Raw genomic sequence first — 56,577 nt, forward strand, 5'->3', positions numbered from 1 at the left:
GGCAGGATCACCGCAAAGGGTTCGTTGGCGATCAGCCGCCGCGCGCACCACACCGCATGGCCCAGCCCCAGCGGCTTGTTCTGGCGGATATAGGCGATCGCGCCGGACTCCATATCCGTCGACCGCAGCAGCTCCAGGAGCTCGGTCTTGCCCTTGCGCTTCAGCTCCTGCTCCAGCACCGGCGAGTGATCGAAATAATCCTCCAGCGCCGATTTGCCCCGCGACATCACGAAGATGAATTCCTTGATCCCCGCCGCCCGCGCCTCGTCGATCGCATATTGCACCAGCGGGCGGTCCACCAGCGTCATGATCTCCTTCGGCACCGATTTCGTCGCCGGCAGAAACCGTGTTCCCATCCCTGCGACCGGAAAAATCGCCTTCGTTACTTTCCTACGCATAATTCCCTCGACCTGAGTGGAGACAATTCAATCTCCGCTCCAAGCGATAGCACGGACGATCTGCCGGAAAACATGGCCATTGCGCGAAAAATTTCCCACTCACGGCATTTCAGCACCACAAGAGAGAGCCGCCGCATCAGGCTCCATCAGCCCCCGGACGCCGGCAATCCGTGCAATCTCGACCCGGATCCGCGGTGCGAACCGCCACGGCCGGAACAACGGCTGCCCCCTGTCACTGCGCCCGAAAAGCCCGCCCGCCTGCTCCCAGATTCCTTCGGAAGTGAACCGTACACGATGATAGAGTGCGGTCGGCGACAGGCGGATCAGCGTTGCCACATTGCCCGCCGCCACCGCCGCCCGGGCATCGGCGCGCAACCGTCGCCGGTTCCAGCTGCGTCCGGCGAACACCAGGCTTCGAGCGTCAGCGCGGATCGGGTAGGGTCGAAATGCCTCTGGCGACACGACCAGGGGCGACAGCGGGGCGGCCCCCCGTGTCAGCCCCTCGGCATGGCCGGCCTCGAGCCCGGCAAGCAGCCGCCTGACATCGCGCGGCTCCAGACGCCCGGCCACCATATGATCCAGCGCGCGCTGTCGTTCGGCCTGGCGAATATCGGCCCAGACCGCCGCGCGCCGGCCCTCGGGGCAATGATGCTGCAGAAACACCGCCCAGCTCGCCCCGATCTCGGTCAGATCGCGCGGCACCCGATCGTGGCGTCGCCGGGCGCTGGCGGCAAAGCCATGGTGCACCTCGGCACGCGGCACGATCGCCGTAACGGCCCCCTCTTCCGCCAGCCGCAAGTTCAGATCGGTCTCGTCCAGAAAGAAACGATAGCGCGGATCGAAACCGCCGAGCCGCGCCAGCACCTCGCGACGGATCGCCATATTGGTGCCTTCCGTCTTGATCCCGTGGCCGGGCCGCGCAGTGAGCACGGTGATCCGATCAGGATCGACATCGAGCGGCGTTTCATGCCCCGCCCAATCCACCGATGCGGCCTTCGACTGAAAGGTAATCCCGTTGCGCCCGCGCACGAAACCGCCCGCCGCCACCACCTGCGGATCGGCGAAAGCCATGGCCAGATGCGCCAGCCACAGCGGTTCGGGCACGGCATCGTCATCAATGAAAGCGACGATCTCGCCCGCCGCCACGGCAACTCCGAGGTTGCGCGCCGACGAGATATTGGGCTGATCGAAAACCACCTGCTTGACCCGCTCTGCCAGCGGCAGGGCACGCAGCATGGCCATACCATCGGGGTCGGCCACCACAACCGTCTCGAAGGCGGGATAGCGCAGCTGCGCCACCCCAAGCAGGCAGCGGCGCAGCGCTTGCGGACGATGCCGGCTGACGATCACGACCGAGATCGTCAGCGGCGCGCTCATTCCACGCCCATCTCGCGCATCATGGTTTCCAGACGCGGAACATCCTCAGGGTTGTTCAGCTCCCAGAACTGGCGGCCGCGCGCCTCGACCTCGACGCAGAGGATACGGTGATCGTGTTCGAGAAAGCGGAGCTGTTCCAGCCCTTCGAGGCCCTCCAGCGGGCCCGCGTCCCAACGCGGATAGGCGCCCAGTGCCGAGGGGCGATAAGCATAGACGCCGACATGGTGGAACACCGGAGTCGGCGCGTCGTCCGCGTAGCGCTGCGCGGTATAGGGGATTACCTCTTTCGAAAAATAGAGCGCATGATTCTCCCGGGTAAAGACGGCAGTGGTTCCGCCCACCCTCCCGGCCTTGCGATCGTCGAGAAAACCGTTCAGCGCCCGACCGTCACAGCGCAGCACCGGGGTGGCGACCTCGGCCATAGGATCGGCGCGAAGACCCGCGACCAGATCCTCGACGAACCAGGCCGGCGTCAGGGGCGCGTCGCCCTGCAGGTTGACCACGATGTCATAGCCACCGCCCAGGTTATCCAGCACCTCGGCACAGCGCTCGGTGCCATTGGCGCAGGAGGTCGAGGTCATCACCACCTCGGCGCCAAAGCTTTCCGCCGCCTCGCGGATACGATCGTCATCCGTGGCGACGACCACCCGGTCGACCCCACGAACGGCGCTGGCCGCTTCCCAACTGCGCTGGATCAGGCTTTTGCCCTGACCCGAGGCGCCCTTAAGTTCCACCAACGGCTTGCCCGGATAGCGGGTAGAGGCGAAGCGCGCCGGAATCGCGACCAGGACGGACATCACGCTTCCTTCAGCTCAACGCCAGGGGCGTAGGCGATAAAGAAAGGGTTGGCATAGCCATCCTTGCCATAGGTCAGCGGCGTGTGATCGTCGAAACGCACCACCTTGCCGCCGGCGCCCAGCAGCACGGCGTGACCGGCGGCCGTGTCCCACTCCATGGTACGGCCAACCCGCGGATAAAGATCGGCCTCGCCGGTGGCGACCAGGCAGAATTTTAGCGAAGAGCCTGCGCTCTTGCTGTCCTTAACCTTGTATTTGTTGATGTAATCGTCGGTCGCCTGATCGCGGTGCGATTTCGACGCAACCACCATCAGCGCGTCATTGTCGCTATCGGCCACGTGGATCGGAGTGATATCGCCCATCACGCCGGGATCGAAGGCGCCGGTCTCCTCCACCGAAGATCCATCGGCCAGAGTGAAGAACATACGGTTGCGCGCCGGCGCATAGACCACGCCCCGGGTCGGAACGCCGGCCTCGACCAGCGCGATGTTGACGGTGAAATCGCCGCGGCGGTTGACGAATTCCTTGGTCCCGTCCAGCGGATCGACGATCAGGAAGGTGTCGCCCTTCTGCTTGTGCGATCCGGCCTGTTCCTCGGTCACCAGCATGACATCAGGGAAGGCCGCGCGGAGCCCTGCGGAGATCAGTTCGTCCGCCGCCTCGTCTGCTTCGGTCACCGGACTGTCATCCGATTTTACCTTCACGGCGAAGTCGTCGGCGTTATAGATCTCCATGATCTTCACCCCCGCCTCGATGGCGAGCTTGCGGATCACGGGAATTAAGGCATCATATTCCACAAAAAAGCTCCAATTTTGCGCTTGGTTCACAATACATCTGCGGTCACTTATGCTGCGGGCCGGCCGGATCGGCAAGGTTTCCGTGGTCCCGCGGACAGTGCAACAGGACAGGGTGGCAATGTTTCAATACCGGTCGAACAGTTCGAAGTTCTCCAGCGCCCTGACGATTCTGGAGCTGATCTTCCATTCTGTTGTCCGCCATGTTCGATCGGCACACAGCAACGCCTTCATCGCCATTGGCAAGAACATGCTGCAAGTGGTGGTTTTCGTCCTGGCATTCTATCTGATGTTCTCCGTTCTCGGACTGCGCCGGTCTGCCGTGCGGGGCGACTTCCTGCTGTACATGATGTCGGGGATTTTCCTCTTCATGTGCCACACCAAGGCGGTGGGCGCCGTCGTCAAGTCCGAGGGGCCCAACCACCCGATGATGCAGCACGCGCCGATGAATACGGTGATCTCGATTTCCGCTGCCGCGGTCGGATCGCTCTATATCCAGGTGCTGACGATGTTCGTGCTGTTGTTCGGCTATCACGTCGCCATCAAGCCGATCACCATCGAGGACCCCGCCGGCGCCTTTGCAATGCTGATGCTGGCCTGGTTCAGCGGCTGCGCGGTCGGGCTGGTGCTGCTGGCGCTCAGGCCCTGGTTCCCGACGGCCGTCGGCCTGATCTCAACCATCTACCAGCGGGCCAATATGATCGCCTCGGGCAAGATGTTCCTGGCCAACAACTTGCCCGGCTACATGCTGCCGATCTTTTCCTGGAACCCGCTGTTTCACACCATCGACCAGGCGCGCGGCTATGTTTTCATCAACTACAATCCGATGAATACCAATTGGCACTATACGCTCTGGGTCGGGATCGTGCTGACGATGATCGGGCTGATGGGCGAATTCTACACCCGCCGCCATGCCTCGCTGAGCTGGAGCGCGCGGCGCTGAGGCTGCGCCGCTACTCCACCACTCTGAGCGTCAGGTTCAACCGCCCCCCGCGCGGCAGCAGGCGCGAGGATTTGAAGCGGATCCGGTCCACTCCGTGATAGGCCAGCCGCGCCGCCCCCCCCATCACCACCACGTCCCCGGAACTGAGCCAGATCGATTCCGTCTTGCCGCCTCGTGTCGGATTGCCCATGCGAAACAACCCGTCGTCGCCGAGCGACACCGAAACCACCGGCCAGGAAAAATCGGCTTCGTCCTTGTCCTGATGCAGGCCCATCCGGGCGCCTTCGCCATAATAGTTGATCAGGCAACTGTCGGGCCGACGGTCCAGCCCGGTCACCTGATCCCAAAGCCGCAGGATCGGTTCCGGTATCTCCGGCCAGCCCATTCCCTTGGGGTGCTGCGCCTCATAGCGATACCCAGCCTTGTCCGATAGCCATCCCAGCCGTCCGGCCGAAGTCATCCGGACCGACATCGCCTTGCCCGACGGGGTCGTTGGATGAAACGGCGGCACGGCCTTCAGAACCGGGCGCAAGGCCTCGATCAACTCGGCCTGCCCGGCGGCGTCCAGCCAAGATTTCAACACCACGAAATCGCGGATCACCAGCCGCGCCATCGCCCAAAACTCCTACATCCCCAGAGCCTTGCAAAAAAACGCACGCGCCATCACGGATTCGTGAAATCCAGGGGGCATGGATGGTTGCAGGCCCATTTCCCGCTTCCTATATACGGCTGGACGCGCAATGGCACGCCCGGCATCAAGCCGCCGGAAGCAGGCCAGAGTGCACCGGAATCGGGGTCAGGATGCCGAAACGGGTTCGGACCTCGGGTAATCGCCTTGAATGCAATAAGGGATCGAAACACATGAGCAAAGTTATCGGGATCGACCTTGGCACCACCAACAGCTGTGTCGCCATCATGGACGGCTCGCAGCCCAAGGTCATTGAAAACTCCGAAGGGGCGCGTACCACCCCGTCGATCGTCGCCTTCACCGATGAAGAGCGTCTGGTCGGTCAGGCCGCGAAACGTCAGGCCGTGACCAACCCCAACAACACCGTTTTCGGCGTCAAGCGCCTGATCGGTCGTCGGTTTGACGACGCGGCGGTTGCCAGCGACAAGAACCACCTCCCCTACACGATTGTCGATGGCGGCAATGGTGACGCATGGGTCGAAGCGCATAGCGAGAAATATTCACCGTCGCAAATCTCTGCCTTCATCCTAGGCAAGATGAAGGAAACCGCCGAAAGCTATCTCGGCGAGGAAGTGACGCAGGCCGTCATCACCGTGCCCGCCTATTTCAACGATGCCCAGCGTCAGGCCACCAAGGACGCCGGCAAGATCGCCGGTCTGGAAGTGCTGCGGATCATCAACGAACCGACGGCTGCCGCGCTGGCCTACGGGCTCGACAAGGAAGAAAGCCACACCATCGCGGTCTATGACCTCGGCGGCGGTACTTTCGACGTCACCATCCTGGAAATCGACGACGGCCTGTTCGAAGTGAAATCCACCAACGGGGACACTTTCCTCGGCGGGGAAGACTTCGACATGCGGATCGTCAGCTATCTGGCCGACCAGTTCAAGAAAGAGCATGGCGTCGACCTGACCAAGGACAAGATGGCGTTGCAGCGTCTGAAGGAAGCTGCCGAAAAGGCCAAGATCGAGCTGTCTTCCAGCCAGCAAACCGAAATCAACCAGCCGTTCATTTCGATGGACGCCAAGACCGGCACCCCGTTGCACATGGTCATGAAACTGACCCGTGCCAAACTGGAATCTCTGGTCAGCGACCTGATCAAACGGTCGATGGACCCCTGCAAAGCGGCCCTGAAAGACGCCGGCATCTCGGCCTCCGACGTGGACGAGGTGGTGCTGGTCGGTGGTATGACCCGGATGCCGAAGGTCGTCGAAGAGGTGACCAAGTTCTTCGGGAAAGAACCGCACAAAGGTGTGAACCCGGATGAAGTGGTTGCCATGGGCGCCGCAATCCAGGCCGGCGTGCTGCAAGGTGACGTCAAGGATGTGGTCCTGCTCGACGTGACCCCGCTGTCGCTGGGGATCGAAACCCTGGGTGGCGTGTTCACCCGGCTGATCGACCGTAACACCACGATCCCGACCAAGAAGTCTCAGGTCTTCTCGACCGCCGAGGACAATCAGTCGGCCGTGACCATCCGGGTGTTCCAGGGCGAACGCGAAATGGCAGCGGACAACAAGCTGCTGGGTCAGTTCAACCTTGAAAACATCCCGCCGGCCCCGCGCGGCATGCCGCAGATCGAAGTGACCTTCGACATCGACGCCAACGGTATCGTGTCGGTCGGCGCCAAGGACAAGGGCACCGGCAAGGAACAGCAGATCACCATCCAGGCCTCGGGCGGTCTGTCCGACGATGACATCGAAAAGATGGTCAAGGATGCCGAGGACAACGCCGAAGCCGACAAGGCGCGCCGCGAGCTGATCGAGGCCAAGAACCAGGCCGAAAGCCTGATCCATTCGACCGAGAAGTCGATCGAGGACCATGGCGACAAGGTCGATCCTTCGACCGTCGAGGCAATCGAACTGGCCCTGGCCGCGCTGAAGGACGATCTGGAAAAAGACAACGTCACCGCCGACAAGATCAAGTCGGGGATCCAGAACGTGACCGAAGTGGCAATGCGTCTGGGCGAGGCCATCTACAAGGCCAGCCAAGAGGAAGCCAGCGACGAGCCTGCCGCCGCCGATGCCGGCCCCGGTGAAGACGATATCGTCGACGCCGAGTTCGAAGACCTCGGCGAGGACAAGAAACGGTCCTAAGGCGTAACACCGGACGAAGACGGGCCGGTCCGGGACCCGGGCCGGCCCGCTTACGTTCCGGGGAGAGGATAATGACCGATGTCAAAACGTGACTATTACGACGTTCTCGGGGTCTCAAAAGGCGCATCGGCTGACGAGCTGAAAAAGGCGTATCGCAAAAAGGCCAAAGAGCTTCACCCCGACCGCAACAAGGATAACCCGGACGCCGAATCCCTGTTCAAGGAAGTGAACGAGGCTTACGACGTTCTCAAAGACCCGGAGAAAAAGGCCGCTTACGACCGCTTCGGCCACGCTGCTTTCGAAGGTGGCATGGGCGGCGGACCGCGCCCCGGTGCCGGCGGCTTTGGTGGCGGCGGTGACTTTTCTTCCGCTTTTTCCGACGTCTTCGACGATCTCTTCGGGGATTTCATGGGCGGTCAGCGGGGCCGGCAGCGTGCCACCCGCGGATCGGACCTGCGTTATAACCTGCGGGTGACCCTGGAAGAGGCCTATTCGGGCATTCAGAAGACGATCAACGTGCCCACCTCGGTCTCCTGCTCGGCCTGCGACGGGACCGGTGCCGAAGGTGGCTCGGAACCCACTACCTGTCCCACCTGTTCGGGCATGGGCAAGGTGCGGGCGCAACAGGGGTTCTTTACCGTGGAACGCACCTGTCCTACCTGTAGCGGGACCGGGCAGATCATCCAGAACCCCTGCAAAGTCTGCGGTGGTGCCGGGCGGACCGAAAAGGATCGCGCGCTCAGCGTCAATATTCCCGCCGGCGTTGAAACCGGCACCCGGATCCGGCTTGCCGGTGAGGGCGAGGCAGGAATGCGCGGTGGGCCGTCTGGCGATCTGTACATCTTCGTCGAAGTGGCGCCGCACAAGCTGTTCGAACGCGATGGCGTGAACCTCTATTGCCATGTCCCCGTCAGCATGACGACCGCAGCGCTTGGCGGCGCCATCGAGGTGCCAACGATCGACGGCGGCCGCGGTCGGGTGCAGATCCCGGCGGGCAGCCAGTCGGGCCGGCAAATGCGCTTGCGCAGCAAGGGCATGCCGGCGCTGCGCGGCGGCGGCAAGGGCGATATGTACATCGAATTGAAGGTGGAAACCCCGGTCAACCTGACCAGCAAGCAGAAGGAGCTGCTGAAGGAATTCGATGCGCTTTCCGAGGATAACAACCCCGAAAGCAAGAGCTTCTTTTCCTCGGTCAAATCCTTCTGGGACAGCATGAAAGGGTAAGCAAGCCTCTTGGAAACGCTCCGGTGGAGCGTTTCGCTTGCGAACGGGCAAAGCCCCGGAACACCCCCAGACCTGCCACAACACCCGCCATCGCTGGCGGGTGTTTTTCTTTTCCAAAGACCTCCACCCAGAATCGGTAGAAGAAGAGCAGACAGACCTCCCCACCGAATTATTAACCATACGTTTACCTTGCGCGCGCATCCTCTCGGACCATGAGCCCGCCCGATGCCTTTCAAGACGCCCGCACGTCGCTGTTCGCGCCGGATGAAGCACCGGAAGTCGCCCTGCCATCATCATCGGGGCGGCTGCCGTCCTATATCCGCGATCACCGTCAACGGCTGCGCGACCGCTTCCTGCAGGGCGGTGCCGCAGCAATGCCGGATTACGAACTGCTGGAGCTTCTGCTGTTCCGCTCGATCCCCCGGCGCGACGTGAAGCCGCTGGCGCGCCCCCTTCTCGATCATTTCGGCGACATCAACCGGGTGCTTGCGGCACCGCCGGCACGGCTGGAAACGGTCGAGGGTATCGGGCCTGCCACCATCGCCGATCTGAAGATCGTCGAGGCCGTGGCCCACCGCATGGCCCGCGCCCGGGTGATGCAGCGGCATGTGATCTCAAGCTGGGACGCGGTTCTGGACTATTGCCACACCACGATGTCGCATCGTGAGACCGAGCAATTCCGTATCCTCTATCTCGACATCAAGAACACGCTGATCGCCGACGAGGAACAAGCGCACGGGACCGTCGACCATGTGCCGGTCTACCCGCGCGAGGTCGCCAAGCGCGCGTTGGAACTGAACGCCTCAGCGCTGATCTTGGTGCACAACCACCCCTCGGGCGACCCCAGCCCATCGCAATCCGACATCCGCATGACCGAGAAGATTCACGATGCCTGCGCAACCCTGGGCATCACCTTGCACGACCATCTGATCGTCGGGAAATCCACCGAGCTCAGCTTTCGCGCCGAGGGGTATCTGTGACCCTCAGCGCAGCCAGACCTCGACCCGGCGGTTGACCTGTCGGCCCCAATCACTGTCATCGCAGGCCATCGGCAAAGCTTCTCCAAAGGCTTCCACCCCGATCTCGACACGATCGAGATCCACTGTCTTGGCAGCGACCAGAACCGCATCGCGCACGGCTTCGGCCCGTTTCAACGCGATCGCCCGGTTGCCTTCGGCCGGTCCGTCACCGTCGCTGAATCCGACGAACAGCAATCTCTGCGCATCGAACGCGCCGATTTCAAGCGCCCGGGCAAGCTGGTCGATATTGGCGCGCGACTGAGCGTCAGGCCGGGTCGAACCGGTTTCAAAGCGGAACGAGGTGGAAAGCCGCGTCAGCGGTCGCAGGGTGGTGATCATCCGCTGCAGCTCTTCCAGCGGGACCTCAGCCCCGGCCGACGCAATCGCATTGGCCAGCCGGTCGCCCTGGGCATCGACGGTAATCCGCTCTGGCGCCTGATCGACGAATCCGGCGCGACGGATCACGATCTGCGCTGCCGGGCTCTGCACGTAAAGCAGGAATTCCCGCGCCACCTTGGGCAACCGCCGCGCCGGCATATAAAGGAACATCGGCGCGACCAGCGGGTAATCCTCGGTCTTGATACTGCGCCGGTTGGCCGCCAGCGAAAAGCCGCAGGCTCCGGTCAGTGGCAGCACCCGTGCCATCCCGGTTTCGGCGAAACTGGCAATACCGATGGCAAAGGGATCCGCCACCACCGCGCGGGCCAGATCGCCACTGCGCGCGTGCCGCGCCACGCCTTCGGTCAATGTCAGCCCCGCCGGACGCAGCAGCCGGTCTTCCATCGCCTGCAATAGGCCGGACCCGGCCTCGGGCAGATGCAGCGCGATTGGCGCATCCGGACCGCCCAGATCGGCCCAGCTCAGAATCTCGCCGGCAAAAATACGCGCCAGATCGCTTGTGGAAATCTGCCTGAGCGGATTGCCCGGCGCCACCACCGGCACCATCGCGTCAAGCGCCAGCACCTTGGACCGGTTGCGGTCGGTCATGTCCCCCATGCCCGCCTCGAAGGCCCGCTGGCGTTCATCAGGCCGGATTTCACGCAGCGCCAGCACCAGATCGGCCTCATTGGCCAGAAGATCGGCAAAGCCCTCGTCAGTATTGCTGACCCGAAAATTGAACACCGCCATCCGCGCACCATTGTCGCCGCGTGACAGCTTGTAATCGAAATCCCGCGGCCCCCTCGTTTCACGGGTGGCCCGCCAGCCATTGCGCAAAGCGAAACCTTCGATCAGGGCCGGCAACAGCACATCGGCCATGGTGGAAGACCCCGACAGCGCCAGTTCAGCGACATAATCCGTCAGATTGGGGCAGCCCGGCCCAAGGCAGGATACACCAGAACCATCGACTGTCAGCTCCCCATATTTGGTATCCAGCCGGTAAAACTCGCCATCGAATCCCAAAAGCGTGCCCGAGACTTCGACCGCCCCATCAGGCGATGTCAGGGTAACATCCTGTGCCAGCAGGGGGCGGGCGGCGACAAAAAGAATGAGTGCGGCGAAAGCCGCCGCACGATGCCAAAACATATCAAGCCTTAATTCAATCGCGGATCATTTCGCCGCGATCTTCAGGTCATCCAACAGATTATTCAACACAAGAAAATCTCCGATCGCGTCGCAGTCGGGCACCGAAAGCTCAAGCTCGCGGGTTTTGACCCGATCCTCGGCCTGACGCTCAAGCAACTGGGCGGAAATGTCACGGCCACAATTTTGCGCGGTAATCTCGGCCTCGACAGTCAGGGCGATGGAACCAGCACGATCCGACTGGCCGGCAGGAAAGGAATAGACCTCGGCCGTCAGCGGGGCGAGCGCCATCGGCGCCCCTAGGCGAACCACGGCTCCATGAAGGGCGGGCTCCTGCTTCAACTCCGCCGCAGAAAGCCCCGACCAGATATGGCCCGGCTGCCCATAGGTGGCGCCGAATTCGCGGGCATGCAATTGAAACCCCTCGGCGCCGGCCCATTGCAGCGCGATACGGTCGAAATCGTTGATATCGGGCACCTGCGTCAGCGCGACCGCGCCATCCCCATTGTCGAAGGCTGCGATGAATACCGCCTTCTCGGCAAGGGCCGGGATCACCAGCTCAAGCCGGCCATCGTCGTCGGTCAGTTCGGCGAAGAACATGCCGTGATGATGAATCACCACCCGAGAAGCTGCCATGCAGGGCGCATGGACCACAAGCTCGACCAGCGCACCGGGACGGGCCATTGCCTCCGCCGTCACCTCACAACCCGATGCCGGGGCATCGGACCCCGCCACATCGGCCGCGGTAGCCGGGGCTTCGGGCGGCGGGGCCGATGTCAGGGCGATCTTGCCGATCTCAAGTGGTTCTGCCGCCCGGGCAGGCGCTTTCAACGGCTGCGGAACAACAGGGTCCGCAGGCGCGACGGGCGCGGCACCCCTCTGCACCGACGGCAGGCCTGTATCGGATGCGGATGCCTCGGCCATCCGGTTCGCCGGAAGCGACGCGGCGGGCAGCGGGACGAACCGCTGCATCGCATAGCCGATCCCCAGGGCACAGACCAACGTACCGCCGGCCAGCGCAATCAGACGAAGCTTGGACATGAACGCATCCTCCACCACAAAACGGGTTGAGGAATATCTGCCCCCGAAAGGCGGCCATGATATGGCCGCCGGGAGGACTCATTCGGGCAGTTTCGTGACCCCGCCGGGATCAGGCCAACCGACCGTGGCAATGTTTGAACTTCTTGCCACTGCCGCAAGGGCATTTGTCATTCCGTCCGGGATTACCCCAAGTTGTGGGATCGTTTTCATCGAAGCCCGGCAGCGGCCCCTCGCCCTGATCCAGCGCCAGTTGCGCCTCTTCGGCCGCGTCCTCGGCCTCATCGGCCTGGCGCTGCATCTGGGCCTGCTGGGCGGCGAATTGCGCCAGCATCTGCCGTTGCTCCTCTTCCGTCAGCGGCCGGATATGGGCCAGCTTCTGAGTCACGGTTTCCCGCAGGGTATCGAGCATCCCTTCGAACAACTGGAAGCTTTCCGTCTTGTATTCGTTCAGCGGATCGCGCTGCGCATAGCCGCGGAACCCGATGACCGACCGCAAATGCTCCAGCGTCACCAGATGCTCGCGCCATTTCGCGTCGATGGTCTCCAGCAGCACCTGCTTTTCGATCTGACGCATGTTCTCGGCGCCGAAATCGACCGCCTTCTTCGCCATCGCCTCGTCACAGGCCTTGATCAGCCGCTCGCGGATCTCCTCGTCATCGACACCCTCTTCGGCGGCCCATTCCATCACCGGCACGTCGATCCCGAGCTTTTCGATGCATTGCGCATAAAGCCCCGGCGTGTCCCATTGGTCGGCATAGCTGCGCGGCGGCATATGCGCGTCTATCAGATCGTCGATCACCTGATGGCGCATGTCGGCGGCGACCTCGGACAGATCATTGGCTGCCATGATCTCGCGCCGCTGGGCAAAGATCACCTTGCGCTGATCGTTCATCACGTCATCGAACTTGAGGATGTTCTTGCGCATGTCGAAGTTGCGCCCCTCGACCTTTGCCTGCGCGCGTTCCAGCGACTTGTTGACCCAAGGGTGAACGATCGCCTCGCCTTCCTTCAGGCCCAGCGTCTTCAGCACCCGGTCGAGCCGCTCCGACCCGAAGATCCGCATCAGATCATCTTCGAGGCTGAGGAAGAAGACGGTGCGCCCCGGGTCGCCCTGACGGCCCGAACGACCCCGAAGCTGGTTGTCGATCCGCCGGCTTTCGTGCCGTTCCGAACCGATGACGAACAGGCCGCCGGCGTCCAGAACCTTCTGCTTCTCGGCCGCGTGCTTGGCCTCTTCCTCGGCGCGCACCTCGGCCGGGTCGGCATCGGGGTTCTGCTCCAGCGCCGCCATCACCTTCATCTCGACGTTGCCGCCAAGCTGGATGTCGGTCCCGCGACCGGCCATGTTGGTGGCGATGGTCACCGAGCCCAATCGCCCGGCATCGGCAACGATTTCGGCCTCGTGCTCGTGATGGCGGGCGTTCAGCACATTGTGCGGCACCCCGGCCTCGCGCAGCATCTGGCTGAGCATTTCCGATTTCTCGATCGAGGTGGTGCCGACCAGAACCGGCTGGCCCTTTTCATGCGCCGCCTTGGTCTCTTCGATGATGGCACGGAATTTCTCCGCCGCGGTGCGGAACACCTGGTCATCCTCGTCAATCCGGGCGATCGGGCGGTTGGTGGGCACCTCTACCACGCCGAGCTTGTAAATCTCGGCGAATTCTTCGGCTTCGGTGGTGGCCGTCCCGGTCATCCCGCCCAGCTTGTCGTAAAGCCGGAAGAAGTTCTGGAAGGTCACGCTGGCCAGCGTCATGTTCTCTGGCTGGATCTGGACGTTTTCCTTTGCCTCGATCGCCTGATGCAGACCTTCGGACAGACGCCGCCCCGCCATCATGCGGCCGGTGAACTCGTCGATCAGCACCACTTCGCCGTTGCGGACGATGTAATCCTTGTCGCGCTGGAACAGCTTGTGCGCGCGCAGGCCCTGGTTGACGTGGTGCACGATGGTCGTGCTTTCCGGGTCATAGAGCGTCTGGCCTTCTTCCAGCAGCCCCCGGGCATGCAGCTGCTCTTCGAGGAATTCGTTCCCCTCTTCGGTGAAGGTCACCGAGCGGGCCTTTTCGTCGACGGTGAAGTGATCGTCGGACAGCAGCGGAATGATCTGGTCAATCACCGTATAGAGATCAGATCGGTCATCCGCCGGCCCCGAGATGATCAGCGGCGTGCGCGCCTCGTCGATCAGGATGCTGTCGACCTCGTCCACGATCGCGTAAAAGTGATGCTTCTGATAGAGCTGGTTCAGCTCGGACTTCATGTTATCGCGCAGATAATCGAAGCCGAATTCGTTGTTGGTGCCATAAGTGACATCGGCGGAATAGGCATCGAGCTTTTCCTCGTTGCTCATCCCCGACCAGATCACCGCACCCCGCATCCCGAGCATGGCAAAGACCTTGCCCATCCATTCGCTGTCACGCTTGGCCAGGTAATCGTTGACCGTGACGACATGCACGCCCTTGCCCATGAGTGCGTTCAGATAGGCAGGGAAGGTCGCCACCAGGGTCTTGCCCTCGCCGGTCTTCATCTCGGCGATATTGCCCTGATGCAGGAAGATGCCGCCCATAAGCTGGGTGTCGAAGGCCCGCAGCCCCAGCGCCCGACGCGCACCTTCACGAACGTTTGCAAAGGCTTCCGGCAGAAGATCGTCCAGGCTTTCGCCGCCTTGGGCGCGCTGACGTAGCTCCCCGGTCTTCTGGCGAAGGCCTTCGTCGCTCAGGGTCTCGAACTCCGGTTCGAGCGCATTGATCTTGTCGACCAGAGGCCGCGTCGCCTTGATCTTGCGATCGTTCGGTGTCCCGAAGACCTTCTTGGCGAGAGTTCCGATACCCAGCATATTGCCTCCGCGGCTCTAACTTGATCGTGTTCTGGTCAGGCTTGCCCGCCCTGCGCGCAACCCATAGATACCTGGGGAAACGGTCCTGACCTCGGCCCTAAGGCGATGTAAGGGGCAGTGGAAACAGTGTCAACGCCGCGCCCTGCCGCGGTTCCCCAAGGAATAGGAAGATTCAATGTTCAAAGGTCTTACCACGCTGGCGCTGGCCGGCCTGATGGCGGTGCCCGCACTGGCGGAAACCAAGACGGAAGCCCCGGCCGAGACCGCCGCAGCCGAAACCCCGGCTGTCCCGGCCCCCACTGCCGAAACCGTCGTCGCCACCGTCAACGGACAGGATATCACCCTGGGCCAGGTCATCGTTGCGCGCACCACCTTGCCGCAACAGTACCAGCAACTGCCGCCCGACGTTCTCTATGACGCCATCCTGGAACAGCTGATCCAGCAAACCGTTCTGGCCGAAGAACATGGCCCCGAACTGACGCTGCACGCCAAGATCGCCCTGGCCAATGAAACCCGCCAGCTTCTGGCCGGCGATCAGATCGAAAAGATCATGACCGCCGCCGCCAGCGAAGATGCCATCAAGGCCGCTTACGAGGCCAAATACGGCGCCGACTATCACGAGATGGAATATAACGCGGCGCATATTCTGGTTGAGACCGAAGATGAGGCCAAGGCAATCCGCAAGGAGCTGGAAGACGGCGCCGATTTCACCGAAATGGCGAAATCCAAATCCACCGGCCCGTCGGGTCCCAATGGCGGAGAACTGGGCTGGTTTTCCAAAGGCATGATGGTGCCGGAATTCGAAGATGCCGTGATGGCCATGAAACCCGGCGAGATTTCGCAACCGGTGAAAACCCAATTCGGCTGGCACCTGGTCAAGCTGAACGAGGAACGCGAGAAAGCGGCACCGTCCCTTGAAGAGGTGCACGATCAGCTTGCCGCCGAATTGCAGCAAAAAGCCGTAGCGGATCACGTCAAGGAACTGGTAGATAACGCCGAAGTCACACGGCCCGAAATCGAAGGGCTGAACCCGGCAATGATCCAGGATCTGGATCTGGTAAGGAAGTAAATCTTGGCCACTATCTCGCATGTCTCACCGCTGGCACCTGCGTATTTTCCTGAACTGCCGCTGATCGGCGGCGTTCGCTTTGCCTCTGCCGCGGCGGGCGTGCGATATAAGGGCCGAACCGACGTCATGCTGGCGGTGCTGCAACCCGGCACCGCCATCGCCGGCGTCTTCACCAAATCTGCCACCCGCTCGGCTCCGGTGCTGGACTGCCAGGCCAAACTTGGCCAACCCGCCGGCGGACCGGCGGCCATCCTGGTGAACTCCGGCAACTCCAACGCCTTTACCGGCCACTACGGCCAGGCCTCGGTCTCCGAGATCACCGCCGCCGTCGCCAAGGTGACCGGCGTCGACCAGTCCCGTGTGTTCACCGCCTCGACCGGGGTGATCGGCGAACCGCTACCGCACGAAAAGATCATCACCAAGCTCGAAGAGTTGAATGGCGCGCTGTCCGATGCGGCGATCGAAGACGCCGCCCGCGCCATCATGACCACCGACACCTTCGCCAAGGGTGCCACCGCCGAAATCGAGATCGACGGCAAACCGGTGAAAATCGCCGGTATCGCCAAGGGGTCGGGCATGATTGCACCGGATATGGCAACCATGCTGGTCTATATCTTCACAGATGCTGCCTATGATCAGGCTGCACTGCAGGCGCTGTTGTCGAAACTGACCGAGACCACGTTCAACTGCATAACGGTGGATAGCGATACCTCGACCTCAGACAGCCTGATGCTGGCCGCCACCGGTGCCGCCGGCGTCGACGCCACCGGCAATGCCGCTTTCGAAACGGCGCTGAACAGCGTCATGCTGGATCTGTCGCAACAAGTTGTTCGCGACGGCGAAGGCGCCACGAAATTCGTCGAAATCCGTGTCACCGGCGCGGCCAGCGATGCCGATGCCAAGATCCATGGCCTGGCGATTGCCAATTCGCCGCTGGTCAAGACCGCCATCGCCGGCGAGGATCCGAACTGGGGCCGCGTCGTCATGGCAATCGGCAAATCCGGAGCCGCAGCCGACCGCGATAGCCTGACCATCCGGTTCGGCGACATTCTGGTGGCCGAAAACGGCTGGGTCTCTCCCAACTATAGCGAGGATCAGGCCGCCGCCTATATGAAGGGGCAAGACCTGGTGATCGCCGTCGATCTGGGTCTCGGCTCCGGCAAGGCCACCGTCTGGACCTGCGACCTGACCCACGGGTATATCGAAATCAACGCGGATTACCGGTCGTGAAAGTCGTCCTGGTTTCCGCCGTCGCGCTGATCGACCCGGACGGGCGCGTGCTTCTGGCACAGCGCCCGGCAGGCAAATCTCTGGCCGGCCTGTGGGAATTTCCCGGCGGCAAGGTGGAGCCGGGCGAATCGCCCGAAGCGGCGCTGATCCGTGAATTGCAGGAGGAACTGGGCATCGACACCTGGTCCTCCTGCCTGGCACCCCTGACCTTTGCCAGCCACGGCTATGAGGATTTCCACCTGCTGATGCCGCTCTTTGCCTGCCGCAAGTGGAGCGGTATTCCGCAGGCCCGCGAAGGGCAGGTGTTGAAGTGGGTCAAACCGGCCGAGTTGCGCGATTACCCGATGCCGCCAGCCGACATCCCACTGATCCCGATCCTGCGCGACTGGCTATAACGCCGGTATTCCAAGCGCCGGCATCGTCATGAGCTACCCAGATCTTGTGAAACAAGACGAATTTCGGACGGTTTTTTCATCATTTTGTGTATAGGGCGAAATACACCTTTTGATGTATTCTCAGCATGTCATTTCTTGAGGGAGGAGTTGACGTGCTTCGCACCATCATCGTGAGCAGTTGCATCTCTGTGCAGGGGGTTTTCGTTCGCGCCCTGCCGAACGGCCGCATCGCCGTTCGCGTTGGTCAGAAGGTGTACGAAGGACAACCGGTTAAGGCCTGCGCCTGACACCGCAGACCGATAGGTCGAAAACAAAAAACGGGGCAGCGCACTTCCACGCTGCCCCGTTTTGTTTGATCCTGATCGCCCGGTGGATCAGTCGAGATTACGCTCGACTTCCTCACGCTCGAAGATTTCGATGACATCGCCGGGGCGAATATCGTCGTAATTCTCGAAGGCCATGCCGCATTCCTGCCCGGACTGAACTTCAGCCACTTCGTCCTTGAAGCGCTTGAGTGTCTTCAGCGTGCCTTCGTGGATCACCACGTTGTCGCGCAGCAAACGCACCCCGGCAGAGCGACGCGCCACACCTTCGGTGACCAGACAGCCGGCGACCTTGCCAACGTTGGAAACCTTGAAAACTTCCTTGATCTGGGCGTAACCGATGAAGTTCTCGCGGATCTCGTTCGACAACAGACCGGAAGCCGCCGCTTTCACGTCATCCACAAGATCGTAGATCACCGAATAATAGCGGATCTCCACACCCTTCTGGTTCGCCGCGCTGCGTGCCGGCGCATTGGCCCGCACGTTGAAGCCGATGACCGGGGCGCCCGATGCTTCTGCCAGGCCGATATCGGTTTCGGTGATGGCACCAACTCCCGAATGCAGCACGCGCACACGCACCTCGTCGTTGCCGACCTTTTCCAGCGCCTGAACGATCGCCTCGGCCGACCCCTGCACATCCGCCTTCACCAGAACCGGAAGCTCAGAGACGTTTTCGTCGTCCTTGGCCTTCTTCATCAACTGTTCCAGCGTCGTGGCGGCACCGGCGGCAGCGCGTTTTTCCTTGGCCAGGTTTTCGCGATATTCCGCGATCTCACGGGCCTGCGCCTCGGTATCGACCACGTTCAGAACGTCGCCGGCCTCGGGTGTGCCATTCAGGCCCAGCACCTCGACCGGAACCGACGGACCAGCCTCCTGCACTCGATCGCCCTTGTCGTTCACCAACGCCCGAACCTTGCCGTATTGTTCGCCCACGACAAAGATATCGCCTTGGCGCAGCGTACCGTTCTGCACCAGAACGGTGGCAACCGGACCACGGCCGACGTCAAGCTGCGCCTCGATCACTGCGCCTTCGGCTGCCCGCTTGGGGTTGGCCTTGAGCTCAAGGATTTCCGCCTGCAGCGCGATGGCCTCCAGCAGGTTGTCCAGCCCCTGGCCGGTGATGGCCGAAACTTCGACATCCTGCACCTCGCCGGACATCTTTTCGACCACGACCTCGTATTGCAGCAGCTCGGTGCGCACCTTGTCAGGGTTGGCTTCGGGCTTGTCGACCTTGTTGATCGCCACGATCATCGGCACTCCGGCCGCCTTGGCGTGGTTGATCGCCTCGATCGTCTGCGGCATGACCGAGTCGTCGGCAGCCACGACCAGAACCACGATATCCGTCACCTGAGCCCCGCGCGAACGCATCGAGGTAAAGGCGGCGTGGCCCGGCGTATCGAGGAAGGTCAGCACCGCACCACTGTCGGTCTTCACCTGATAGGCGCCGATATGCTGGGTAATCCCGCCGGCCTCGCCCGTGGTCACGCTGGTGTTGCGAATCGCATCCAGCAACGAGGTCTTGCCGTGGTCGACGTGGCCCATGATGGTAATGACCGGCGGCCGCGGCTGCAGATCCTCGGGCTTGTCCGCTTCGTGCTGGATCACGTCTTCGACGTCGGCATCCGAAACACGGACGACCTTATGGCCGAATTCCTCGATGATCAGCTCGGCGGTATCCGCGTCGATGGACTGGTTTTGCGTGACCATCATGCCCATGTTCATCAGGGCCTTGACCACGTCGGCAACGCGTTCAGCCATCCGGTTCGCCAGTTCGCTGACGACGATCGTCTCGGGCAGTTGAACCTCGCGGATGATCTTTTCACGCTCTTGCGTGCCCATGGCCTTCTGCCGCGCCCGCTCTTGCTTGCGCTTCATCGCGGCCATCGACCGTTGCCGCCCACCTTCGCCACCCGTCAGGGCCTGGTTCAGGGTCAGCTTGCCCGAGCGGCGACCTTCGTCGCGGGTCTTGCTGCGCGGGGTGCGCGCCTGCTGTTCACGCTCGCGTTCGGACTTGCGCTGCACCGGTTGCTGCGCGGAGGCCGGGGCCTGCTTGGCCGCGCCCCCACGCGCGCCGTCCGCCTTGCGTTCGGCCGGCTGCTCGGCGGCAGCCGCTGCAGCGGCCGCGGCACGCTTCGCGGCGGCCTCTTCCTCAGCACGCCGGCGTTCTTCCTCTTCGGCCTTGGCGCGGGCGCGCTCTTCAGCCTCGCGCTGTTCGCGCTCTTTCTGTTCCTTCTCGGCCCGCAGGCGCTCGCGCTCTTCGGCACGGCGGCGTTCCTCGGCCTCGCGCTCGCGGGCTTCCTCGACCTCACGGGCCTTGGCGGCCTGCAGGGCCTTCAGACGGCGCTCCATCTCCGCATCGGAGATGCCGGCAGGACGGCGCGACGGATCGCCCGTCCGGGCAGACCCACCGCCGGACGACTTGCCCGCACCCTGCTTGGGCACGACCACACGCTTGCGCTTGGTCTCCACCACAACGTTCTTGGTCCGCCCGTGGCTGAAGCTCTGTTTCACGTTCCCCGAATGGGAACCCCCACGCAGACCCAGGGTCTTTTTGCCGTCACTATCGCTCATAAAGCTACTTATCCTTCCCGGCGGCCCCTGCCGCCGTCCGTTTCGCGCAACCCGCGCAAGCGTTGCGCTTCCTCTACAACACGTTTGTCGAGTCCACCAGAGGCGAGCGCCGCATGTATCACAGTTTCACGACCAAAGGCCATGCCTAGTTCGTCTGCGGTAAGCCAACCGATATAATGGCCACGGTGGGGGGTGGACAGTTTCGACTTCCCCCGCCCGGAGCCGTCAGACGCCTGGATCAACGTCTGAGCTTCTTCCTTGTCGAGCCAGGTCTTGACCTTCTCATAGCCAGCGACCGCATCCCCCGACTTGCGCGCCATACTGATCAGATCGACCACCCGCCGCGCCAACAATTGCTCGACCTGCCCGGGCAAATCCTCGGGCAGGTCGACTTTCTGCTTCAGACCGCGCGCGAAAAGGTTCTTCGCCACCGCCTGTTCCAGCGCCGCGCGGGTCGAGGCCACATAGACCCCCCGACCCGGCAACTTTCCAGCAAGGTCCGGCACCACCTGGCCACCGGGACCTGCCACGAAACGGATCAGCCCATATTTCGGCTGTACCTCGCCCGTGGCGATGCATTTCCGTTCAGGACCGTCTTCGCGGTCTTTCAAGACGCCACCGCGACCCATGTCAATCCCCACGGGACCGGAGCTCAGGCTCCGGCCTCCTCGTTGCCAGCCACTGAGGCCGGTCCGCCTTCGGCATCTTCCGAGACCTCTTCTTCGGTCTCAAGTTCGGCCGGGTCGACCCACCCAAGCTGAATGCGCGCCGACATGACCATGTTCTGCGCTTCTTCCAGCGACATGTCGAAGGGCTCCAGAATACCTTCGTCCTTGATCCGTTCGCCGTTCGAAGTGGTCCAGCCACCGGCCAGCTCCCAGTCGGCGCAGGTGGCGAAGTCTTCCAGCGTCTTGATGCCGTCCTTGGCCAACGCCTCCACCATCTGGGGTGTCAGCCCCTCGAAATCAATGAGGCTGTCCTCGGCCCCCAGGCTGCGCGCGTTTTCAAGCGCGGCTTTTGCCTGCGCTTCCAGATAATCACGGGCCCGCGCCTGCAGCTCTTCCGCAGTATCCTCGTCCACGCCGTCGATCACCAGCAGTTCGTCGAGATCGACATAGGCGACCTCCTCAAGGCTGGTGAAGCCTTCCGAAACCAGAAGCTGTGCGAAGAATTCGTCCAGATCGAGCGTGTCGATGAACAGCTTGGTGCGTGCCTCGAATTCCTTCTGGCGGCGGGCGCTTTCTTCTTCCTCGGTCATGATGTCGATGTCCAGACCGGTCAACTGGCTGGCCAGACGCACGTTCTGACCGCGACGACCGATTGCCAGCGAAAGCTGTTCCTCGGGCACCACGACCTCGATCTTACCGGCTTCCTCGTCCAGCACAACTTTCGACACTTCGGCCGGCTGCAGCGCGTTGACCAGGAAGGTCGGCATATCGTCCGACCACGGAATGATGTCGATCTTTTCGCCTTGCAGTTCGTTCACCACGGCCTGCACGCGGCTGCCGCGCATCCCGACACAGGCACCGACCGGGTCGATCGAGTTGTCATAGGACACCACGGCGATCTTGGCGCGCGATCCCGGATCACGGGCCACCGCCTTGATCTCGATGATACCGTCATAGATTTCCGGCACTTCCATCTTAAACAGCTCGGCCATGAATTCCGGCGCGGTGCGGCTGAGGAAGATCTGCGGGCCACGCGGTTCGCGACGCACATCCTTGATGTAGCAACGGATGCGGTCGTTCGGGCGATAGCTTTCGCGGCCGATCTTCTCGTTGCGGCGCAGGATCGCCTCGCCGGCACCCACGTCGACGATGACGTTGCCGTATTCCTCACGCTTGACGACACCGTTGATGATGCTGCCCTTGCGGTCCTTGAATTCCTCGTATTGGCGATCACGCTCGGCCTCGCGCACCTTCTGCAGGATCACCTGCTTGGCGCTTTGAGCAGCGATCCGGCCCATTTCAACCGGGGGAACCTCTTCGACGAATTGATCGCCCACCTGCGGATCGGCCATATATTGCTTGGCCTGCTTGACGGTCATTTCCGCCTGGTAATTCTCCAGGTCGTCATCCTCGACAACGGTCCGGACCCGAGTGAACGTGGCCTTGCCGGTCTTGCGGTCGATACTGACACGGATGTCCATCTCCGAGCCGTACCGGCTCTTGGCCGCACGCGCGAGCGACTCCTCCATCGCCTCAATCACCAGCGACGGGTCGATCATCTTTTCGCGGGCAACCGCCTCGGCGGTTTGCAGCAGCTCAAGCTGGTTTGCGGAAGTGATTGCCATCACATGTCCTCCTGCGCGGACCCTTCGGTCTCGATTTCGTCAAACTTGTCTTCGTCAAGCTGCCCCGCAGCCTTGCGCTGGCGCAGCATTTCCTTGATCAGCTCATCGGTCAGCACCAGCTTGGCGTCGCTCAGCCAGTCGAAGTCGAGCCCGATGGTGACCTCCTCGCCATCCTGTTCGAGGTTGATCAGCACCTCGTTGCCCTCGATCCCGGCCAGCACCCCCTTGAACCGGCGACGCCCGTCAATCAGCTCAGAGGTCTCAAGCTTGGCCTCATAGCCTTCGAACATGTCGAAATCCTTCAGCCGGGTCAGCGGCCGGTCGATGCCGGGGCTGGAAACCTCCAGCGTATAGGCATCAATAAGCGGGTCCTCGACATCGAGAACCGCGCTCACGGCGTTCGAGATGGCGGCGCAATCGTCCACCTCGATCCCACCCTCGGGGCGGTCGGCCATGATCTGCAGAACGGTGCTCTTGCCGGACATCAGCCGGATCCGCACCAGCTCGAACCCCAGATCCTCGATCACCGGGGTGATGATCTCGGCCAGGCGACGGTCGATGGCGGCCTTTGCTATCAGATCGTTGGTCATATCATCCAAACACAAAAAAACGGGCGCGCGGCCCGTCAGAATTATCCGGTGGTGCCCCGAGCCCAGAGAGCCCGACGCGCCGCTGTTGAGGGGCATATACGCCCATAGAGGCGAATCTTCAAGCCCCAAGTCCAGACGCAGGCAGCGGGTGGCTTAAGCGAGCCACCAGCGTTCGGCGATGCGGCCATCGTCCAGCGGCGCGCGCATGCCGATCTTGCGGGGAATACCGACCCCCCGGCGGGCCGCCAGCGCCATATCCTGGGCCGAGGGATGATAGAGGAAATCACCGCGCTCAAGCAACCCGTCGGGCGCCGGCAGCGCCGCGACATCGACAAAACCGTCGCGCAGGGCCTCGGCGCGCACGGCGGCATCCGGGATCACGATGATTTCAACGCTGTCGGCCCAGCCGGCCTGCCCTTGCTTGTAATGACCGTCCACCCGGGTGGCCCGGAAATGCCGCCCCTCCTGCGCCCGCTCGACGCGATAGGCGCCGGTGCCGACTGCCTCGGCCAGGGGCAGATCCAGCGCACCGGCCCGGGCCACGATCCGCTCTGCCGCGGCCAAGCGATAAGGCAGATCGGGATCGCCCTTGACCAGCTCGACCACCAGGGTCCGGGGCCGCTCCGCCTCGATCCGGGTGACGCCCGGCACCTCCCAGGCGCGGAAGGAGGCAACGGCATCCTCGATACCCAGCGCACGGCCGTCGTGAAACGCAACGCCTTCGCGCAGTTCGAACCGCCAACGACGGGCATCGGAACTACCGGTCCAGCTTGCAGCCAGTTCAGGGCGCAGGGCACCGTCGGGGCCGATTTCGGTCAAGCCGTCGAACATGGCCCCGCGCGCCACCCGATCCAGCGACCCGTCGCGCGGCACCGCCAGGCGCAGATGCCCCCCGGGGCGCGGCGCCGCGGCCAGAGACACGCCGGAGGCCGCCAGCAACGCGGCAGCGGCACCCGAGGTGAAAAGCGCGCGGCGGTCGATCCGGGTCATCGCAGATCCTCGGCGATGCGGTCCATCGCGCGCACCAGCTCGGCACTGATCCCGGGTTCGGACAGCGCATGGCCGGCGTGGCGCACCATGGTCAGATCGCACGCCGGCCAAAGCTCGCTCACCCGCCAGGCGGCGGTGGGCGGACAGATCATGTCATAGCGGCCCTGGACGATCACACCCGGGATATGGGAAATCCGCCCCATGTTGGCCAGGATCTGGCCGTCGAATTCAAGGAACCCGCCGTTGACGAAATAGTGATTCTCAAGCCGAGCAAAGGCGCGGGCGTAATCCCCCGGCGTCTCGCCGGGATGGCCGTGCGAATGGATCGAGGCCAGCGCGTTTTCCCAAGACGCCCAAGCGCGGGCATAGGTGATCTCTTCCGAGATATTTCCGGAAAACAACCGCTTGTGATAAGCCGCGATCATATCGCCACGCTCTTCGTCCGGGATCAGCGCGACGAAACGCGCCCAGACCTCGGGCCAGAACTTGCCGGCACCACCGCCATAGAACCAATCCAGCTCTGCCTGGGTCATCAAGAAGACGCCGCGCAGGATCAGATGAGTAACCCGGCCGGGGTGGGTCTGGGCGTAGATCAACGACAGGGTGGCGCCCCAACTTCCACCGAAGACGGCCCAGGCCTCGATCCCCAGCAGGGTCCGGATGCGTTCGATATCGGCGACCAGATGCCAGGTGGTGTTGTCCTTGACCGAGGCATGTGGCCGCGACCGGCCGCAACCGCGCTGGTCGAACATGATCACCCGATACATCTTCGGATCGAAATAGCGCCGCATCGCCGGGCTGCAGCCGCCGCCGGGGCCGCCGTGCAGCACCACCACTGGGATGCCATCTGGATTGCCGCTCTGCTCCATATAGACCGTATGGCCCTGGCCCACGTCGAGCATGCGCTGATCGAACGCATCGACCGGCGGGTAGAGATACTGCACTGCGCGCTTTTGATCCGGGAATTTGTCCATTACTGACCTATATACCTTCAACGGATAAAAGAGCGAACGGTGAACGGAATGCAAGCGTCTGAATCCACGGTCGACCCTTCGGAAATCGCCAAATTCGAGGCGATGGCGGCGGAATGGTGGGATCCGTCCGGCAAATTCAAGCCGCTGCACATGCTGAATCCCTGCCGGCTGGACTATATCACCGGCCAGATCGCCGGCCAATTCGACCGCGACCTGACTGTCCCCGCCCCCTTTGCCGGCTTGCGCCTTCTGGATATCGGCTGCGGCGGCGGGCTGCTGTCGGAACCGATGGCGCGCCTAGGGGCCGAGGTGATCGGTGCCGACGCCGCCGAGAAGAACCTGCCAGTGGCCCGAATTCACGCCGAACAATCAGGGCTTGAGATCGACTATCGCCACACCACGGCCGAGGCGCTGGCGGCCGCCGGCGAACAATTCGACGTGGTGCTGAACATGGAGGTGGTCGAACATGTGGCCGATCCGCTGTCCTATCTCACCGCCTGCCGCGACCTGCTGAAGCCGGGCGGGCTGCACATCTGTTCGACCATCAACCGCAATCCGAAATCCTATGCAATGACCATCATCGGCGCCGAAGTGATCATGCGCTGGCTGCCCAGGGGCACGCATGAATGGTCAAAATTCATCACGCCGGACGAGCTGATTGCGCTCTTGCAGCAATCCGGGGTGGAGCCGGTCGACCGCAAGGGCTTCGTGTTCAATCCACTGAGCTGGAGCTGGTCGATCTCGGCCCGCGACCTCAGCGTGAACTATGTGACCGCTAGTGTGAAACGCGGGTAAGGCATTGTTTTCAGGGCAACTGGGCGCGAAGGGCCGCGCCCGGCCCTGGGTGGGTGCGCTCGCCGATCTGAGCGGAGCGAAACAGCCCCATCTTGCTTTTCATCGGTTCGGCGCAAGACGCTGAGATGGCGCCCTCCCAGGGGGCGGGCAAACCCTTGATCCAAGAGACGCCCCTAGCCTTCCTTCTCCAACCGCCCGCGCAGATCGCGTAGCACCGGCAACGCCGATCGCACCTTGTCGACGCCCAATTCCCCCACCATCTGGCTGATCATCGGCGCAATCGCGGAAATCGCCTGATCCCGGGCCCGCCGGCCGGCCGGGCTGATTGCCACCATTTTGCGCCGGGCATCATCCCAGTCCGGACGGATATGGACGTAACCCGCCCATTCCAGCTTGCTCAGGGTATTGGTGATCGCCCCGCGCGTCACATGGAAGGTATCCGCCAACTGTGCCGGAGTGCGTTCGTCCTGCACGAAAGCCAGATGATTGAGGACGGAGAAATGCGAAATCTCCATCCCCTTCGGCAACACCCGGCCAAGGCGGTTGCGCAGCAGCTGATCAGCGATCAGCAGCTCACTGAACAGGGCCACGGCCAGGGGCGTGTTGGGATCTTCACTCATGCGCGCTCGCTGGGCAACAGGGCCGAATCACGGCCCGTCGAAGGCCCGGATATGGGACAGGGACGGCACCTTGCGGCGTGCTTCCTCGACCTGATCCAGCTCGATGTCGAAGACATGCAGCCCCACCTCGGTCCCGCCATCGACCAGCACCTCGCCCCAGGGGGAAATCGCCATGCTGTGCCCATAGGTGGCACGCGGCTTGCCCGCGGTCGCCGGATGCATCCCGGTCTGGCCCGGGGCGAGCACGAAACAACCGGTCTCGATCGCCCTGGCCCGCAACAGCGCTTCCCAATGCGCGGCACCGGTGACCGGGGAAAAGGCCGCCGGAATCGTCAGCACCCTGGCCCCAGCCAGCGCCAGTTTCTGATAGAGATGCGGAAAGCGGATGTCATAGCAGATCGTCATCCCCACCGGCGCGAAATCGGTCTGCGCCAGCACGGCGCGATCACCGGGCCGATAGGCGGCTGATTCGCGATAGGTCTCCTCAGGCGTAACCTGCACGTCGAACATGTGGATCTTGTCATAACGCGCCCGGATGCCGCCATCGGGCCCGATCAGGAACGACCGGTTGGCGAACCGCCCGTCGGCATCCCCGGTCTTGAGCCCGAGCGATCCGATCAGCAGCCAGATGCCCAGCTCCTCCGCCTGCTGACGCAGGGCAGGCAGGGTTTCATCCTCTTCCTCGGTCCGCAGCATGCTACGCTGATGATCCCGGTTCGGCGAAAAGCAATTCGTTACCTCAGGCGTCAGGGCGAATTTCACCCCCTCCGCCGCGGCCTCGGCCAGCATCCACTGAACCTGGCGCAGATTGTCCGCCGGATCATCCCCGGAACAGAGCTGCAGCAGCGCCGTCTTCATTGGTCCGCCAACAGCGGGTCGAGTTTGCCGTCCTGCTCCAGTTCATAAAGATCATCGCAGCCGCCCACATGGGTATCGCCGATAAAGATTTGCGGCACAGTCCGGCGCCCGTTGGCCCGCTGGATCATCTCCGGCTTGCGATCGGGATGGGCGAAGATGTCAACTTCGGAATATTCGACGCCCTTCTGGTTCAGCAGCCGCTTGGCCGCGTGACAATAGCCGCAGATCGGCGAGGTATAGATTTCGACGGGTTTCATATGCGTGCCCTCTGGATGCCCTCCCTTTCTCGGGGATTTAGTCATCCAATGCAACGCGTGCCAGTGTCACCACATCGACAACGGCGGCACCGGCCTCGCGACAGGCTATCGCACAGGCCGAAAGCGTCGCACCCGAGGTCATCACGTCATCGACCAGCAGCACCGCCCGCCCGGCGATCCGCCGGGCGCGGCCCGGATGCACCCGAATGGCGCTGGCCAATGCGGCAAAACGTTCCTCCGCCGACGCCTCCTCGAGCTTTCTGGTACGGCGATGCCGATGCAGCAGATCGGGGCAATGCTCCAATCCCGTCTGCGCCGCCAGACCCCGCGCCAACAGTGCCGCCTGATTATACCGCCGCCGCAACAGCCGGGTCCAATGCAGTGGCACCGGGACGATCAACGCCCCCTCGCGCAGGATTGGCCGGACAGCCCGGGCCATCCAGCGGGCGGCTGGACCTACAACATCTTGGCGATCTCCATGTTTCAAACCCAATATAAGAGATCGCGACTGATCAGAGTATAACAGCGCCGCCCGACCGTTCTGCCAGGGGCGAGGGTGATCCAGACAATGGTCGCAGTCGATCCGATGCCCGTCAGGCGCCCCCATCAACGGGATGCCGCAGCTTTCGCAGACCGTGCCGCCGATAAACGGCGTGTCACGCCAACAGGCACTGCACAGGCCGAAATCGCTGTCGACCAGGGTGCCGCAGCCCAGACAGCGCGGCGGATAAATCAACGAAACTGCCGTTTGAAACACCGGGCGCAAAGGCTTAATTACCGCACATGACAGCCGCATCCGCTCCCCCCCTGTTCGATCGCGCCGCCCTGACGGCCCGCCGGGCCCGCGCCAATGACGACAGCCTGTTCCTGCACCGTGCCGCGGTGGAGGAGGTTCAGGATCGCCTTTCTATGGTTAAGAGAGTCTTTACCGCTCCGGTTATCGTCACGCCCTTCGCTGAAATCTGGCGCGAGGCCTTCCCCCAAGCGCGGATTATCAGCGATGACGACACGTTGGATCTGGAGCCCGGCCAGCACGATCTGGCGATTCATGCCATGTGCCTGCATGTCGCCAACGATCCGGTCGGACAGATCATCCAATGCCGCAGGGCATTGAAACCCGACGGGTTCCTGCTGGTGCTGATGCTGGGCGGCGAAACACTGAGCGAGCTGCGCGCCGTTCTGGGCCAGGCCGAAAGCGAAGTGACCGGCGGCCTGTCGCCCCGGGTTGCCCCGATGGGCGAAATCCGGGATCTGGGCGCGCTTCTGCAACGCGCTGGCCTGGCGTTGCCGGTGGCCGACAGCCTGACGCTGACCGCGGAATATCGCGACCTTGCGCACCTGATGCATGATCTGCGCGGCATGGCGGAAACCAATGTCATGACGGCCCGCCTGCATCACCCGACCCGGCGCGCTGTTTTCGACCGTGCCAACCAGCTTTATGCAGACCATTTCACCGCCGGCTCGGGCCGGTTGCGTGCCAGCTTTGAAATGGTCTGCCTCACCGGCTGGGCACCGGACGAAAGCCAACCAAAGCCGCTGCGCCCGGGATCGGCAAAGGCCCGGCTGGCCGATGCGCTGCAGGCGATGGAATTCAAGCTGCCGGATTGACCCGACCGGCCCCACACCTATTTGCCAGACAGTCCCATAGCGAGCAGGAAGACCGAGCCATGACCGACACCGCCCGCCCCGCCCATGCCCCCGCCGATCACCCCGCGTTTCCCAGCCGCAAGGTCGGGGTGCTTCTGGCCAATCTCGGCACACCGGATCATTATTCCTATGGGCCGATGCGGCGTTATCTGAGCGAATTCCTGTCCGACAAGCGGGTCATCGACTATCCGGCCTGGAAATGGCAGCCGCTGCTGCAACTGATCATCCTGACCAAACGACCGTTCTCCAGCGGTGCCGCCTATAAGTCGATCTGGAACGAAGAGCTGAACGAAAGCCCGTTGATGACCATCACGAGGGCACAGACGACCAAGATCTCCGCTGCGCTGTCAGAGCGTTATGGTGATCGGGTGATGGTTGATTTCTGCATGCGCTACGGCAACCCCTCGACCCCGTCGAAGGTGCGCGAGATGGTCAAGGCCGGCTGCGACCGCATCCTGTTCTTTCCGCTCTATCCGCAATATGCGGGCGCCACCACCGCAACGGCGAACGACCAGTTCTTTCGCGCCTTGATGCAGGAAGCCTGGCAACCTGCCAGCCGCACGGTGCCCGCCTATTTCGACCATCCCGCCTATATCGACACCCTGGCGCAATCGGTCGAACGCGCCTATTCCAAGGCCGAAGTGCGGCCCGACGTTCTGGTTTGTTCCTATCACGGTATGCCGGAACGCTATCTCAGGGAACTGGGCGACCCCTATCATTGCCAGTGCCAGAAAACGACTCGGCTGTTGAAAGAACGGCTGGGCTGGGGCGATGGCGATCTGGTCACCACCTTCCAGTCGAAATTCGGACCCGAGGAATGGCTGAAACCCTATACCGTCGAACATGTGGCCGAACTGGCCCGGCAGGGGAAGAAACGCATCGCGGTGATCGCGCCGGCGTTTTCGGCCGACTGCATCGAGACGCTGGAAGAGATCAACGAAGAGATCAAGCACAGCTTTACCGGCGCCGGCGGTGAAAGCTTTACCTATATCCCCTGCCTTAACGACGACGCGGCCCATGTCGCCGCGCTGAGCACGGTGATCGGCGAGAATCTGGCCGGCTGGCTGGACTAAGACGCCGGTTGCCACCCCTCATCGGGCCCGTACGGGCCCTCTTCGTCCCGGCTGAAGACAACAAAAAAGGCGATGGGAAACCCACCGCCTTTTCTGAATCCTGTTGTACAGCGATTAGCTGCTTGCAACAGCGGCGCCAACCAGCACCAGCAGGAGCAGGGGCACCAGGATGCCGCTGGACGAGCTAGTGGTTTGTTCGACGACCACGGGAGCTTCCACGATGGGCTCGGCCAGGTTGCCGGCCGAAGCAGTCGAAGCAGCAGCAGCCAGAGCGGCGGCGAGAACGAGTTTCTTCATGTTGACCTCCAGAGTTCGCGCGGGCGGTTTCCCGGAACCACGCACCAAAGACTTACCTCGTGCGTTTTTCTAAGCAGCTATCCGGCTGAATTGCAAACGCTTGTTAGAGAAAACGCCCCTCTCGGCAGCGTGATGTCGTCAAATTAGCAACACCTGCGTTCCGACCTTGGCCCGGGCGAACAGCGCGGCGATATGCGCGTTATAAAGCCCGATACAACCATTCGACGACCGCCGCCCGATCTTGCGCGTATCATGGGTGCCGTGGATGCGATAATACTTCCACCCGAGATAAAGCGCATGCGTCCCCAGCGGATTGTCCGGCCCCGGAGGGATATAATCCGGCCACTCGGGATTGCGCTTTTTCATCGAAGGGGTCGGCGCCCAGCCCGGCCCTTCGACCTTGCGCACCACATTGGTCCGCCCCCGTCGTGTCATCTCTTCGGACAGGGGCACGCTGGACGGAAACAGCAGATAGGTCTGATGATCCTGCGACCAGAAATGCAAGGCGCGAGACTGGGTGTCGACCAGAATGGCACCATTGTTCAGATTGCTGAAATAAGGCTGCCAATGCTTGGCACGGAAGCTGGAAATATTGTGGCGCACCGGCGGTTCAGGTTCGGGCGGCGGGCGCAGCGGATCATAGTCCTGCCCCATATCCACCACCTGCACCGGCTGGGTGGCCAATGCGGGCGTTCCGATCAAGGCGGCCGCTCCGGCAAGAAACCCGCGACGAGAAGAGGATTTCGACATAACGGTATACCCTTTGTACAAATGTCCCCGACATCCGGCATGATATGACCAGAAAGCCGCAGTCGCAAATCAAACCGCGTGCGGCCGCCCCTCCTCACGATCAGGAGATTTGCCTGCGCTGCACAGGCGCGCTAATTGCAGGGGATCAAGTTTCACAAACCGGGTAGGATTATCGTGCGCCTTCTTTCGCTTCTGCTTGTCAGCCTTCTGGCATTGGCCGCCTGTGATACGAGCAGCGGCATTCAGAGCACCGGCAGCAGTGCCAGTGGCTTGTCCACGAAAGTCTATCATATCCGCAACCGCGACGTATCGAAGATCCAGTACCGGATGCTGGATTCGGTCAACTCCCTGCGTCAGGCCGCCGGGCTGCAGCCGGTCACGCTGAATGCGCAGCTCACCGCCGCCGCCGCGACGCATTCGCGCGATATGTCGGTCCAAAACCGCCCCTGGCATTTCGGCTCTGACGGATCGTCGCCGCTCGACCGGGTCCGGCGTGCCGGCTACTACGGCGAGATGCTGGGAGAAAACATATCGGAGACCTACGAGACCGAGCTGGAAACCCTGGCCGCCTGGATGGACGAGCCCGGGACCCGTGCCGTTCTGCTGGACAAGAACGCCCGAGATCTGGGCTTTGCCTGGTATCAGGAACCTGCCGGCAAGATCTGGTGGACGCTGCTGATGGGCAGCGGGCGGGCGCCGGTTCTGTAACCCGCCACCCGCGCCCCGGGACATTTCCGTCCGGTCAGACCATTCTCCCCTGCGGGTCAGGCCCGCAGGGTGATCGCGGTGCCATCACGCACCATTGCATAGATCTCTTCGATCTCTTCATTCTTCACCGCGATGCAGCCGGCGGTCCAGTCCTGCTTTTTCGGCTGATAGGTCAGCGGTTGACCGTGGATGAAGATATCGCCGCCCGGGCTTTTGCCCATCGCCGCGGCCCGCGCCCGATCCTGAGTATTCGGATAGGAAATTCCCACCGACAGATAGAATTCGCTGCGCGGGTTGCGGCGGTCGATCCGGTAGGTGCCTTCCGGCGTCCGGCCATCGCCTTCGAACATCTTGTGCCCCACCGGAGCGAATCCCAGCCCGACCTGATAATCGCGCAGGACCTCTTCTCCATGCAGAAGATAAAGCTTGCGGGCGCCCTTGTTGACCACAATCGAAGTCACATCGGGCCCATTATACTGCTGGAACTTGCTGCGCGAGGCACAGCCTGCCAACGCCACAGTTGCAAGGGCCCCGACGGTGAAAAGACGACGTTTCATTGGTGAAATCTCTGCCTGTATGTACGGATTCGGTCGTTCCGAACCCGGCTGCTCAGCCCGGAAAATACCGCTGTGGCACCAAGTTTGAAATCAATTTTTGTCGGGGCCGGCGCTGGAAGCCTGCAACCGCTGCTCGATCGCCTCAAGCCGCGACAACACTTCATCGCGATAGGCATCGGTGCGCAGATTATCCTCTTCCTGATGGGCATCCTGCATCGAATTCACGATCAACCCCACCAGAAGGTTCACCACCGCAAAGGTGGTCACCACGATGAAGGGCACGAAGAAAATCCAGGCCTGCGGATGTACATCCATCACCGGACGAACAATGCCCATTGACCAGCTTTCCAGCGTCATCACCTGGAACAGCGTGTAGGCGCTGCGGCCCAGCGTGCCGAACCAATCGGGAAAGCTGGCGGCAAAGAGCTGAGTCGAAATCACCGCACCGATATAGAAGATGATCCCCATCAGCAGGAACACGCTGCCCATGCCCGGCAGGGCGGTGATGAACCCTTCGACCACCCGGCGCAGGCGCGGCGCGACCGAGATCACCCGCAGCACCCGCAAAATCCTGAGCGCCCGCAGCACCGACAGCCCCTGCGCCCCGGGCACCAGCGAAATCCCCACGATGGTGAAATCAAAGAGGTTCCAACCCTGGGTGAAGAATCGCCAGCCCCGCGCAGTGATCTTCAACGCGATTTCCACCACGAAGATCGTCAGGCAGATCCAATCGAGCAGCACGATCAGATCGCCGGCCTGCGCCATGATCTGATCCGAGGTTTCCATCCCTAACAGCACCGCATTGACCAGAATCACCCCTGTGATGAAACGGCCAAAGGCCGGATGGTCGAGAAACCCTTTCAGGCGGGGGGCGGTGATCATGCCAAAACGCTCCTTGAAATCAGTCTGTTGCTGTTGGTCGGCTCACATATCGGTGCGGGTGAAGCTGCCGACAAGCTCCACATGGGTTGACCAGCGGAACTGATCCACCACCTGTACCCAGCTCAGGCGATATCCCGCCGCGATCAGCCGCGCGGCATCCCGCGCAAAGGTGACCGGATTGCACGAAACATAGGCAATCACCGGCGGCTTGGCCTCGGCCAGCTCCTCAACCTGCGCCTCGGCGCCTGCGCGCGGCGGGTCGAGCACGACGGCATCGAATCGTTTCAGCTCGTCCGGCATCAACGGCCGGCGAAACAGATCGCGTGCCTCGGTCGTCACCCGCTTCAGCCCCTGCGCCTTGCGCCATCCGGCCTCCAACGCCGCGGTCATCGCCCGGTCGCCCTCGACCGCGTGCACCTCGGCCCGCTCGGCCAACGGCAGGGAAAAGGTGCCGCAACCGGCGAACAGATCGACCACCCGGCGGGCATTGCCGACGATCTCTTGCGTCGCCGCCCACAGCGCCGCCTCGCCTTCCTCCGTCGCCTGCAGGAAGGCGCCCGGCGGCGGCACCACTTGCGCGGCACCAAAACGCTGCGCCGGCGGTACGCGCAGGGCGATCACTTCCCCCTCCCAGGTCAACCGGGCCAGCCGATGCGCTTCGGTCAATTGCGCCAGCACCATCTGCAGTGGTCCGTCGAGCGGTTTGCCCCCGGTCACCGCGACATCGAGCCCGACCACAGACAGCGTAACCGTCACCGCCAGCGTGCCCTTGCGGCTGGCGGCTTCGGTCAGGAACGCCTCGATCACCGGCAGGGCGGCCATCAGTTCGGGACGCAGCAACTGGCAATCGGGAATCTCGACGATGGTATCCGAGGCGCGGCCATGAAAACCCACCAGCGTGCCCTTCTTGGTCCGCCGCGCGGCGAAGGTGGCGCGCCGGCGCGACTGGCGCGGCGAGGTTTCGATGGGCCGGAAATCGGTGCCGACCCCCTGCGCGCCCAGCGCCTTGCGCACCACATCGACCTTCCAGCCGGCGACGAAATCGTCGCTCGCATGCTGAAGCGTGCAGCCGCCGCAGAATTTCGCGTGCCGGCAGGGTGGTTTCACCCGCGTCTCCGCTGGCGTCACGATCTTCGGCGCGGTCATCACCCCGCCCGAGATCTCGCCTTCCACCACCTCACCGGGGAGGGTTCCGGGCACGAAAACGGGGCCCGGCGCGATGCCGTCCCCCTGATGCCCCAGCCGTTCAATCGTGACCTGTTCCATGTCGCGCCTTCTGCCCCGATTTGCGCCCGGCGTCGAGAGTTGACAGGAACCGGCGCACCGCGCGCGGGCCGGTCAGGTGATGCACTGCAACCCCCGGCCCCACCTGGCCGATCAGCGCCCGGTTCTTCACCGCTGCCGTCTGCCGCGTGTCCCAGATCCAACGCCAGAACTCTGCATCAAACCGTTCCGGGCAATCGGCGGGCAGGTCCGGACGGGTCCGGCCATAATGGCGCAGGGTTCGCCGCAACACTCGCCAGGCGCGCAGCCAAAGCGGCAGGTCGAGCACGATCAGCGTATCGGCGCGGGACAGCCGGTGATCATAGGTCTCCGACAGGCCACCTTCGAAAATCCATTCCGGCCCGCGTTCGACCGCCAGCGCCATCTCGACCCGCTCAGCGCGCGGGCGTTCGACCCAGCCGGACTGCCAATGGATGTGATCCACATGGGTAACGGGCAGGCCGCTCCGCGCCCCCAAGGCGCGGGCGAGCGTGGACTTGCCCGACCCGGGCTGGCCCACGATCATCACCCGTTTCATTCCGCCGCCTCGGCCCCCAGGAACCCGCCCGACTGCCGCGCCCAGAACCCGGCATAGAGCCCGTTTTGCGCCAAAAGCTCCTCATGCGTGCCTTCCTCGGCGATCCGGCCCTGATCCAGCACGATGATCCGGTCCATTTCCGACAGGGTCGACAGCCGGTGTGCGATGGCAAGCACGGTCTTGCCCTGCATCACCCGGTCGAGCGCCACCTGAATCGCTGCCTCCACTTCGGAGTCGAGCGCCGAGGTCGCTTCGTCCAGCACCAGAATCGGCGCGTCCTTGAGGATGGCGCGGGCCAGCGCGATCCGCTGCCGCTGCCCGCCGGACAGCTTCACGCCACGTTCGCCCAGATGCGCCTTATACCCCTCGCGGCCCATGTGATCGCGCAGCTTGAGGATGAAATCATGCGCCTCTGCCTGTTCGGCGGCGCGGCTCACCTCTTCATCCGTGGCATCGGGCCGGCCATAGCGGATGTTATCCATCGCGGACCGGTTGAACATCGCGGTTTCCTGCGTGACCATGCCGATCTGGCGACGCAGGCTTTCCTGCGTTACGCTTTCGATCGGCTGGCCGTCGATCCGGATCTGCCCCTGTTCTGGTTGATAGAGCCTGAGAAGCAGAGACACCAAGGTCGATTTCCCAGCGCCGGAGGCGCCGACAATCCCCACCTTTTCACCGCCGCCAATGGTCAGTGCGATATCCGACACCCCGCCGGATTTCCGACCATAGGCAAAGCCCACGTGATCATAAACGATCTCCCCTGCCGGCACATTCAACTCGGTCGCGTCGGGCGCATCGGCCAGCCGGGTGCGCGGGGTCAGGGTGCGCATGCCGTCCTCGATCTCGCCCACGTCGGAATAGACCCCCATCAGCGCGAAACTGACCCAGCCGGTCATCTGCGACAGCCGGATCGCCACCGCCCCGGCGGCGACGATATTACCCTCGGTCGCCAGGCCCTGCCGCCACATCAGCAGGGTCACGCCGATCAGCAGCACCGGCAGCAGCCCGGCCAGGCACATCAGGCAGAAGCGGAACAGCGCCGCCAGACGACCGAACCCGAGCGCCCGGTCGCGGAACCCTTCGAGCGCGCCCAGCGCGGCGCGATCTTCATGATCGGCATGGGCGAACAGCTTGACCGTCTTGATGTTGGTGATGGTGTCGACGATCTGGCCCGAGACCACCGCCCGCGCCCCGGCACGGCCCGCCGCACGGCTGCGCACCCGCGGCAAGAACCAGCGAATGGTCAGGATATAGGCCGCGAACCACAGCAGGAAAACAACCGTGACATGCCAACTGATCGCCGTCATCAGCACCAGCGACCCAACCACCGAGGCCAGCGCAAAGGCCACCACGTTGATCGATTCCACCGCCACATTGGTGACCGCCCCCGCCGCCTGCATCTGCTTTTGCGCAATGCGACCGGCGAAATCATCGTCGAAGAACTGAACCGATTGCCCCAGCGTCCAGCGGTGCAGCCGCGCCAGAACCATCGGATTGACGTTCGGCCCCACCACGATGGAGTTCGCAGCCGAGGACATGCCAAAGAGGATCGGCCGCACCAGCAGGAAGAACCCCACTGCTGCCGCCAGTTTCATCGCATTCGCCGAGGTAAAGAGCTTGTCCGGCCCAGCCCCCACCGCGGTATCGACCACGAAGCCCAGGATATAGGCGGTCCCCGCCTCCAACCCGCCGGCCAGACAGGACACCACGGTGGCGAAGATCAGCGCCGGCCAGGCACCTTTCAGACACCAGAGGATAAAGGCCAGCAGGGTCTGCGGCGGCGGACCGTCGGCGGGGCGGAAGGGGTCGATCCAGTTTGAAATTTTCATAATCTCACCCTTCTCATCCCTCTCACTCGTCTGCTTCCGGGTTCAGGAAGCCCCCCGACTGCCGGGCCCAAAACTGGGCATAAAGCCCGCCCTTCGCCAGCAGATCGTCATGCGGCCCATCTTCGACGATGCGGCCGTGATCCATCACCAGGATACGGTCCATCTCTGCAATGGTAGAAAGCCTATGTGCGATGGCAATGACGGTCTTGCCCTGCATCATGCCATAGAGGGTTTCCTGAATCGCCGCCTCGACCTCGGAATCCAGCGCCGAGGTCGCCTCGTCCAGCAGCAGGATCGGCGCATTCTTCAGGATCACCCGCGCCAGCGTCACCCGCTGCCGCTGGCCGCCGGACAGTTTCACCCCACGCTCGCCCACATGGGCGTCATAGCCACGCCGCCCCTGCGGGTCTTCCAGCGTCAGGATGAACTCATGCGCCTCCGCCTGCTTGGCCGCGGCGATCACCTCGGCCTCGGTCGCATCGGGACGGCCATAGAGGATGTTGTCGCGCACAGAGCGATGCAGAAGCGAGCTGTCCTGTTGCACCATGCCGATATGGCGGCGCAGGCTGTCTTGGGTGACCGCGCGGATGTCCTGCCCGTCGATCAGGATCTGCCCGGTTTCCACATCATAGAACCTGAGCAGCAGCTTGACCAAAGACGACTTGCCGGCGCCGGATCGACCGATCAGACCGATCTTTTCGCCCGGCAGGATCGTAAGGTCGATATGATCGAGCCCCCCCGATACCCGCCCATAGTGGTGGGAGACATCGCGGATCTCGATCTTGCCCTCGGTCAGTTTCAAATCGGTCGCGTTCGGCGCATCGACCAGGTCGATGGGCTGGGCGATGGTCTCCATCCCCTCCGCCACCACGCCAAGCTGGCGGAAGAAGGTGGTCAGCGCCCACATGATCCAACCGGTCATCGCGTTCAGCCGCAGGGTCAGCGCGGTGGCAGCGGCGACCACGCCGACGGTGGCCTCGCCCATCATCCACAGCCAGATCGCCCAGCCGACCACGCCGATGATCAATACCCCGTTCAGCGCCACCAAGGTGCCGTCCATCACGGTGAAAATCCGCATCTCGGTCTGGAAGGTCCGGCGCGAGTCCTCGATCGCCTCCTTGGCATAGGTCAGCTCAAGATCATGATGCGCGAACATCTTGACCGAATGGATGTTGGAATAGCTGTCGACCACCCGCCCGGTGATCGCCGAACGCGCGTCAGAGGCCGCCTTCGACGCCGGCTCTACCCGCGTGATGGTCCAGCGCACCAGAAGACCGTAAAGCACCAGCCACCCCACCAGCGGCAGCAACAACCGCGGATCGGCCGCCATCAGCAGCACGCCGGCCCCAATGAAATAGGCGATCGAGAAGGAAATCGCGTCGAAGATCTGAAAGATCACCTCGCCCGCCGCCGGCGGGGTCTGCATGATCCGGTTGGCGATGCGGCCGGCGAAGTCATTCTCGAACCAGCCGACCGACTGGCGCAGCACGTGCTTATGCGCCCGCCAGCGGATCAGCGTGCCGAAGTTCGGCAGGATCGCGTTGTTCAACAGCAGCACGTCGACCAATTGGATCGCCGGGCGCAAGAACAGGATGAAGATCGCGACCGCGATCAGTTCCCACCCGTGATCGGCCCAGACCTGCGCCGGCTCGCCGCCCAGAATGTCGACGACACGGCCCATATAATAGATCAGCCAGACCTCGATCCCCGCGACGAGGATCGACAACAATGCGGTCCAGACGAAGACGCGATGGAACGGACGCGCATAGACGCCAAGGAAGGGCCAGACGCGGGTCGGCGGACGGTCATCCTGCGCATAAGGACCATAGGGATCGACAAGATTTTCAAAGAAACGAAACATATTGGAGGTGCTCCGAGAAGGGGCTTAGGGCATGCAGATGTATTGATGGCGGTGCTGATCACCGCGCACACGGGGGCCGGTGTCTCAGCTAAAGCTGTTCCAGATCCCGTGATACATGTGCATCTCTCCAATAAGGTTATGACGGTTGCGTAGCGAATCGGGGCGCGCTTGTCACCCCGTTACATGTTCGCAGCACATAATTGTTGCCGCTAGCTGTTGCCCGAAAGCAACGCCGCCTTGTCCAGCGTGAAGCCCGAGGCGATCCACTGACCTTCCAGTTCGGCCAGACGGGCGCCCAGTGCGGCGCCCCGATAGGCCGGCATCAGGTCACGGGCAGTGACGGGAAAACGTGCCCCGGCGCCTGTCGCAAGCTGATCGTTCGCCGCCTCCGCCCAAGGCTGTTCGTTCCAGGCCTGCCGCAGCAACAGCGCATCGCGCGCATCCGGCAATTTCAGCCGATAGCCCAGTTCCGCGGGCGACAGCAGGCTGCTGGCCCCCTCGCGCATCTGATCGAACCGCTTGGCCTGCGCCCGGCTCAGCCGCAAGCTTTCGGCCACATCGACCCCGCCCAGCACTGCAAGCCGGCGCAACCCGTCAGGGGCGGCGCCCGCCTGCCCTTCAAGATGCACCAGGGGCGCCAACGCCCGATCATCGGCTCCGGGCAGCAACTGCCCCAGCGCCCCCGTCGACCGCATCGCCGCCACCGACGGCGCCGGATCGGGCGCGGCAAGTAGTTTCAACAGCTCTGCCCCCACCCGTTCGCGGGAGAGTTTGGCAAGACCGTCCAGGTTTTCGGCAATCGCCGCCAGGGCATCCGGGTCGAACCCCGCCGCATCGTCGCCGTACCAGGCATGAAAGCGGAAATAGCGCAGGCTGCGCAGGTAGTCCTCGCGGATGCGATCGCGCGCCTCACCGATGAAACGCACCCGCCGCGCTTGCAAATCGGGCAGCCCGCCCAGCGGGTCCAGCACCGTGCCGTCGGAGCGGGCATAGATCGCGTTCATGGTGAAATCGCGCCGCGCCGCGTCTTCCTCAACCCGATCGGCGAAGGCGATCACCGCGCGGCGTCCGTCGGTTTCGACATCGCGGCGAAAGGTCGTCACCTCATGCGGGATACCGTCCTGAACCAGGGTAACCGTTCCGTGGTCGATGCCGGTGGGCACCGCCTTGATGCCCGCAGCCTCGGCCAGCCACATCACCCGTTCGGGCCGCGCGTCGGTCGAGATGTCGATATCGCTGACCGCCACCCCCATCAGCGTGTTGCGCACGCAGCCTCCAACGAACAGCGCCTGAGCGCCCCCCGCTTCAAGCGCGGCGCAAACCGCCTGCGTCGCCGGATTGGCCAGCCAGTCGGCACAGATCCGCATCATGCTTCAAGCCGCACTGCCAGTTGCCGCAGCATCCGAGCTGTGGCACCCCAGATGTAATAAGGCCCGTAAGGCACCGTGAAATAATGCCGCCGCATGCCGCGCCAAATACGGGCCTCGATCAGATAATTGTCCGGCTGCATCAGATGGCTCAACGGCACTTCGAAAACCTCCGCCACCTCAGACGGATCGGCGACCGGCGTGAACGGTTGGTCCAGCACCGCCAGCACCGGCGTCACCTCGAACCCAGTGACGGTTTCGTGCGTAGGCAGACTGCCCAGAATGCGCGGCATGGCATGCGGCAGGCCGATCTCTTCCTCGGCCTCGCGCAATGCATTGGCGGCGGCATCAGCGTCATACTCTTCCCGCTTGCCGCCGGGAAAGGCGATCTGGCCGGGATGGTTCTTCAACGCCGAAGACCGCTTGGTCAGCACCACCTGGGGCACCCCGGTCGCCAAGGTAACAGTGATCAAAACCGCCGCCGGGCGCAGCTTGCGCCCGCCCGGCAGCCGAAATTCCGGGTTCAGATCGAAATCGGACGAGGCCTGACCCGGCCGCTCCAGCGCCAGACGGAGCTGCGAAACCGGATCACGGGTCAGGTCAAGCATCGTCCACCTCGCCGGCCTCGAACCCCAGCGTGGCGGGATCGAGCTCGTAATGCGCGCCGCAGAACTGGCAATCGGCGGTGACGATGCCATCCTCGGTCGTCATCGTGGCGATGTCTTTCGCCGAATAGATCGACAGGCTCTGGCGCACGCGCTCTTCCGAACAGGTGCAGCCGAAGCGCACCGGCTGGGCGTCGAAGACCCGCGGCTGTTCCTCGTGAAACAGGCGAATCAGCAGATCGGTGGGCGACACCCGCGGCCCGATCAACTCCATCAGTTCGGCGGAGCCGAGCAGGATGTTCACCCGGTTCCAATCGTCGCCGTCCTCGTCCCGGATCAGATCGCTGGGACGCAGGATTTCACCGTGCCGCTCACCTTCGGCCATCAACGGCGAGGCCTTGGGCATGTGCTGGATCATCACCCCCCCGGCGCGCCAATGTTCGCTGCCGCCGGCTTCGGTCGATTTTCCGAAACTCAGCTTGAATGTGGTGGACAACTGTTCCGACTGGGCGAAATAGGCCTCGGCGCAGTCGGACAGAGACGTCCCATCCAGCGGCGTGATCCCCTGATAGGGCGCCGCGCCCGATCCCTGGTCAATCAGAATGGCGAAATACCCCGCGCCGATCTGATCGAAAGGCCGGTTGCCCTGCAACCGGTCGGCATCGAAGCTAGCATAGCCGCGAATCCGCGCCGGCGCGCCCTCTTCCTCCGGGGCGTAATAATCGGTGGCGATCATCCGCACCGGTCCATTCGACTGCACCTGCAGCGACAATTTCCAGCGCAGCTTGATGGTCTGGCCGATCAGCGCCGTCAGCAACGCCATTTCAGCAACAAGCGCCTCGACCTGGGGCGGATAATCATGTTGTTTCAGGATACCGTCCAGCACCCCGTCCAACCGGGCGACCCGGCCGCGGATGTCCGAGACGTCAAGCTGGAAAGGCAGGACGGTATCGTCCCACGCGAGTTTCGATGCGATGGCCATGAGATGTCCTTATATGCCGTCAATTCGGCTGTTGCCCTGCAATATAGTCGGAAGTATCCGCGATGAAAGAGGCAGGACGGAAAGGGGCCAAGACATGATCAGACGGTTCGGAGAGCCACCCCACGCCAACCAGAGCTATCGCCGGCGGGTCGGGGCCTATGCGCTTTTGCCTAGGGCCGGGCGACTGCTGCTGACCGAACAGGCCAATCCCGCCCCCGATCTGCAATTGCCCGGCGGCGGCATAGACCCGGGCGAATCACCCTTTGCGGCGCTGCATCGCGAGGTGTTCGAGGAAACCGGCTGGCTGATCGGCCGCCCGCGTCGGGCAGGCGTTTTTCGCCGTTTCGCCTATATGCCGGAATATGATCTCTGGGCCGAAAAGATCTGCCTGATCTTCATCGCCTCGCCAATCCGTCCCATGGGGCCCCCCAGCGAACCCGGTCACCGTGCGCTGTGGATGGATACCATCGAGGCGGCCGAACGCCTGGGCAACGCCGGAGACCGCCATTTCGCCGCCCGGCTGGCACTGGGGTTACTGAAAAACTAGGGCACAGTTGCAAAGGTCAACGCGCCCCGGCCCCATCCATCGCCCGGGGTCTTGCCCCATCGGGAACGGCATGCCCCCCCTATGGGCCGTTATATTCGAACAGGGTGGCGGAAATGTCGTCCTCCATCCCCTCGCCCGGCGCCATGATCTGGCGCAGTTCCCAGAACAGATCCTCAAGCAGCTCCTGCCCGGACTGGCCGACATCGCAGCGGCGCACCAGCTTGAGCAGCCCCTCCTGCTGCAACATGCCGCCAGCGGCCAGCCGGCATTCGGTGAACCCGTCGGAATAGATCAGCAACCGGTCACCGGGCAGAAGATCGGTCTCGAACTGCTGGTAATCCACATTCGGCAGCAATCCGACCGGCACCCCGCCCTCGCCCAGAAACTCGGCCCTGCCATCCGCGCGCAGAAGCAGCGGATAGGGATGGCCCGCCTGCACCATCTGCACCCGGCCCGTCTTCAGATCCGCGGTGGCATAGACCATGGTGAAATATTCATCGACCCCGGTGTCGGCGGTGACCCGATCGTTCAGGATACGCGCCACTTCGACCGGGGGGCGCAGCGCGTAAAAGCTTTCGTGCCGCTTTTCCATCGCCACATTCTGATCGTTATAGGTGCTGGACAGATATCCCCCCAGCTTTGCAGTCATCATCGCCGAGGTGATGCCGTGACCAGATACATCAATACCGTAAAAGCCGACCCGTCCCGCCCCCGGCGAGAACATGCCAACCAGATCACCGCCAATATGGCCGCAGGGTTTCAACAACAGGCTGACCCGCGAGGCCCCGAAAACATGAGTGAACTCGGGCACCAGAGATTCCTGGATCTTGCGGGCCTGGATCAGATCCTTGTCGATCGCATCATGCGCCTTGCGCAGCTTGTCGAGCGTTTCGGAAATCACACGGTTCTTTTCCGACAGCTCCCGCTGCATGCTGAGAATCCGTGCACCCGCCGAGATCCGCGCCCTCAGCTCATGCGAATTGACCGGCTTTGTCAGAAAATCGTCGGCGCCCGCGTCCAGCCCCTTGGCGATATCGTTCTTGTCGCTCTTCGAGGTGAGCAGAATGAAATATCCGTACCCCTCCATTGGCAGGGTGCGGAAGGCGCGGCAGAAATCCAGACCGCTCATCCCCGGCATCATCCAATCGCTCAGGATCACATCGGGCGGGTCGTTGCGGCAGATGTCCATCGCCTGTTCGCCGCTCTCGGCCTCGATCACCTCAAACCCCCATTTTTTGAGGGAGCTCATGAGGATATGGCGCTGAAGGCGGCTGTCATCGACGACCAGAACCCGGCCGATCGTCCGCGATGCCTGCTGAATCTCGATATCACCCTTCATGCGAAAACAGCACCCGCCTTGACCTATGATACACCACCGGCCCAAGACCGGTTCCCGCACTATTCACCTTAGCCCTTAACATGGCGTGAAACGGCATGTCTTCGCCGCATACAACAGAACCACCCCTACTTAACCAGTTATTTACCGCCACGCGATTAGGGTCCCTCCAGGTTGGGATATCAGATTTTGGGTGTATCATGATTTTGTGGACACGCGTGAATGAACTACGCGACGAGGTTGGAGCTGACGATTTTCAGGAAGTGATCGACCTTTTTCTGGAAGAGGTCGAAGGTGTGGTCACGCGGCTGCGCGATGAAGACGATCGCAGCCAACTGGAGCAGGATCTGCATTTCCTCAAGGGCAGCGCCCTGAACCTTGGCTTCGCCACTTTTTCGGATCTGTGCCAGGATGGCGAACGCATGGCAGCCGAAGGCAAGGCCGAACAGGTCGACCTCGCGGCCATCATCGAGGGCTATGAAAAATCGAAGGCCGTCTTCTTCGATGGGCTGCGCGATCATCTCGCTGCTTGACACTGCCCCGCGCTGACCGGCCCCAAGCCGGTCAGATCACGAATTGCGCCAGCGTCTCGTCCGAGGTGATGTCTGTATAGGTATAGCCACCGGCATCCAGTCGTGCGAACAACTGGCCGAAATTCTCCGGCCGCATCGTTTCGATACCGATCAGCACAGACCCGAAGTTCCGTGCCGATTTCTTCATGTATTCGAACCGGCTGATATCGTCCTCGGGGCCAAGAATCTCCAGAAAATCCTTCAGCGCTCCGGGCCGTTGCGGCAGCCGCAGAATGAAATATTTCTTCAGCCCGGCATAGCGCTGCGCGCGCTCCTTGACCTCGGGCAGACGTTCGAAATCGAAATTCCCGCCCGACGTGACACAAACCACCGCCTTGCCGCGGATGTCATCTGCCACATCGGCCAGCGCATCCACCGCCAGCGCGCCGGCGGGTTCCAACACGATCCCTTCGAGGTTCAGCATCTCGATCATCGTAGTGCAGATGCGATCTTCCGGCGCGAACAGCACATCTTTCGGATCAACATCCGCCAGACGCGCGAAGGGCAACGCCCCAATTCGGGCCACAGCCGCCCCGTCAACGAAGGAATCCACCCGGTCCAGCATCACCGGCTCCCCTGCCGCCAGCGCCGCCGCCAGACTGCGGCCGCCAGCAGGTTCAACAAAGGAATAGCGACACCGCGGCCCGAAGAACCCGCGCACCCCCGAGGACAGACCGCCGCCACCGACCGGCAGGATGACATGATCCGGCACCCGGCCCATCTGCACCGCGATCTCGACCGCGACGCTGGCCTGGCCTTCGATCACATCGGCATCATCGAAGGGGGCCAGGAAATGCCCCTCCTCCTGGACGCAGAACCGCTGCGCCTCGGCCAGGGTATCGTCGAAATAGTCGCCGATCAGCTTGATTTCGATCGCCTCGCCACCGAACACCTTGGTTTTCTGGATCTTCTGCTGCGGCGTGGTCACCGGCATGAAGATCACACCTTTGACGCCGAAATGCTGGCACATGTAGGCCACGCCCTGCGCGTGATTTCCGGCAGAGGCGCAGACGAACAGCATCTGTTCAGGGTGCTCCTCCAGCACCTTGCGCATGGCATTGAAGGCGCCGCGCAGCTTGTAACTGCGTACCGGGCTCAGATCCTCGCGCTTCAGCCAGATGTCTGCCCCGTATTTCTCCGACAGATGGGCATTGCGCTGCAGCGGGGTTTCGGGAAAGACCTCGCGCATCGCGCGCTCGGCAATCCGCGCCATATCCTGAAAACTGGTCATTCCATTTCCCTGCCGCAATGGCCGGGACAAGGCAAGCGCTAGATCGACATAGCCGCCCCATCCTTTAGTCCAAGGCGCGCCCTTCGACATAGACACCATAAAGCGTTGTCAGCACGCTGAGCGACAGCAAGGTACAGAACCACTGCACCACGATCGCGCCGGCGATCCCGATGAAGACCGACGTCCCCAAGGAGACCAGCAAGACCGGAATGAACAACACGGCAGAGGTTAGCATGATCAGAAGAACAAGCCCGATCACCCCCAGCGAAATCGGTTGCGTGGCACGCCAGGCCGCGGCCATCGTCAACCGCCGGCCGATGGCCGCCGCAGGCAACAGCACCGACAGCCGCATCGTCACCCAGATCAGGACCAGGGCCAGAACGATCAACACCGCCACGCTCACCGGTTCCGGCGTGCCCACATTGAGGATCAGCGCGAAAACAACCCCAGCCGGCAAGACCGTGATCGCGATCAACAACAGGGTCTTGGCGAAGTAGACCAGCATCTCGCGACTGCGAAACTCCGGCATCAAGCCTTGCGGATAGTGTTCCATCAGCACATAGCGGTGCCAGGCCACCGCCACCCAGAGAGAGGCGATCAGGTTGAAGATGTCGAGGGAGAATGCCCAGCCCGGGTTTTGATCCGCTTCGCTGTCCGTCATGGCGAAGACCAGCACCTGCACCACGAGCAGCACAATCATCGGAATGGAAATCCGCAGCGTAGCGCCCATGTCGCTGAAGATCATTTTCACCGCGTGGCGGAAAATCGAAATAACCATGGTCTCTCTCAATATCGCTATGGTTGTATCGGATAGAGCGCCCCACACCAGAGGTCAATGCAGCCGATCAATGCGGTCAACCCCGCCCTGCCTTGCCCCTTTGATGAAAAACAGCTACGCCCCATTCGTCATTCTATTACAGGGAACCCTCCATGTCCGCGCCCAAGAAAGTCGTTCTGGCCTATTCCGGTGGCCTCGACACCTCGATCATCCTGAAATGGCTGCAAACCGAATACGGTTGCGAGGTGGTCACCTTCACCGCCGACCTCGGCCAGGGAGAAGAGCTGGAGCCCGCCCGCAAGAAGGCCGAGCTTCTGGGGATCAAACCCGAAAACATCTATATCGAGGATGTGCGTGAAGAGTTCGTCAAGGACTTCGTCTTCCCGATGTTCCGCGCCAACGCGGTCTATGAAGGGCTCTATCTGCTGGGCACTTCGATCGCGCGGCCGCTGATCTCCAAACGTCTGGTCGAGATCGCCGAAGAAACCGGCGCCGATGCCGTCGCCCACGGCGCGACCGGCAAGGGCAATGACCAGGTTCGCTTCGAACTGAGCGTCGCGGCGCTCGATCCTGCGATCAAGGTGATCGCACCTTGGCGCGAATGGAAGCTGAGCAGCCGGACCAAGCTTTTGGAATTCGCCGAGCAGAACCAAATCCCGATCGCCAAGAACAAACGTGGCGAGGCGCCGTTCTCGGTCGATGCCAACCTGCTGCACACCTCCTCTGAAGGTACGGTGCTGGAAGATCCGGCCGTTGAAGCGCCCGATTATGTCGCGCAGCGCATCGTACCTGTCGAGGAGGCGCCGAACGAACCCGAATTCATCGAAGTGACCTTCGAAAAAGGCGACGCGGTGGCGATCAATGGCGAGGCAATGTCGCCCGCGACGATCCTGACCAAGCTGAACGAACTTGGCGGCAAGCATGGCATCGGCCTTCTGGACTTCGTGGAAAACCGCTTCGTCGGTATGAAATCCCGCGGCGTCTATGAAACCCCGGGCGGCACCATCCTGCTGGAAGCCCACCGCGGCATCGAACAGATCACCATGGACAGCGGCGCCGGCCACCTGAAGGATTCGATCATGCCGCGCTATGCCGAGCTGATCTATAACGGCTTCTGGTTCAGCCCCGAACGCGAGGCGCTGCAGGCGCTGATCGACAAGACGCAAGAATATGTCACCGGCACCGTCAAGCTGAAGCTTTACAAGGGCTCGGCGCGCACCGTCGCCCGCTGGTCGGATTATTCGCTCTATTCCGAAAAGCACGTGACCTTCGAGGAAGACGCCGGCGCCTATGATCAGAAGGACGCGGCAGGCTTCATCAACCTGAACGCGCTGCGCCTGAAACTGATCGCGGTCCGCAACAAGCGGGTGAAGGGCTGATCAGCCTCTCTCGACGTCATTCGTTGAGTTTTCCGGGAATGCCCGCCTTTGCTGAGGCGGGCATTTTCTTTTGAGGACGTCGGGCTGAGCGGCGCTCGGTGAACCTAGCCCGTCAAGACCAGAGGTTCGCGCCCGGCCCCGGGGATAAATCTGGCTGGCGCCCCACGACCGGAGACCGGAGGCCGGAGTTGCTGACCCAGATCGCCGATGCCATCAGCGACTCCCTCGCCGGCAAGACATTCGACGGATCACTGAAATTCATCTGCGGTGCGCCGGCGCTAGCCGACAATTGCGCCAACACTGAGGATCGCGACACTGATTGCACCATCCAGCTCAGCGCCGAGAACCTGAAGAAACTGCTCAAGGGCAAGCTGACCCCGATGACCGGGGGATTGGACAAAGCAGAAATCCGGCGATGACAATGAAGCTGGAATCTGCGCTGGCTAGGATCTGACAAGGGCTATCTGGGCAAAATCCGCTTATCCGCCAGTTCCTCGTAATAGGGCAGCGCCGCCTCGGCCAGGGCGGCGGCCGGGCCGTTCAGCCCGGGCAATGGCCCCTCGGCACCGGCAAAACCTGTCGACCGGTGCACCGCCCCATACCAATGCGCTGCCCAGACGCCATCTTCGGCGCGTGGCCCAGCCGGCCAATGCAGCATGGCGGGATCGAAACCCAGGCCGATCTCGGCACAAAGCGCGCGCAGCATGCCTTCGGGATCTTCCCGGATATCGGCGCTGTCGATCACCGGGCCGGGGAACCGTTGGAACAGCTCCACCTGCTGACGAAAGCCGATATCGTCCAGCGTCGGGTTCTCGCGCTTGGCCGCATAGCTCGCCACCACCCGGGCCGGATGCCGCAGAAGATGCACGTTCACACACCCCGCCGCCCAATCGAGCGGGAAACCTTCGATCATGTGAAGCGGCATGTGCTTCATGTAGAAATGCGGCTTTCCCCCAGGAATAGAGCCGATGCAGCGCGCCGCCACCTTGTCTGGATCGGTCTCATGCGCCGCCAGGATCTCGGCCAGCATCGGGTGGTCGATCCCCGTCGTCGCCAGATAGGGGGCATAGAAGGGTTCATCCCAGATGGCGAAATCGGCGCGGTTGCCAAAGGCATACGTCATCGCGGTGGACAGGTTCCGCGGCCCGGACCACATGGCAATCCGCATCAGGCACACTCCTTCTCGATCAATGCCTTGTAGAGCGCGCGAATGCGTTTGGTCATTGGCCCCATCTCTCCGCTGCCGATCTGGCGGCCGTCGATTGCCCCCACCGGTGTCTGGGCGCCGAAGGTGCCGGTCAGAAACGCCTCATCGGCGCCATAGGTATCAACCAGAGAGTAATTGCGTTCAAAGACCGGGATTCCATCGGCCTTGCAGACGTCGATCACCTTCTGGCGGGTGATGCCGTTCATGCAATAATCGCCGGTCGAAGTCCAAACTTCCCCCTTCCGCACGATGAAGAAGTTGCAGGCGTTGGTGGTGTTCACGAAACCATGCACGTCGAGCATCAAGGCCTCGTCCGCGCCAGCCTTTTCGGCGGCGATACAGGCGAGGATGCAGTTCAGCTTGGAATGCGAATTCAGCTTGGGATCCTGGCTCATCGGCAGGCCACGGATATGCGGCACGGTCGCCAGGCGGATCGGCCGCGGGATCGAGGGTTTGGAATGTTCCATGATGATCGTCACCGTCGGCCCCTGTTGCGACAGCGCCGGATGCTGGAAGGGGCGCGTCTTGATCCCCCGCGTGACCATGAAACGCGCATGGGCGTCAGAGGTCATGCCATTGGCCTTTTGTGTCTCGAACAAGGCATTCTTGACCCCATTGCGATCCAGACCGATATCGAGGTCGATAGCCTTGGCGGCTTCGAACAGCCGGTCGAGGTGATCCTCGAGAAAGGCCCAGCAGCCGTCATAGAGCCTGAGCCCCTCCCACACCCCGTCCCCCATCATGAAGCCGCTGTCATAGACGCTGACCAGCGCCTCGGCCTTGGGAACGATGCGGCCGTTCAGATAGATCAGGATCATGTCGTTGCGCGCATCTTCCTGCGCCTGATGGGTGGTGATCTTGTCGGTCATCGCGAACTCTCCTTCCTCCAGGACGCTAGACCGCGACCAGCGTGCGCGAAACCGGTTTTTCATGATGTCGCGCAGAGGCGCAGGATCTGCGGACAGATCAACGCGCCCCGAGGGGCGCGTGCCTCCGGCGGGGATATTTGGAGCCAGAAAAAGGGCACGGAAAAAACCCGGCGGCGGGGTAAACTTGGCTCACCTCCTCGTGACGATTGATTGCATCCCCTTGCGGGAACACGCCACAGGCGTCAGCCTAGCGCAGGACTTCCGCGAAAGAAGGAGGGAGACGACATGAAACGAATCGAACTGCTGAAAACTCTGGCACTGGTGTTCTTCATCGTGATCGGAGCCGTGGCCAGCCATGCCGCCAGCCATGACGCCGAGATCGCCCGTGCAGATCAGCCCTGTTCCCAAACCGTGATGTTCGTCACCGCCCGCCCCGACGCGCAAGCCTATACCCTGCCCCGCAGCCATCTGAGCTGACCCATCGTCGCGAAGCGCGGAAGGTTCAGCCCAATCGGCTTTCCTGCACGTCCCGAAGGTCCGGAATGACATCGGCGGTGCCGTGTCGGGTGACCATGATGGCCGCTGCCCGCATCGCCTGAGATATCGCCTGCGGCAACGCCATGCCGCGATCGAGCCCGGCCAGCACATATCCGGTAAAGGTATCCCCTGCCCCGGTGGTGTCGACCGGGGTGACCGGGATCGCCGGATAATCGCGGATTTCGCCCGTTCCAGTGTCGATATGTCGGGCGCCGCGGGCGCCCAGGGTCACGATCACATCCCGCACCCGCAGCGCCTCGGGTGCCTGACCAGTGGCTTGCTGCAATTGCTGCGCCTCGATTTCGTTCAGGATCAGGAGATCGAGGAAAGCCAGCACCGCCAGCACCGCCGTTGCCTCAAAAGGAGCGGCGGCATAGGCGACGCGCAACCCCAGATCGCGGCCGATCCGGGCCGCCATCGCCTGAGCATTGGTTTCGTTCTGGATCAGGAGCGTATCGCCGGCCGCAGCCTCGGCCAGAGCGGCCTGGATCGCCGTTTCGGGAATGGCACGATTGGCGCCGGGCAGGATGACGATCTGGTTTTCTCCGGTCGGATCGACGAAAACCAGTGCCTGGCCGGTCGGCTCAGGCACCTGGACGATATGGCGGGTATCCACGCCATATTCCATCAGCCGCCGGATCGACCAGCTGCCATCGGCCCCTACTGCACCGATATGTGCGACATGGGAACCGGCGCGGGCAGCGGCGACCGACATATTCGCGCCCTTGCCGCCTAGGAACCTGTCAAAGCCCGTCGCCGCCAAAGTCTCCCCCGCCGCGGGAAAATGCGGCAGGGAATAGACCATATCGGCGTTGATCGAGCCCAGGTTCCAGATCGCCATTGGATCAGCCGATGCCGCAGGCCGCAAGCACCGCCATGTTCAGGATGTCATTGGCAGTGGACACCGTCGAACAGATCTGGATCGGCTTGTCGACACCGGTCAGGATCGGGCCGATCACCGTGGCGCCGGCCATTTCCTGCATCAGCTTGACCGAGATGCTCGCCGAATGCCGCGCCGGCACGATCAGGATGTTCGCAGGTCCGGTCAGACGCTGGAACGGATAGGCCTTTTGCACATTGGCGTTCAGGGCCACATCCACTGTCATCTCGCCCTCGTATTCGAAATCGACCCGGCGCTGGTCGAGCACGTCGGAGGCGAGATGCATCTTTTCGGCCCGTTCCGACACCGGATAGCCGAAGGTCGAGAACGACACGAAGGCAACCCGGGGATCGACCCCCATATGGCGGGCCACACCGGCGGCCCGGGTGGCGATATCGGCCAGATCCTCTTCGTCCGGCCATTCATGCACCAGGGTGTCCCCGATCAGGACAATACGGTTCTTGTGCAACACGGCGGTGATCCCGGCGGCACCATGGGCGGCATCGGCGTCGAACACATGATTGATGCGTTCCAGGACATGGGCCGATTTCCGCGTCGCCCCCGACACCAGCGCATCGCCGTGTCCATGGGCCAGCATCAGCGCAGCGAAAACATGGCGGTCGCGCGCTGCCAGCCGGTGCACGTCCTTCTGGTCGAACCCCTTGCGCTGCAGCCGCTCGTAGAGAAAATCCTTATAGGCCTGCAGATGCGTGGTGTTCGCGGCGTTCACCACCTCGAGCTCGCGCACCGCATCGCCCAAGCCAGCGGCCTCGAGCTTGGCCTTCACATCGTCTGCGCGGCCAACTACCAGCGCCTTGCCGAAGCCCGAACGTTGATAGGTGACAGCGGCACGCAACACCCGGGGATCGTCGCCCTCGGCAAAGATCATGCGCGATTGCGCCGCGCGGGCGCGGGTGTTCAGGCTGCGCAGGATGCTAGCCGTCGGATCCATCCGGGACTTCAGGCTCAGCTCATAGGCATCCATGTCGATGATCGGCCGCCGCGCAGCGCCGGTGTCCATCCCGGCCCGCGCCACGGCAACCGGAATCCGATGGATCAGACGCGGATCGAAAGGCGTCGGGATGATGTAATCGCGGCCGAAACTCAGCGCCTTGCCATAGGCCAGCGCCACCTCGTCCGGCACATCCTCGCGCGCGAGTTCGGCCAGCGCATGGGCGCAGGCGATCTTCATCTCGTCATTGATGGCGCGCGCATGGATGTCGAGCGCACCGCGGAACAGATAGGGAAAGCCCAGAACGTTGTTCACCTGGTTCGGATAATCGCTGCGCCCGGTGGCGACAATCGCGTCCATCCGCACCTCATGCGCCTCTTCCGGGGTGATCTCCGGATCCGGGTTGGCCATGGCGAAGATCACCGGATTGTCAGCCATCGAGGCGACCATCTCCTGGGTCACCGCCCCCTTGGCCGACACCCCAAGGAAGACATCGGCACCCACCATCGCCTCTTCCAGCGTCCGCAGTTCGGTCTTTGCCGCATGGGCAGACTTCCACTGGTTCATGCCTTCGGTACGGCCCTGATAGATCACGCCCTTGGTGTCGCACATGATGCAATTGTCATGCTGCGCCCCCATTCGCTTGAGCAGCTCAAGACAGGCGATCCCGGCGGCACCGGCGCCATTGAGGACGATCTTAACATCCTCAATCTTCTTGCCGGAGATATGCAGCGCATTGATCAGACCCGCGGCACAGATCACCGCTGTCCCATGCTGATCGTCATGGAAGACCGGGATATCCATCTCTTCCTTCAGACGCTGTTCGATGATGAAGCATTCCGGCGCCTTGATATCCTCGAGGTTGATACCGCCGAAGGTCGGGCCCATCAGCTTGACCGCGCGGATGATCTCTTCCGGGTCCTCTGTGTCGAGCTCGAGGTCAATGGCGTTGACGTCGGCGAAGCGCTTGAACAGCACTGCCTTGCCCTCCATCACCGGTTTCGAGGCCAGCGCGCCCAGATTGCCCAGGCCAAGAACTGCGGTACCGTTCGAGATCACCGCCACCAGGTTGCCCTTGTTGGTGTAATCATAAGCGGTTTCAGGGCTTTCCGCGATCGCCTCGCAGGGCACCGCCACTCCGGGAGAATAGGCCAGGCTCAAATCCCGCTGCGTCGTCATCGGCACGGTCGCTCGGATCTCGAACTTGCCCGGGGTGGGCTCGAGATGGAAGGCAAGCGCCTCTTCTGCGGTGACTTTCGACTTGGCCATTCTGACACTCTCCTCGGTAGGTCGGGCTCTCTTATCCCAGCGCAAAGGGCATCTCAACGGCAATGCGTTTTCGCCTTTCGCCGCCCCGGACGCATTTGTAAGGTCGCCCCCACTCGCAAACCAAGGGGGAAGTCACCTTGTCCACCGTCACGCCCATGATGGCACAATATCTCGAAATCAAGGAACAGCATGCCGATGCGTTGCTGTTCTATCGCATGGGCGATTTCTACGAGATGTTCTTCGACGATGCCGTCGCGGCATCCGAGGCGCTGGATATCGCCCTGACCAAACGCGGCAAGCATGCGGGCGACAATATCCCGATGTGCGGTGTGCCTGTCCATGCCGCCGAGGGCTACCTGCTGACCCTGATCCGCAAAGGGTTTCGCGTGGCTGTCTGCGAACAGATGGAAAGCCCGGCCGAGGCCAAGAAACGTGGCTCTAAGTCAGTGGTGCGGCGCGATGTGGTGCGGCTGGTCACTCCCGGCACGCTGACCGAGGATTCACTTCTCGAGGCGCGGCGGAACAATTTTCTTGCCGCCTATGCGGAAATTCGCGATCAGGCGGCGCTGGCTTGGGCCGATATCTCGACCGGCGATTTTCATGTGATGCCGATCACCCCGGTGCGGCTGTCGCCCGAGCTGGCCCGCCTCGCCCCCTCGGAACTGATCCTGCCCGAAACCCTGGAACAGGAGAAACATGGCCTGGTTTCCGATCTGGGGATCTCGATGACGCCACTGGCCCGCGCCAGTTTCGACAGCACCGCCGCCGAAAAGCGTATCTGCAGCCTCTACAATGTCGGCACGACCGAAGCTTTCGGCACCTTCACCCGGGTCGAACTTTCGGCCATGGGCGCATTGATCGACTATCTGGAGATCACCCAGAAGGGCAAACTGCCGCTACTGCAAACGCCTGAACGCGAGGCACAGGACCGGATCGTCCAGATCGACGCCGCAACCAGGCGCAACCTTGAGTTGACAAGAAGCCTGTCCGGTGGCCGCGCAGGCTCTCTCCTGTCGGTCATGGATCGCACCGTCACCCCGGGCGGCGGCCGGCTGCTGGAACAGCGCCTGTCCAGCCCCAGCCGCGATCTGGCCACCATCCATGCCCGGCAGGAAAGCGTCACACGCTTTGTCGATGACAATATGTTCGCAACCGATCTGCGCGACCGGCTCAGAAAAACCCCGGACATCGACCGTGCCCTGTCGCGCCTGTCGCTTGAACGCGGCGGACCGCGCGATCTGGCCGCAATCCGCAACGCCCTGGGTCAGGCCGCCGAGATCGCCGAGGCCTGCGGCACCTGCGACCTGCCCGATCATCTGCGCGACGCCGCCGACACGCTGTCCGGCTTTGACGATCTTTCCGCTCTGCTAGAGACTGCTTTGATCGCCGAACCGCCACTTCTCGCCCGCGACGGCGGGTTTATCGCCGAAGGCTACGATCCCGAGCTGGACGAGGCCCGCACCCTGCGCGATCAAGGCCGGTCCGTCATTGCCGGCCTGCAAAAGAAATATGCCGAACACAGCGGCGTTCAGACCCTGAAGATCAAGCATAACAACGTCCTGGGCTATTTCATCGAAACCACCACCACTCACGCGACCAAGATGCTGGCCGCACCGCTGTCGGAAACCTATATCCACCGCCAGACCACTGCGAACCAGATCCGTTTCACCACCGTCGAACTGTCGGAACTGGAAACCCGCATTCTGAATGCCGGAAACCAGGCCCTGGAGATCGAAAAAAGGCTCTATCAAAGACTTTCCGACGCTGTTCTGGCCCAAGCCCCGCAGCTCAATGCCGCCGCCCGCGGCCTGGCCGAACTTGATCTCGCCACCAGTCTCGCCGATCTGGCCCGCGCCGAAAGCTGGACCCCACCGCGGATCGACAATTCCCGTGCATTCGATATCAAGGGCGGTCGCCACCCGGTGGTGGAACAGGCTCTGCGTCAACAGAGTCAGGGCAGTTTTGTCGCCAACGATTGCGATCTCAGTGCCGACGTCGATGCCGCAATCTGGTTGCTCACCGGCCCCAACATGGCCGGTAAATCAACCTTCCTGCGGCAAAACGCATTGATCGCATTGCTGGCGCAGATCGGCAGCTATGTGCCGGCGAACGCCGCCCATATCGGTCTGGTCAGCCAGATCTTCAGCCGCGTCGGCGCCTCCGACGATCTGGCCCGGGGCCGCTCGACCTTCATGGTCGAAATGGTCGAAACCGCAGCCATCCTCAACCAGGCCGACGACCGCGCCCTGGTGATCCTGGATGAAATCGGCCGCGGCACCGCCACCTATGACGGGCTGTCCATCGCCTGGGCGACTCTCGAGCATCTGCACGACGTCAATAGCTGCCGCGCTCTCTTTGCCACCCATTACCACGAGCTGACCCAGCTCGCCGGCAAGCTCAGCGGCGTCGAAAATGCAACCGTCGCCGTCCGCGAATGGGAAGGCGAGGTGATCTTCCTGCACGAGGTTACCAAAGGCGCCGCTGACCGGTCCTATGGGGTTCAGGTGGCGCAACTCGCGGGGCTTCCCCCTTCGGTCGTCGCCCGCGCGCGCACCGTGCTCGATGCGCTGGAAAAGGGAGATCGCGAAGGGGCCGCAAAGCCCAAGGCGCTGATCGACGATCTGCCGCTCTTCGCCGCCGCCCCACCACCGCCGACGCCCGCGCCGGTTGCTCAGGTCTCTGCCGTCGAAGAGATGCTGCAAACCATCCGGCCGGACGACCTCTCCCCGCGCGAAGCGCTCGATTTGCTCTATCGGCTCAAGCAAACCGCCGAAGGTTGACAAAAAAGGCGCCCTGATGGGCGCCTATCCTATCTTTTTCTGGCTTTATATATCCCCGCCGGAGGCACGCGCCCCATCAGGGCGCGTTCGACCTCAGGCCCCGGGGTTCGACGACACGCCAACCTGCGCCGGGCGCAACAGCCGATCGTGCAGCAAAAACCCTTCAGCCGCCACCTGGATGATATCCCCGG

General features: G+C 62.7%; 54 protein-coding genes (1 of these 54 only partly in view). 17 read left to right on the plus strand and 37 right to left on the minus strand.

Features of this window, described 5'->3' with window-relative positions; all coding sequences use genetic code 11:
* The 4 genes from G455_RS0105075 to cysQ all read right to left on the minus strand — a co-directional run.
* Nucleotides 1–398 (minus strand): UTP--glucose-1-phosphate uridylyltransferase (locus G455_RS0105075; protein ID WP_028092694.1); only part of this gene is annotated, 398 nt, incomplete at its 3' end.
* A 99-nt stretch (nt 399–497) separates the two neighbouring features.
* Entirely contained in the window at nt 498–1,775 is a 1,278-nt protein-coding gene (locus G455_RS0105080; RefSeq protein WP_028092695.1) for a glycosyltransferase family 2 protein, read from the minus strand.
* The gene (locus tag G455_RS0105085) at nt 1,772–2,572 is read right to left on the minus strand and encodes a 3-deoxy-manno-octulosonate cytidylyltransferase (RefSeq protein ID WP_028092696.1); all 801 of its coding nucleotides are present in this window, start codon (nt 2,570–2,572) and stop codon (nt 1,772–1,774) included. Before G455_RS0105085 ends, G455_RS0105080 begins: the two co-directional genes overlap by 4 nt.
* Entirely contained in the window at nt 2,572–3,369 is a 798-nt protein-coding gene (cysQ, locus tag G455_RS0105090; RefSeq protein ID WP_028092697.1) for a 3'(2'),5'-bisphosphate nucleotidase CysQ, read from the minus strand. The genes G455_RS0105085 and cysQ overlap by 1 nt, the downstream gene beginning before the upstream one ends.
* Before the next feature lie 118 nt (nt 3,370–3,487).
* Here cysQ and G455_RS0105095 point away from each other — a divergent pair, with 118 nt between their 5' ends.
* Nucleotides 3,488–4,309, plus strand: a complete 822-nt coding sequence (locus G455_RS0105095; protein ID WP_028092698.1) for an ABC transporter permease — start codon at nt 3,488–3,490, stop codon at nt 4,307–4,309.
* A gap of 10 nt (nt 4,310–4,319) precedes the next feature.
* Here the strand turns inward: G455_RS0105095 and G455_RS0105100 are convergent, their stop codons facing one another.
* On the minus strand, nt 4,320–4,922 hold the full coding sequence (locus G455_RS0105100) for an alpha-ketoglutarate-dependent dioxygenase AlkB family protein (protein WP_028092699.1): 603 nt from the start codon (nt 4,920–4,922) through the stop codon (nt 4,320–4,322).
* A 248-nt stretch (nt 4,923–5,170) separates the two neighbouring features.
* Here G455_RS0105100 and dnaK point away from each other — a divergent pair, with 248 nt between their 5' ends.
* The 3 genes from dnaK to radC all read left to right on the plus strand — a co-directional run bounded on the left by dnaK (nt 5,171) and on the right by radC (nt 9,294).
* Entirely contained in the window at nt 5,171–7,090 is a 1,920-nt protein-coding gene (gene dnaK / locus G455_RS0105105) for a molecular chaperone DnaK (protein ID WP_028092700.1), read from the plus strand.
* 78 nt (nt 7,091–7,168) lie between these two features.
* On the plus strand, nt 7,169–8,314 hold the full coding sequence (gene dnaJ, locus G455_RS0105110; RefSeq protein ID WP_028092701.1) for a molecular chaperone DnaJ: 1,146 nt from the start codon (nt 7,169–7,171) through the stop codon (nt 8,312–8,314).
* 212 nt (nt 8,315–8,526) lie between these two features.
* Complete coding sequence (gene radC, locus G455_RS0105115) at nt 8,527–9,294, plus strand: RadC family protein (protein ID WP_028092702.1); 768 nt, start codon at nt 8,527–8,529, stop codon at nt 9,292–9,294.
* Between the two features lie 3 nt (nt 9,295–9,297).
* On the opposite strand, the gene G455_RS0105120 is transcribed toward radC, so the two are convergent.
* The 3 genes from G455_RS0105120 to secA form a co-directional block, all read right to left on the minus strand.
* On the minus strand, nt 9,298–10,857 hold the full coding sequence (locus tag G455_RS0105120; RefSeq protein ID WP_028092703.1) for a substrate-binding domain-containing protein: 1,560 nt from the start codon (nt 10,855–10,857) through the stop codon (nt 9,298–9,300).
* A gap of 24 nt (nt 10,858–10,881) precedes the next feature.
* Nucleotides 10,882–11,895 carry a hypothetical protein gene (locus G455_RS0105125; RefSeq protein WP_028092704.1) on the minus strand — a complete coding sequence of 338 codons (1,014 nt, stop codon included), beginning with the start codon at nt 11,893–11,895 and terminating at the stop codon, nt 10,882–10,884.
* A gap of 109 nt (nt 11,896–12,004) precedes the next feature.
* Nucleotides 12,005–14,725 carry a preprotein translocase subunit SecA gene (gene secA, locus G455_RS0105130; protein WP_028092705.1) on the minus strand — a complete coding sequence of 907 codons (2,721 nt, stop codon included), beginning with the start codon at nt 14,723–14,725 and terminating at the stop codon, nt 12,005–12,007.
* Nucleotides 14,726–14,900: 175 nt separating this feature from the next.
* Between secA and G455_RS0105135 the strand changes: the two genes are divergently transcribed.
* From G455_RS0105135 to G455_RS0105145, 3 genes are read left to right on the plus strand one after another with little or no spacing between them, the layout of a single operon-like run.
* Nucleotides 14,901–15,794, plus strand: coding sequence for a peptidylprolyl isomerase (locus G455_RS0105135; protein ID WP_028092706.1), 894 nt, complete (start codon nt 14,901–14,903; stop codon nt 15,792–15,794).
* A 3-nt stretch (nt 15,795–15,797) separates the two neighbouring features.
* On the plus strand, nt 15,798–17,024 hold the full coding sequence (gene argJ, locus G455_RS0105140; protein WP_028092707.1) for a bifunctional glutamate N-acetyltransferase/amino-acid acetyltransferase ArgJ: 1,227 nt from the start codon (nt 15,798–15,800) through the stop codon (nt 17,022–17,024).
* Complete coding sequence (locus G455_RS0105145) at nt 17,021–17,419, plus strand: (deoxy)nucleoside triphosphate pyrophosphohydrolase (RefSeq protein ID WP_028092708.1); 399 nt, start codon at nt 17,021–17,023, stop codon at nt 17,417–17,419. Before argJ ends, G455_RS0105145 begins: the two co-directional genes overlap by 4 nt.
* A gap of 374 nt (nt 17,420–17,793) precedes the next feature.
* On the opposite strand, the gene infB is transcribed toward G455_RS0105145, so the two are convergent.
* The 6 genes from infB to pip all read right to left on the minus strand — a co-directional run bounded on the left by infB (nt 17,794) and on the right by pip (nt 25,160).
* A complete protein-coding gene (gene infB, locus G455_RS0105150) occupies nt 17,794–20,313 on the minus strand; it encodes a translation initiation factor IF-2 (RefSeq protein ID WP_028092709.1) in 2,520 nt (839 codons plus the stop codon).
* 8 nt (nt 20,314–20,321) lie between these two features.
* Entirely contained in the window at nt 20,322–20,942 is a 621-nt protein-coding gene (locus G455_RS0105155) for an RNA-binding protein (protein WP_028092710.1), read from the minus strand.
* A gap of 23 nt (nt 20,943–20,965) precedes the next feature.
* The gene (gene nusA / locus G455_RS0105160; RefSeq protein WP_028092711.1) at nt 20,966–22,606 is read right to left on the minus strand and encodes a transcription termination factor NusA; all 1,641 of its coding nucleotides are present in this window, start codon (nt 22,604–22,606) and stop codon (nt 20,966–20,968) included.
* Complete coding sequence (gene rimP, locus G455_RS0105165; protein ID WP_028092712.1) at nt 22,606–23,196, minus strand: ribosome maturation factor RimP; 591 nt, start codon at nt 23,194–23,196, stop codon at nt 22,606–22,608. Before rimP ends, nusA begins: the two co-directional genes overlap by 1 nt.
* Nucleotides 23,197–23,349: 153 nt before the next feature.
* Nucleotides 23,350–24,186 carry an ABC transporter substrate-binding protein gene (locus tag G455_RS0105170; RefSeq protein ID WP_028092713.1) on the minus strand — a complete coding sequence of 279 codons (837 nt, stop codon included), beginning with the start codon at nt 24,184–24,186 and terminating at the stop codon, nt 23,350–23,352.
* Entirely contained in the window at nt 24,183–25,160 is a 978-nt protein-coding gene (gene pip, locus G455_RS0105175) for a prolyl aminopeptidase (protein ID WP_028092714.1), read from the minus strand. The genes G455_RS0105170 and pip overlap by 4 nt, the downstream gene beginning before the upstream one ends.
* A 48-nt stretch (nt 25,161–25,208) precedes the next feature.
* Here pip and ubiG point away from each other — a divergent pair, with 48 nt between their 5' ends.
* Nucleotides 25,209–25,955 carry a bifunctional 2-polyprenyl-6-hydroxyphenol methylase/3-demethylubiquinol 3-O-methyltransferase UbiG gene (gene ubiG / locus G455_RS0105180; RefSeq protein ID WP_028092715.1) on the plus strand — a complete coding sequence of 249 codons (747 nt, stop codon included), beginning with the start codon at nt 25,209–25,211 and terminating at the stop codon, nt 25,953–25,955.
* Between the two features lie 173 nt (nt 25,956–26,128).
* On the opposite strand, the gene G455_RS0105185 is transcribed toward ubiG, so the two are convergent.
* Genes G455_RS0105185 through G455_RS0105200 form a run of 4 tightly spaced genes read right to left on the minus strand, consistent with a single transcriptional unit; the run spans nt 26,129 to nt 28,486 of the window.
* Nucleotides 26,129–26,575, minus strand: coding sequence for a MarR family winged helix-turn-helix transcriptional regulator (locus G455_RS0105185; protein WP_028092716.1), 447 nt, complete (start codon nt 26,573–26,575; stop codon nt 26,129–26,131).
* A gap of 27 nt (nt 26,576–26,602) precedes the next feature.
* Complete coding sequence (locus tag G455_RS0105190) at nt 26,603–27,433, minus strand: carbon-nitrogen hydrolase family protein (RefSeq protein ID WP_028092717.1); 831 nt, start codon at nt 27,431–27,433, stop codon at nt 26,603–26,605.
* Entirely contained in the window at nt 27,430–27,690 is a 261-nt protein-coding gene (grxC, locus tag G455_RS0105195) for a glutaredoxin 3 (protein WP_028092718.1), read from the minus strand. The genes G455_RS0105190 and grxC overlap by 4 nt, the downstream gene beginning before the upstream one ends.
* A gap of 37 nt (nt 27,691–27,727) precedes the next feature.
* Entirely contained in the window at nt 27,728–28,486 is a 759-nt protein-coding gene (locus tag G455_RS0105200; protein ID WP_051312205.1) for a ComF family protein, read from the minus strand.
* On the opposite strand from G455_RS0105200, the gene G455_RS0105205 reads away from it, so the two are divergent.
* Complete coding sequence (locus G455_RS0105205; RefSeq protein ID WP_028092720.1) at nt 28,474–29,298, plus strand: methyltransferase domain-containing protein; 825 nt, start codon at nt 28,474–28,476, stop codon at nt 29,296–29,298. The genes G455_RS0105200 and G455_RS0105205 overlap by 13 nt on opposite strands.
* Before the next feature lie 59 nt (nt 29,299–29,357).
* Nucleotides 29,358–30,410 carry a ferrochelatase gene (gene hemH / locus G455_RS0105210; protein ID WP_028092721.1) on the plus strand — a complete coding sequence of 351 codons (1,053 nt, stop codon included), beginning with the start codon at nt 29,358–29,360 and terminating at the stop codon, nt 30,408–30,410.
* 114 nt (nt 30,411–30,524) lie between these two features.
* Here hemH and G455_RS0105215 read toward each other — a convergent pair whose 3' ends face one another.
* Nucleotides 30,525–30,707 carry a hypothetical protein gene (locus G455_RS0105215; RefSeq protein WP_028092722.1) on the minus strand — a complete coding sequence of 61 codons (183 nt, stop codon included), beginning with the start codon at nt 30,705–30,707 and terminating at the stop codon, nt 30,525–30,527.
* Between the two features lie 138 nt (nt 30,708–30,845).
* Nucleotides 30,846–31,457: a L,D-transpeptidase gene (locus G455_RS0105220; RefSeq protein WP_028092723.1), complete on the minus strand. Its 612-nt coding sequence runs from the start codon at nt 31,455–31,457 to the stop codon at nt 30,846–30,848.
* A gap of 171 nt (nt 31,458–31,628) precedes the next feature.
* Here G455_RS0105220 and dalA point away from each other — a divergent pair, with 171 nt between their 5' ends.
* Entirely contained in the window at nt 31,629–32,165 is a 537-nt protein-coding gene (gene dalA, locus G455_RS0105225) for a divisome-associated lipoprotein DalA (protein ID WP_035366240.1), read from the plus strand.
* A 56-nt stretch (nt 32,166–32,221) separates the two neighbouring features.
* Here dalA and G455_RS0105230 read toward each other — a convergent pair whose 3' ends face one another.
* From G455_RS0105230 to hslO, 9 genes are all read right to left on the minus strand, one after another.
* Entirely contained in the window at nt 32,222–32,722 is a 501-nt protein-coding gene (locus G455_RS0105230) for a L,D-transpeptidase family protein (protein ID WP_028092725.1), read from the minus strand.
* Between the two features lie 90 nt (nt 32,723–32,812).
* Nucleotides 32,813–33,604, minus strand: a complete 792-nt coding sequence (locus G455_RS0105235) for an ion transporter (RefSeq protein ID WP_028092726.1) — start codon at nt 33,602–33,604, stop codon at nt 32,813–32,815.
* A gap of 42 nt (nt 33,605–33,646) precedes the next feature.
* Nucleotides 33,647–34,870, minus strand: a complete 1,224-nt coding sequence (locus G455_RS0105240; protein ID WP_028092727.1) for a class I SAM-dependent RNA methyltransferase — start codon at nt 34,868–34,870, stop codon at nt 33,647–33,649.
* Entirely contained in the window at nt 34,851–35,405 is a 555-nt protein-coding gene (locus tag G455_RS23380) for a P-loop NTPase family protein (RefSeq protein WP_035366207.1), read from the minus strand. Before G455_RS23380 ends, G455_RS0105240 begins: the two co-directional genes overlap by 20 nt.
* Entirely contained in the window at nt 35,402–37,234 is a 1,833-nt protein-coding gene (locus G455_RS0105250; protein WP_028092728.1) for an ABC transporter ATP-binding protein, read from the minus strand. The genes G455_RS23380 and G455_RS0105250 overlap by 4 nt, the downstream gene beginning before the upstream one ends.
* Nucleotides 37,235–37,256: 22 nt before the next feature.
* On the minus strand, nt 37,257–39,095 hold the full coding sequence (locus G455_RS0105255; RefSeq protein ID WP_028092729.1) for an ABC transporter ATP-binding protein: 1,839 nt from the start codon (nt 39,093–39,095) through the stop codon (nt 37,257–37,259).
* 209 nt (nt 39,096–39,304) lie between these two features.
* Nucleotides 39,305–40,465 (minus strand): CCA tRNA nucleotidyltransferase, encoded by a 1,161-nt coding sequence (locus G455_RS0105260; protein ID WP_028092730.1) that lies wholly within the window; start codon nt 40,463–40,465, stop codon nt 39,305–39,307.
* Nucleotides 40,462–41,070, minus strand: a complete 609-nt coding sequence (locus tag G455_RS0105265; protein ID WP_189658322.1) for a CoA pyrophosphatase — start codon at nt 41,068–41,070, stop codon at nt 40,462–40,464. Before G455_RS0105265 ends, G455_RS0105260 begins: the two co-directional genes overlap by 4 nt.
* Entirely contained in the window at nt 41,063–42,049 is a 987-nt protein-coding gene (hslO, locus tag G455_RS0105270) for an Hsp33 family molecular chaperone HslO (protein ID WP_028092732.1), read from the minus strand. Before hslO ends, G455_RS0105265 begins: the two co-directional genes overlap by 8 nt.
* Nucleotides 42,050–42,143: 94 nt before the next feature.
* Here hslO and G455_RS0105275 point away from each other — a divergent pair, with 94 nt between their 5' ends.
* On the plus strand, nt 42,144–42,596 hold the full coding sequence (locus G455_RS0105275) for an NUDIX domain-containing protein (protein ID WP_028092733.1): 453 nt from the start codon (nt 42,144–42,146) through the stop codon (nt 42,594–42,596).
* Nucleotides 42,597–42,675: 79 nt separating this feature from the next.
* Here G455_RS0105275 and G455_RS0105280 read toward each other — a convergent pair whose 3' ends face one another.
* Nucleotides 42,676–43,935, minus strand: coding sequence for a PP2C family protein-serine/threonine phosphatase (locus tag G455_RS0105280; RefSeq protein ID WP_028092734.1), 1,260 nt, complete (start codon nt 43,933–43,935; stop codon nt 42,676–42,678).
* Between the two features lie 197 nt (nt 43,936–44,132).
* On the opposite strand from G455_RS0105280, the gene G455_RS0105285 reads away from it, so the two are divergent.
* Entirely contained in the window at nt 44,133–44,465 is a 333-nt protein-coding gene (locus tag G455_RS0105285; protein ID WP_028092735.1) for an Hpt domain-containing protein, read from the plus strand.
* 31 nt (nt 44,466–44,496) lie between these two features.
* On the opposite strand, the gene ilvA is transcribed toward G455_RS0105285, so the two are convergent.
* A complete protein-coding gene (ilvA, locus tag G455_RS0105290) occupies nt 44,497–45,735 on the minus strand; it encodes a threonine ammonia-lyase IlvA (protein ID WP_028092736.1) in 1,239 nt (412 codons plus the stop codon).
* Between the two features lie 64 nt (nt 45,736–45,799).
* Complete coding sequence (locus tag G455_RS0105295; RefSeq protein ID WP_028092737.1) at nt 45,800–46,513, minus strand: hypothetical protein; 714 nt, start codon at nt 46,511–46,513, stop codon at nt 45,800–45,802.
* A gap of 152 nt (nt 46,514–46,665) precedes the next feature.
* Here G455_RS0105295 and G455_RS0105300 point away from each other — a divergent pair, with 152 nt between their 5' ends.
* Nucleotides 46,666–47,892: an argininosuccinate synthase gene (locus tag G455_RS0105300; RefSeq protein ID WP_028092738.1), complete on the plus strand. Its 1,227-nt coding sequence runs from the start codon at nt 46,666–46,668 to the stop codon at nt 47,890–47,892.
* A 188-nt stretch (nt 47,893–48,080) separates the two neighbouring features.
* Nucleotides 48,081–48,311, plus strand: coding sequence for a hypothetical protein (locus tag G455_RS23385; protein ID WP_051312207.1), 231 nt, complete (start codon nt 48,081–48,083; stop codon nt 48,309–48,311).
* A 41-nt stretch (nt 48,312–48,352) separates the two neighbouring features.
* Here the strand turns inward: G455_RS23385 and G455_RS0105310 are convergent, their stop codons facing one another.
* Together G455_RS0105310 and G455_RS0105315 are read right to left on the minus strand one after the other, a co-directional pair.
* Entirely contained in the window at nt 48,353–49,060 is a 708-nt protein-coding gene (locus tag G455_RS0105310) for a sulfotransferase-like domain-containing protein (RefSeq protein WP_028092739.1), read from the minus strand.
* The gene (locus G455_RS0105315; protein WP_028092740.1) at nt 49,060–49,968 is read right to left on the minus strand and encodes a D-amino acid aminotransferase; all 909 of its coding nucleotides are present in this window, start codon (nt 49,966–49,968) and stop codon (nt 49,060–49,062) included. The genes G455_RS0105310 and G455_RS0105315 overlap by 1 nt, the downstream gene beginning before the upstream one ends.
* Nucleotides 49,969–50,253: 285 nt before the next feature.
* On the opposite strand from G455_RS0105315, the gene G455_RS0105320 reads away from it, so the two are divergent.
* Complete coding sequence (locus tag G455_RS0105320; protein ID WP_028092741.1) at nt 50,254–50,445, plus strand: hypothetical protein; 192 nt, start codon at nt 50,254–50,256, stop codon at nt 50,443–50,445.
* Nucleotides 50,446–50,470: 25 nt separating this feature from the next.
* Here the strand turns inward: G455_RS0105320 and G455_RS0105325 are convergent, their stop codons facing one another.
* A complete protein-coding gene (locus G455_RS0105325) occupies nt 50,471–51,346 on the minus strand; it encodes a ribokinase (RefSeq protein ID WP_028092742.1) in 876 nt (291 codons plus the stop codon).
* 4 nt (nt 51,347–51,350) lie between these two features.
* Nucleotides 51,351–53,606, minus strand: a complete 2,256-nt coding sequence (locus tag G455_RS0105330) for an NADP-dependent malic enzyme (protein ID WP_028092743.1) — start codon at nt 53,604–53,606, stop codon at nt 51,351–51,353.
* A 155-nt stretch (nt 53,607–53,761) separates the two neighbouring features.
* Here G455_RS0105330 and mutS point away from each other — a divergent pair, with 155 nt between their 5' ends.
* Nucleotides 53,762–56,386 (plus strand): DNA mismatch repair protein MutS, encoded by a 2,625-nt coding sequence (mutS, locus tag G455_RS0105335; protein ID WP_189658325.1) that lies wholly within the window; start codon nt 53,762–53,764, stop codon nt 56,384–56,386.
* A gap of 93 nt (nt 56,387–56,479) precedes the next feature.
* Here the strand turns inward: mutS and G455_RS0105340 are convergent, their stop codons facing one another.
* Nucleotides 56,480–56,577: the 3' end of a nucleotide exchange factor GrpE gene (locus G455_RS0105340; RefSeq protein WP_028092745.1), read on the minus strand. It continues 466 nt past the right edge of the window; only the last 98 of its 564 coding nucleotides appear in the window; its start codon lies beyond the right edge, outside the window; it ends in the stop codon at nt 56,480–56,482.

This window comes from Pseudodonghicola xiamenensis DSM 18339 (genome assembly GCF_000429365.1).
GTDB lineage: Bacteria > Pseudomonadota > Alphaproteobacteria > Rhodobacterales > Rhodobacteraceae > Pseudodonghicola > Pseudodonghicola xiamenensis.

What these genes read in the sequence shown, in the direction of transcription:
- G455_RS0105325 (WP_028092742.1), bottom strand. Translation starts at nt 51,346, where the DNA reads ATGGCGATCTGGAACCTGGGCTCGATCAACGCCGATATGGTCTATTCC.
- G455_RS0105255 (WP_028092729.1), bottom strand. Translation starts at nt 39,095, where the DNA reads ATGTTTCGTTTCTTTGAAAATCTTGTCGATCCCTATGGTCCTTATGCG.
- G455_RS0105300 (WP_028092738.1), top strand. Translation starts at nt 46,666, where the DNA reads ATGTCCGCGCCCAAGAAAGTCGTTCTGGCCTATTCCGGTGGCCTCGAC.
- G455_RS0105095 (WP_028092698.1), top strand. Translation starts at nt 3,488, where the DNA reads ATGTTTCAATACCGGTCGAACAGTTCGAAGTTCTCCAGCGCCCTGACG.
- G455_RS0105310 (WP_028092739.1), bottom strand. Translation starts at nt 49,060, where the DNA reads ATGCGGATTGCCATGTGGTCCGGGCCGCGGAACCTGTCCACCGCGATG.
- infB (WP_028092709.1), bottom strand. Translation starts at nt 20,313, where the DNA reads ATGAGCGATAGTGACGGCAAAAAGACCCTGGGTCTGCGTGGGGGTTCC.
- G455_RS0105320 (WP_028092741.1), top strand. Translation starts at nt 50,254, where the DNA reads ATGAAACGAATCGAACTGCTGAAAACTCTGGCACTGGTGTTCTTCATC.
- G455_RS0105185 (WP_028092716.1), bottom strand. Translation starts at nt 26,575, where the DNA reads ATGAGTGAAGATCCCAACACGCCCCTGGCCGTGGCCCTGTTCAGTGAG.
- G455_RS0105155 (WP_028092710.1), bottom strand. Translation starts at nt 20,942, where the DNA reads ATGGGTCGCGGTGGCGTCTTGAAAGACCGCGAAGACGGTCCTGAACGG.
- G455_RS0105215 (WP_028092722.1), bottom strand. Translation starts at nt 30,707, where the DNA reads ATGAAGAAACTCGTTCTCGCCGCCGCTCTGGCTGCTGCTGCTTCGACT.
- G455_RS0105125 (WP_028092704.1), bottom strand. Translation starts at nt 11,895, where the DNA reads ATGTCCAAGCTTCGTCTGATTGCGCTGGCCGGCGGTACGTTGGTCTGT.
- G455_RS0105275 (WP_028092733.1), top strand. Translation starts at nt 42,144, where the DNA reads ATGATCAGACGGTTCGGAGAGCCACCCCACGCCAACCAGAGCTATCGC.
- G455_RS0105280 (WP_028092734.1), bottom strand. Translation starts at nt 43,935, where the DNA reads ATGAAGGGTGATATCGAGATTCAGCAGGCATCGCGGACGATCGGCCGG.
- G455_RS0105265 (WP_189658322.1), bottom strand. Translation starts at nt 41,070, where the DNA reads ATGCTTGACCTGACCCGTGATCCGGTTTCGCAGCTCCGTCTGGCGCTG.
- nusA (WP_028092711.1), bottom strand. Translation starts at nt 22,606, where the DNA reads ATGGCAATCACTTCCGCAAACCAGCTTGAGCTGCTGCAAACCGCCGAG.
- ilvA (WP_028092736.1), bottom strand. Translation starts at nt 45,735, where the DNA reads ATGACCAGTTTTCAGGATATGGCGCGGATTGCCGAGCGCGCGATGCGC.
- grxC (WP_028092718.1), bottom strand. Translation starts at nt 27,690, where the DNA reads ATGAAACCCGTCGAAATCTATACCTCGCCGATCTGCGGCTATTGTCAC.
- G455_RS0105200 (WP_051312205.1), bottom strand. Translation starts at nt 28,486, where the DNA reads ATGCGGCTGTCATGTGCGGTAATTAAGCCTTTGCGCCCGGTGTTTCAA.
- hemH (WP_028092721.1), top strand. Translation starts at nt 29,358, where the DNA reads ATGACCGACACCGCCCGCCCCGCCCATGCCCCCGCCGATCACCCCGCG.
- dnaJ (WP_028092701.1), top strand. Translation starts at nt 7,169, where the DNA reads ATGTCAAAACGTGACTATTACGACGTTCTCGGGGTCTCAAAAGGCGCA.
- ubiG (WP_028092715.1), top strand. Translation starts at nt 25,209, where the DNA reads ATGCAAGCGTCTGAATCCACGGTCGACCCTTCGGAAATCGCCAAATTC.
- G455_RS0105100 (WP_028092699.1), bottom strand. Translation starts at nt 4,922, where the DNA reads ATGGCGCGGCTGGTGATCCGCGATTTCGTGGTGTTGAAATCTTGGCTG.
- mutS (WP_189658325.1), top strand. Translation starts at nt 53,762, where the DNA reads ATGATGGCACAATATCTCGAAATCAAGGAACAGCATGCCGATGCGTTG.
- dnaK (WP_028092700.1), top strand. Translation starts at nt 5,171, where the DNA reads ATGAGCAAAGTTATCGGGATCGACCTTGGCACCACCAACAGCTGTGTC.
- secA (WP_028092705.1), bottom strand. Translation starts at nt 14,725, where the DNA reads ATGCTGGGTATCGGAACTCTCGCCAAGAAGGTCTTCGGGACACCGAAC.
- G455_RS0105240 (WP_028092727.1), bottom strand. Translation starts at nt 34,870, where the DNA reads ATGGAACAGGTCACGATTGAACGGCTGGGGCATCAGGGGGACGGCATC.
- G455_RS0105285 (WP_028092735.1), top strand. Translation starts at nt 44,133, where the DNA reads ATGATTTTGTGGACACGCGTGAATGAACTACGCGACGAGGTTGGAGCT.
- G455_RS0105170 (WP_028092713.1), bottom strand. Translation starts at nt 24,186, where the DNA reads ATGACCCGGATCGACCGCCGCGCGCTTTTCACCTCGGGTGCCGCTGCC.
- G455_RS0105120 (WP_028092703.1), bottom strand. Translation starts at nt 10,857, where the DNA reads ATGTTTTGGCATCGTGCGGCGGCTTTCGCCGCACTCATTCTTTTTGTC.
- G455_RS0105235 (WP_028092726.1), bottom strand. Translation starts at nt 33,604, where the DNA reads ATGATCACCGCCCCCCGCCTGAAAGGGTTTCTCGACCATCCGGCCTTT.
- G455_RS0105230 (WP_028092725.1), bottom strand. Translation starts at nt 32,722, where the DNA reads ATGAAACGTCGTCTTTTCACCGTCGGGGCCCTTGCAACTGTGGCGTTG.
- G455_RS0105295 (WP_028092737.1), bottom strand. Translation starts at nt 46,513, where the DNA reads ATGGTTATTTCGATTTTCCGCCACGCGGTGAAAATGATCTTCAGCGAC.
- G455_RS0105330 (WP_028092743.1), bottom strand. Translation starts at nt 53,606, where the DNA reads ATGGCCAAGTCGAAAGTCACCGCAGAAGAGGCGCTTGCCTTCCATCTC.
- G455_RS0105220 (WP_028092723.1), bottom strand. Translation starts at nt 31,457, where the DNA reads ATGTCGAAATCCTCTTCTCGTCGCGGGTTTCTTGCCGGAGCGGCCGCC.
- G455_RS0105315 (WP_028092740.1), bottom strand. Translation starts at nt 49,968, where the DNA reads ATGACCGACAAGATCACCACCCATCAGGCGCAGGAAGATGCGCGCAAC.
- G455_RS0105085 (WP_028092696.1), bottom strand. Translation starts at nt 2,572, where the DNA reads ATGTCCGTCCTGGTCGCGATTCCGGCGCGCTTCGCCTCTACCCGCTAT.
- G455_RS0105190 (WP_028092717.1), bottom strand. Translation starts at nt 27,433, where the DNA reads ATGAAGACGGCGCTGCTGCAGCTCTGTTCCGGGGATGATCCGGCGGAC.
- radC (WP_028092702.1), top strand. Translation starts at nt 8,527, where the DNA reads ATGAGCCCGCCCGATGCCTTTCAAGACGCCCGCACGTCGCTGTTCGCG.
- G455_RS0105135 (WP_028092706.1), top strand. Translation starts at nt 14,901, where the DNA reads ATGTTCAAAGGTCTTACCACGCTGGCGCTGGCCGGCCTGATGGCGGTG.
- G455_RS0105260 (WP_028092730.1), bottom strand. Translation starts at nt 40,465, where the DNA reads ATGATGCGGATCTGTGCCGACTGGCTGGCCAATCCGGCGACGCAGGCG.
- G455_RS0105080 (WP_028092695.1), bottom strand. Translation starts at nt 1,775, where the DNA reads ATGAGCGCGCCGCTGACGATCTCGGTCGTGATCGTCAGCCGGCATCGT.
- rimP (WP_028092712.1), bottom strand. Translation starts at nt 23,196, where the DNA reads ATGACCAACGATCTGATAGCAAAGGCCGCCATCGACCGTCGCCTGGCC.
- G455_RS0105250 (WP_028092728.1), bottom strand. Translation starts at nt 37,234, where the DNA reads ATGAAAATTTCAAACTGGATCGACCCCTTCCGCCCCGCCGACGGTCCG.
- hslO (WP_028092732.1), bottom strand. Translation starts at nt 42,049, where the DNA reads ATGGCCATCGCATCGAAACTCGCGTGGGACGATACCGTCCTGCCTTTC.
- G455_RS23380 (WP_035366207.1), bottom strand. Translation starts at nt 35,405, where the DNA reads ATGAAACGGGTGATGATCGTGGGCCAGCCCGGGTCGGGCAAGTCCACG.
- G455_RS0105205 (WP_028092720.1), top strand. Translation starts at nt 28,474, where the DNA reads ATGACAGCCGCATCCGCTCCCCCCCTGTTCGATCGCGCCGCCCTGACG.
- pip (WP_028092714.1), bottom strand. Translation starts at nt 25,160, where the DNA reads ATGGACAAATTCCCGGATCAAAAGCGCGCAGTGCAGTATCTCTACCCG.